We start from the raw sequence: 43,019 nt of genomic DNA, 5'->3' as shown, positions 1-43,019 counted from the left end.
CAAAAAATACGCCATCCTCGCACCACTCACACCCCTCTTGAACCGCATCAACACGCTAATTCAACAGGGAATTGATGCTTCGGCCGTGCGGCCCGGCGCATTCAACGGTGCCCGGCGCCTCCGCGCAAGTAATCCAGCTGCGCTGCGACAGACATTTCGGCCGCACGCCGCACAGATGGTCCGACGTCGGAATACACGGCGTCGGCGACGTCACTGACGGCGGCATTGCGGCCCAGCCGGTCCAGTGCCGCCCGGATCTGGTCGAGGCGTTCGTGCCGGTGGCCTCGGTAGTCGCGGACGATCGCCTCCAGGGACGGCAGCACGGGCCCGTGGGCAGGCAGGACCGTTGCGGCCCCCAGCGCTTCCAGCCTGTTTAGCGAGGCAAGGTAGTCCCCGAGCGTCCCGTCCGGGTAGTCCAGCATGGTGGTGCCGCGGCCCAGGATGGTGTCGCCCGTCAGCACGGAACCGCGGCCGCCGTCGTCGGGAAGGTGGAAGCAGACGGAATCAGAGGTGTGGCCGGGTGTGGCCACGACGCGGATTTCCAGGCCCGCCATCAGGATAGTCTCGCCGTCCAGGAGGGGCGACCCGCCGCCATGGCAGTGCGCGCGTTCGGCGGCTCGGACCGGCGCGCCCGTCAGCTGATGCAGCGCGGCTGAACCGGCCGTGTGGTCCGCGTGCCGGTGCGTGACCAGGATGAGTTCGACGGGTCCAGCAGCCGCCAGCGCCTGAAGATGCTGTTCGTGCAGCGGGCCGGGGTCCACTACAACAGCGGACGGGCTACCGCCACCCCGTAATACGTAGGAGTTGGTGCCCTCCAGGCTCATGGGTCCTGGATTGGGGGCAAGGACGAACTGCGTCAAGGCAGAGCTGCGCTGCAGGCCAGGGCTGGAAGCTGAAGTCACAAACCCATCTTTGCACCAGCCGCGGCCCCGGCACCGGTCCCGCCGCCGGAATAGAACAGCCAACAAACCGGGTTGACCACCATGAAGAGCACAAGATCTCCATCAGGAAAGCCGGAACCGGACACATGAGCGACACACCCCGCACCATTGCAGACCTCATCGCCGAAGCTGACTCAGCTGGCCATGACCACGCTGCCACCGAGAAAAACAGCGGTCTGCAGCACATCCATAACCACGCGACTGGAGCCATCGTGTGGTTTCCCACATGGCGGACGTTCCGCGAGACGTCCGACTGGAGCGAGGCGGTGGAAGGCGTCGCGGAGGATTTCCGGTCACGTCCAACACCCGTCGAAGAACAGGCGGCCACCTTCCTGGCTGATGACCTGGCTGCACTCCTCAGACGCGCTGCTGCCTCCAGCGATGCGAACGTTTTTGTCCAGGAAAACCTGGTCCACCATCTGACGCGGACCTGGGCCGTCGCGGATGCCGTCGCGAAGGCAACGGGCAGGGAACTGCCCACAGGCAACACCACGCCGTCCATTCTTGCGGGCTATCCCTATGATGTGTACGCGCAGGATGGCGGCACCTTCGCAACGACGCTGTGGAACGACATGGTAGACGCCCGCCGCAACCAGGCCCTCAAGGACGAAGCTGCCCGCAAGGCCCTGAAGCCGGTGTCCCGCAAGGCGCTCAAGAACGCTGCCCGGAAGGCCGCGCGGCGCTGATGCCCGGGGCCGGCTTTGCCTGCAGAAATGGAAGAACGACGGCGGTTGCCCGGCACTGCGCTTGACGTACCGCAGTGCCGGCCAGCCGCCGTCGTACCTTTCTCTTGCGCTGTATCCCGTCTAGGCCAGGCGGGTCAGCCAGCCGTGCGTGTCTGGCAGGGCGCCGGTCTGGATGCCCAAAAGCTGCTCGCGGATGGCCATGGTGGTCTCCCCCGCTTTGGCGTCTTCGGAGCCAATGAACTCCGTGGCGTCCTTCAGCACGCCAATGGGAGTGATAACAGCAGCGGTTCCGCAGGCGAACACCTCGGTGATCTCGCCGGAGGCCACGCCGTCACGCCACTCGTCCAGGGTGATCTTGCGTTCGGTGACGTCGCGTCCCATGTCCTTGGCCACCTGGATGACTGACATCCGGGTGACGCCCTCGAGGATGGTGCCGGTGAGGGCTGGAGTGACCAGGGAGCCGTCCTTCATCACGAAGAAGACGTTCATGCCGCCGAGCTCTTCAACGGCGTTGTCATTGAACTGGTCCAGGAACAGGACCTGCTTGCAGCCGTTGGCCTCTGCCTCCTGCTGGGCGATCAGCGAGGCCGCGTAGTTGCCACCGCACTTTGCCGCTCCCGTGCCGCCGCGGCCTGCGCGTGCATACTCACGGGAAATCCAGATGGAAACGGGCTTCAGTTCGCCGCCGAAGTAGTTGCCGGCCGGGGAAGCAATGACGCGGAACGACACTTCACGCGCCGCACGAACACCCAGGAAAGCCTCGGTGGCGATCATGAACGGACGCAGGTACAGGGCCTCGCCATCGCCGGCCGGAACCCATTCCTTGTCTGCGGCAACCAGCTCACGGATGGCGCCCAGGAAGTACTCCACGGGAAGCTCCGGCAGGGCCAACCGGCGGGCGGACTTGTTCAGGCGGGCGGCGTTGGCTTCAGGGCGGAACGTCCAGATGGATCCGTCGGCGTGGCGGTAGGCCTTGAGACCTTCGAAGATCTCCTGGCCATAGTGCAGAACCGCCGCGGACGGGTCCAGCGAAATCGGTCCGTAGGCCTCGACCCGGGGGTCGTACCAGCCGCCCTCGCCGTGCTCGTCGACGCTGTAGTCGACGATGGCGGTGTGGTCGGTGAAGTAGTTGCCGAACCCTGGGTTGGCCAGGATGGCTGCACGCTCTTCAGCGGACTTCGGGGTTGCCGAGGGCTGCTGGTTGAATTCGACGCCATGGGCGGTCTGAGTCATGGTTCCTCCACGATCGGCTGCCTGTGGATGTGGTTCATCCTTGAACCCCAGGGCAGCATTTGGTGATTCGAAACTAGCTTACGCCGGTTAACCGAGTCTCTAGGGCACGGCCTAGAGCGCTGCGGCGATGGCATCTCCGATGGCACTGGTAGTGCGGGAGCCGCCGTCGCGGTTTTCGACGTCGGTGATGACCGCCGCTTCGATCTTCCGGGCCGCCTCGGTGTAGCCGAGGTGGTCCAGCAGAAGTGCCGCTGACAGGATGGCGGCGGTGGGGTCCGCCTTCTGCTGCCCGGCGATGTCCGGTGCGGAACCGTGGACGGGTTCGAACATGGAGGGCGCGGTGCGGTCCATGTTGATGTTGCCCGAGGCGGCCAGCCCGATGCCGCCGGTGATGGCCGCGGCGAGGTCCGTCAGGATGTCACCGAAGAGGTTGTCTGTGACGATCACGTCAAAGCGCGACGGATCGGTGACCATGAAGATCGTGGCCGCGTCTACGTGCAGGTAGTCGTGGGTGACCTCGGGGAATTCCTTGGCCACAGCCTCAACGGTCCGCTTCCACAGGTGGCCGGCGAAGACCAGGACGTTGTGCTTGTGGACAAGGGTGACGTGCTTGCGTTCGCGTGCGCTGGCACGGCGGAAGGCATCCCGGACCACACGCTCCACGCCGTGAGCGGTGTTCAGTGAGACCTCGGTGGCTACTTCGTGCGGAGTGCCGCCGCGCAGCGTGCCGCCGTTGCCGACGTAGGGGCCCTCGGTTCCTTCACGGACGACAATGAAATCGATGGTTCCAGGGTTGGCCAGCGGGCTCCCCACCGTGCCAAAGAGCCGGGATGGCCGCAGGTTGACGTAGTGGTCCAGGCTGAAGCGGAGCTTGAGCAGCATCTCCCGCTCGATGATGCCGGACGGGATCCGGGTGTCGCCGGGTGCTGCACCAACCGCGCCGAAGAGAATCGCGTCGCGCGTCCGCAGGTCCTCCAGGACCTCATCCGGAAGGGTCTCCCCCGTGGCCAGCCAGTGTTCGGCCCCGAGCTTGTAGTGGTGCTGCTCGAGGTCAACACCTTCGGCGGCGACGGCCTTTTCGAGGACCTTCAGTGCCTCGGCAATGACCTCGGGGCCAATGCCGTCACCGGGAATGACAGCGAGATTGATGGTGGATGCGCTCATGATTTCAGGGTAGCCAAGTCATCCACATTCTGGTCAAACCGTCTCATTATTCGAAACCCCGAACGCTCTCCCGGTTCCTGCACGTTTCGGGGCGGCCCTCTCTCACTTCCTGCACCTTAACGGCAAACGCTCTCTCACCTCGGAAAAGGAAGTGAGAGAGCGTCCGTGATGCTAGGCCTCGGTGGGCTCCTCGTACTTGGGGAAAACCGGGGCCGGAGCGGGCAGCGGCGTTCCTGCCGCGATCGGTGTGGTGAGCGCCGAGAACTGCCGGGACGCGCCGTCGGGCTGGCCGAGCGTATCCAGCAGCGCAGCTGTGGCGGTGGGCATGACCGGCTGCGCGAGGATAGCCACAATCCGCAGCACTTCCAGCGTCACGTACAGCACTGTGTTCATGCGTTCGACGTCGGTCTTGCGCAGGACCCAGGGCGCCTGGTCCGCAAAGTAGGCGTTGGTGTCACCCAGGACGGCCCAAATGGCCTCAAGGGCGCGGCTGAACTCCTGCTTTTCGAAGGCGGCCCGCGCCGCCTCGAGCAACCCGTTGGCCTGCTCCAGGATCGCCGTATCCGCAGCGGTGAATGTACCGGGTACCGGTACCTGGCCTTCGCAGTTCTTGGCCACCATGGACAGTGACCGCTGAGCCAGGTTTCCGAAGTTGTTGGCGAGGTCGGAGTTCATGCGCCCCACGATGGCTTCGTGGTTGTAGCTGCCGTCGGCGCCGAACGGGACCTCGCGGAGGAAGAAAAACCGTACCTGGTCCAGACCGTACTGCGCCACGAAATCTGCGGGCGCCACGACGTTGCCGAGTGACTTGGACATCTTGACGCCGTTGTTGTGCAGAAAGCCGTGGATCATGACGCGCTTGGGCAGTTCCAGCCCGGCGCTCATCAGGAAGGCTGGCCAGTAGATGGCGTGGAAGCGCGAGATGTCCTTGCCGATGACGTGGACGTCGGCGGGCCAGAACTTCCTGAACGATTCCGAGTCGACATCGGGGTAGCCCACACCGGTGAGGTAGTTGGTGAGGGCGTCCACCCAGACGTACATCACATGCTTGTCGTTGCCGGGGACGGGAACGCCCCAGTCGAAGGTGGTTCGGCTGATGGACAGGTCTTCGAGGCCGCGCCTAACGAAGCTGATGACCTCGTTGAACCGGGACTGCGGCGCGCCAAACTCGGGCTGTGCCTCATACAGCGCCAGAAGGCGGTCCTGGTAGGCGGACAGCCGGAAGAAGTAACTCTCCTCCGCAGTCCAGGTCACCTCGGTGTCGGTCTCTTTCGAGTAGCGCACGCCGTCGTCCTTGACTACGGTGTCGTCCTCAACGTAGAAAGCTTCGTCGCGGACGGAGTACCAGCCCTCATATTTGGACAGGTAAATATCGCCGTTGGCTTCCATCTTCTTCCAGATGGCCTGCGAGGCGGCGTAGTGGTCCTCGTCCGTGGTGCGGATGAACCGGTCATAAGTGATACCCAGGGCGGAGTGCGCAGCCTTGTAGACCTCGGCATTGCGGTCCACCAGCTCCTTGGGAGTGATGCCTTCCTTTTCGGCCGTCTGGGCGATCTTCATGCCGTGCTCGTCCGTGCCGGTCAGGAACATCACGTCATAACCGTCCAACCGCTTGAACCGCGCCATGGCATCGGTGGCGATGTACTCATACGCGTGGCCGATGTGGGGCACCCCGTTGGGGTACGTGATGGCAGTGGTGATGTAGAACGGGGTTTTCTCTGGAGCAGTCACGTGCGGACGGTACCTTTGGTGCGAAGGGACGGGCTAGATAAGTTCAGTCAGCGTATCGCTCAGGCGGACCAGTTCGTGGTCGTGTGAAGCGACCAGCACTGCGATTCCGTCGTTAGTGGTGTCTTTGAGGATGCTGATGATGCGGTTGGCGGATGCCCTGTCCAGGCTTGCGGTCGGCTCGTCCACCACCAGGACACGGGTGCCCAGGATCAGCGCACGGGCAATGGCCACACGTTGGCGTTCGCCGCCCGAGAGCTGTGCGGGGCGGTGCCTCATCCGGCGGCCCAGCCCAACGAGGTCCAACAGGTCCTTGGCCATGTCGCGGCGCTGCTCCACCTCGCCGTCAGGCACGGCCGGCAGCAGCACGTTTTCCAGCGCGCTCATGCCGTCGATCAGTGCCCCGCCTTGGTCCACGTAGCCGATCAGGGCCCGACGGCGGTCGGCGATTTCGTCGTCGCCCATGCTTTCGAGCGAATCGCCTTCCCAGAAGACACGGCCCGACGTCGGCAGCGTCAGGCCCGCGCCCACGGTCAGGATGCTGGTCTTGCCGGATCCGCTTCGGCCGGCGACACAGTGCATCTCGCCGGCGTGAAGCGTAAGGTCAAAGCCTTCGACAACGCTGACAGCTTCCGCACCGCCCTTGCCCCCGCCATACCGAATGGTGATGTCGCTCAGTTCCAGCGGCGTCCCGTGGTCCGAGGCCTTGACGATGGTGTTGGCACGGGTCTGCAGGGGCGCCTCAACCGAGCCGGACCTCCGGCTCCGGTGAACATTCGTCTCGTTTGTCATTGGACCACTTTCGTTGCAATCGGTATCCAGCAAAGTACAGCCACGAGGCCGGCGACTCCGGCCCACAGGGCGGCATAGGGGGCAAGGAGGAGCCCAATGCCCAGCGCGCCCAGCACGCCCAGCGGCAGCGCCACCGTGCCCACCAGCGCGTTTTCGAACAGGCGGACCTGGCGGAGCATGTCCGGATTCCAGCCCATGGCTTCAAGGATGCCAAGGTACTGGCGTTTCGCGTTGAGCTCAAACCGTCCGGTCACCAAAGTGAGCACGAGTCCCACGATCACGCCCGAAAGGGCCAAAAGGATGCTGGGGAAAGCGACGCTGGCGGCGGCGAGTCCGCTCAGTGCGCTTGCGCCGGCGGCCCGTGGGATGTCGATGAGCAATGCGATCAAGCCGCCAACAGCGGCCCCGAAGACACCCACGGCCACGGCCAGCGAGAGCGTGTTGAACTTGTTGGTGCTGAGCTGCCTGTTGGCGAACGTCAAGGGAGAATCCACCGGGATCAGGCGCTCGTCGTGCTGCGGTTCCTGGTCCACAACGTCACGGTGCCGCAGCTGCTGCGCCGCGAAGAAGGCTGCTGCCGCATACAGCACGAGGACTGATGCGGACACGATGACCGTTGTCAGGCTCCAGCTCACAACGCTCAGGACGATTCCCGCCACGGCGAGGAGCGCGGCACCAACGCCGAATTCCTCAAGCACCCAGCTGCGGATCCGCCTCTGGGTCCAACCCATGGCGCGCAGGGTTCCGGCTTCACTCTTGCGTTTGCGGATGTAGCTGACGGTGGAGGCGCCTGTCAGCAGGGCAGCTCCGCAAAGCGTCAGGAACAACAGGGTGACGTTGGTTCCGGTCAGCGAACCGGAAACGGCGTCGGCGGCGTTCTGCCGTACCCAGGACTGCTGGACGGTACCCAGGGCCGATTCCTTGCCGGCGCCGTCCTTTGAGTAGCCGGGAACGAAGATGCTGGCATCCTCGCGGGCGGAGCCGGCAACAACAGTGGCTTCCAGGCCCATCTCGCGGATCTCACTGGCCAGCTTTTCGACGTCGGGCTGTGCCTGCTTCCAGCTTCCGGGGGCCTTGGCCCGGACCCGCACAGCGTCGATGACGGCGGCGTTGTCCTTATAACCGCGGGCAGCGGCGAGGCCGTAGTAGTCGGTGATTGCACCAGCCGACTGGCTCGCCAGGCCGGTGGCGCTGAGGGAGGGCTCGAGTTCGGTAGCCGTAACGTCCTTGCCGTCCGCGTCCTTGGTCAGGGTGAACGGCGTGGGGTCATAGCCGCCCAGCGGGAGCCGGTTGACGTCGCCGGCTGCCTTTGCCACAGCTGACGGGTCAAAGGTTCCGTAGACCATCGCGAGGGGCGCTGCCAGCTTCTCCCCCGTCTCCAGGTTTTCGCGGTACGAGCGCTCATCTACGGGCTCACGCTGGGTCTGATCCACCGGACCGCCGGACGGTGTCTTCTCAGGCAGCCTGTTAACGGTCACCCACTCGCCGGGAACGGCCGACTTTTCGACGGCGCCGTTGGCCGCGGTTTCGCCATCGGTGTACTTCGGCGCCGCGGCAAAGTCGGTGCTCCAGGTGGCCGGTGTGTAAAGGCCCTGGTTGAAGTTGCCCTGGTTGCCAAGGACGGACGAGTGATCGGTTGAACCGGGCCAGGACAGCGCGAAGGGATCCTTGGACACGAACGGAAGGTAGTCCTTGTCCAGGGAACGGGAGGCAGTCCCGACCTCCTTGACCACCTTGCCGGAGTCGTCGATCTCTTCGATCTTGACGTTGTACTTCAGGTCCAGGGATGTGCCCGAACGGACAATCAGGGGGATGGCCTGTGAGTCCGCCGTGAGCTGTCCGTTACGCTTTGCCTGCTGGTACTGGGTCATCAGGGGTGCCCAGTACTTGAGCTTAACGCCCAGGAAGTCAGGGCCCTCCGCCAGCTCTTCCGTGCTGATGCCGTTGGTGAAGAGGCTTTCGAAGTGACGGCCAATGGCCCCGGCGTTGCGGGCATCGGCGGGCGGCGCCTTCTCCAACGGAGCCAGGAAGTCACCAGCCGAACCCAGCAGCGCACGTTCGGCCACAGGATCGACGGCGACGACGGACTCCGTTACCTCGGGCGACAAGGGCAGCGACACGGAAAGATTAAAGAGGTTGTGCTCGGAGCCGCCGGCCGGGTCAGGGAACTTGATCCCGGTTTCGTCCTTGGGGGCGGCAATGCGGATGCTGCTTCCTCCGGCGGCCTGTTCCTCCACGAGCTTGGCCTTGCCGAGGCTGCCTTCCGCCGTGGATTTGAAGAGGGTCTGCTCGGAGACGCCGTCGGAGCTGACGGCGCTGGCCGTGAGTCGGTACTTCTTGGCGGTGTCGCTCAGGACAGATTCTGCGGCCGGCCACTTGTCCGGTGAGGTCGCACCCGCGGCCTGGTCCGCTGTGGCGGTACCGGCGAGCCCGGCGTTGTAGCCGAGGTAGTCCATGGCGTCCAACCGCGGTGCTTCAAGGTTCTGGGTCACTCGCGAGACCAGGCTGATCGGCGCTGCCACCGACGTGCCTGTCAGGTCGCGGATGGACTCCAGCTGTTCGAAGCTGATGCCGCCGCTGCCGCTGGCGATTTCCGGCTGCATCAGCGCGCCGGATCCCGCTTTGGCCTGGACCAGAACATCGTAAAGTCCGCGTGAGTTCTCATCCACGGTCCTGTTAAGTGCGGCCTGCGACTGGCCTTGGACGAGGACCGACAAGCACATGGCTGCGATCAAGATGGCCGCGGTCAGCAGCAGCACTTTGCTTCTGATGAACCTCTGGACGGCGTTCATTGGGCTCCCTGAAACCTGGATTGCGTGCGCACACCATCATCCGCGGTTGACGGACGTGAGGATTGGTTTCCTGCCTGGTGTGCGTAAAGTATTGGCCGGCCTGCCGGCCCGGTCCTGAATCAGGACCTAGCCATTGTAAGCAGACCGGCCAATCATACGTGGCCGACGTTAAGTCGAGGTCACGCGTAGTTCACATGCTGGGGATGCTAGTCCTCGAGGTCCACTTCGCGGACCATTTCGGCGCCGATGCCTGCCTTGATGGCGTCCAGCACCTGCTGCGGCACGGAGCTGTCGATCGTCAGAAGGGCCAGGACCTGGCCACCCTCCGCCTGGCGCGCAACCTGCATTCCGGCGATGTTGATGTTGTTCATGCCCAGGATATGACCGATGGTGCCGATCACGCCGGGACGGTCGGAGTAGGCCACCACCACGAGGTGCTCGCTGATGGGAATCTCTACGTCGTAGCCGTTGAGGCCCACGAGCTTCTCAACCTGCTTGGGCCCGGTGAGGGTACCCGCAACGGAGATCTGTGAGCCGTCGCTCAGCGCGCCCCTGATGGTCAGGACGTTGCGGTAGTCCTCTGCTTCCGGCGTGGTGATCAGGCGGGTGTTGATGCCGCGCTGTTCGGCAATGACCGGGGCGTTGACGTAGGAGACCTGCTCGGTCACGACGTCGGCGAAGATGCCCTTCAGGGCTGCGAGTTCGAGGACCTTGACGTCCAGCGCAGCAATTTCGCCGGCAACCTCGACGTCGATCTGGGTCAGCGAGGCGTGGGTCAGCGCGGTGAAGATCCGGCCCAGCTTCTCGATCAGCGGGATGCCCGGGCGGACGTCGGGGGCAATGACCCCGCCGGCGACGTTGACGGCGTCCGGAACCAATTCTCCGGCCAACGCCAGGCGCACGGACTTGGCGACCGAAACGCCAGCCTTCTCCTGGGCCTCATCGGTGGAGGCACCCAGGTGCGGAGTCACGATGACGTTATCCAGGGTGAAGAACGGCAGATCGGTGCTGGGTTCCTTGACGAAGACATCCACGGCTGCGCCGGCGATCTGCTTGTCCTGGAGCGCGGCGTAGAGGGCTTCCTCATCCACCAGGCCGCCACGGGCGACGTTCACGACGTAGGCGGTGGACTTCATCTTGGTGAAGGCGTCCGCGCCGAGCATGCCAACGGTTTCAGGGGTCTTGGGCATGTGGATGGTGACGAAGTCGGACTGGCTCAGGAGCTCGTCGAGGCTGACCAGCCTGACGCCGAGCTGCGCCGCGCGGGCCGAGGTGATGTAGGGGTCGTAGGCGAGGATTTCGGTGTCGAAGCCCTGCAGGCGGGCGGCGACCAGGGCGCCGATGCGGCCGAGGCCGATGATGCCGATCTTCTTCTCGAAGAGTTCGATGCCCGTGTACTTCGAGCGCTTCCATTCACCGCCTTTAAGGGCGGAGCTGGCCTGCGGGATGTGCCGTGCCAGGCTCAGGATGTGGCCTACCGTCAGTTCCGCGGCGGAGACGATGTTCGAGGTGGGGGCGTTGACCACCATCACACCTGCCTGCGTCGCAGCCTTGATATCCACGTTGTCCAGGCCGACGCCGGCACGTGCGATGACCTTGAGGTTCTTCGCTGCGGCGATGGCTTCGGCGTCCACCTGCGTGGCAGAGCGGACCAGGATGGCATCCACGTCGGCGATGGCGGAGAGCAGCTGGGACCGGTCGGCGCCGTCCGTCTGGCGGATCTCGAAGTCCGGGCCCAGGGCCTCGATCGTGGCGGGCGAAAGTTCTTCGGCGAGCAGTACTACGGGTTTTGACACGGTTGATCCTCTGCGTTGCAGTCCTGGGGATAAGTCAAGTCTAGGCTGACGGAAAGGCCGGGCTCACATTGTTAAGTGTGAACCCGGCCTCACTGGCGCGCCGTGAAGGGCGCGTGGGGGCGCAACCTTAGCGGGCTGCTGAGCCCTCTACGTAGTCCTCGTCCTGCTGCTGCCAGGAGAACAGACCGCGCAGTTCACGGCCGACAGCTTCGATCGGGTGCTGCTCTGCCTTGGCGCGCAGGGCCTTGAACTCCACACCGCCGTTGTCCTGGTCCTCGATGAACCGCTTGGCGAAGGCGCCGTTCTGGATGTCCGCGAGGACAGCCTTCATGTTTTCCTTCACCTCGGGGGTGATGACGCGCGGGCCGGAAACGTAGTCGCCGTACTCTGCGGTGTCGGAAACGCTCCAGCGCTGCTTGGCGATGCCGCCTTCCCACATGAGGTCAACGATGAGCTTGAGCTCGTGCAGCACCTCGAAGTAGGCGATCTGCGGCTGGTAGCCGGCTTCAGTGAGGGTTTCGAAGCCGTACTGGACCAGCTGGGAGACGCCGCCGCACAGGACGGACTGCTCACCGAAGAGGTCGGTTTCGGTTTCTTCGGTGAAGGTCGTCTTGATGACGCCGGCGCGGGTGCCGCCGATTGCCTTGGCGTAGGACTTGGCCAGGTCCCATGCAGCGCCTGATGCGTCCTGCTCAACGGCGATGATGTCGGGGATGCCGCGGCCGGCTTCGAACTCGCGGCGCACGGTGTGGCCGGGAGCCTTCGGGGCGATCAGGATGACGTCAACGCCCTCCGGGGCCTCGATGTAGCCGAAGCGGATGTTGAAGCCGTGTGCGAAGGCCAGTGCCTTGCCCGGGGTCAGCTTGTCCTTGATGGAGTCATTGAAGATCGAGCGCTGGTGCTGGTCCGGTGCCAGGATCATGATGACGTCTGCCCACTCGGCGGCGTCGGCCACGTTCTTGACCGTGAAGCCGGCGTCCTGAGCCTTGGCGATGGAGGAAGAGCCTTCCTTCAGGGCGATGGTAACTTCGACGCCGGAGTCGCGCAGGTTCAGCGCGTGGGCGTGGCCCTGGGAACCATAGCCGACAATCGCAACTTTGCGACCCTGGATGATCGACAGGTCGGCGTCGTCGTCGTAGAACATTTCAGTCACTTGGGTAACTCCTCTTGAGTGGTTTCTCTGGGTAGACAGTCTGTGGTGTTGCGGTACTGCACGGGCATTGCGCTGCATAGCGGGACGGACCCCGCCAGTTTCAAGCGCTGCGCAAGGCCCTGTCACTCATGGAGCGGGATCCCCGTCCAACGGCCAAGGTGCCGGACTGCACAATTTCGCGGATGCCGAAGGGCTCAAGCACTGACAGCAGTGCGGTGAGCTTTTCGGGGTGGCCGGTTGCTTCAATGACCACGGAGTCTGTGGAGACGTCAACCACTGAAGCACGGAACAGGTCTGCAGCCTGGGTCACCTGCAGGCGAGTCGCGGCATCCGCACGTACCTTGACCAGGATGTGGTCTCGCTGTACGGAAGATTCGGAGGTCAGCTCAACGATCTTGATCACGTTGACCAGTTTGTTGAGCTGCTTGGTGACCTGCTCAATGAGGTCACCGTCGGCATCGACGACGACGGTCATCCGGGACATGCCCGGGACTTCCGTCGGGCCGACGGCCAGGGAATTGATGTTAAAGGCCCTGCGTGCGAACAGGCTCGCGACGCGGGTCAGTACACCGGGCTTGTCTTCGACCAGAACGGACAGTGTGTGGCGGCTCATGATCAGTCCTCCTCTTCCCATTCCGGGGTCATGTTGCGGGCAACCTGGATCTGGTCGTTGCTTACTCCGGCGGGCACCATCGGCCACACCATGGAGTCGGGGCTCACCACGAAGTCGATGACCACGGGGCGGTCGTTGATCTCGAGGGCCTTCTGGATGGTTGCGTCGATGTCTTCGTCACGCTCGCAGCGGAACGAGGCACAGCCGTACGCCTCACCCAGCTTAACGAAGTCCGGAATCCGGACGGTCTCATGGCCCGTGTTCAGGTCGGTGTTGGAATAGCGGCCCTCGTAGAACAGGGTTTGCCACTGGCGCACCATACCCAGCGAGGAGTTGTTGATCACGGCAACCTTGATGGGGATCTTGTTGATCGCACAGGTGGCCAGTTCCTGGTTGGTCATCTGGAAGCAGCCGTCGCCGTCGATGGCCCAGACCACGCGGTCCGGGTCACCCACTTTGGCGCCCATGGCAGCCGGAACCGCGTAGCCCATCGTGCCGGCGCCGCCGGAGTTGAGCCAGGCGTGCGGACGTTCGTACTTGATGAACTGCGCAGCCCACATCTGGTGCTGGCCCACGCCTGCCACATAGATGCCTTCGGGGCCCGTGAGTGCGCCGATGCGCTCGATGACGCGCTGCGGGGCGGAAAGCCCGTCCTCCGGTTCCGTCCAGCCCAGCGGGTAGGTTTCCTTGAGGTTGTTCAAGAACGCCCACCACGTGGTGAGGTCCGGCGTGCCGGTGGCCTCAAACTGCGAGCGTACGGCCTCGGTGAGCTCTGGAATGATTTCCTTGACGGAGCCCACGATGGGGACGTCGGCCGTGCGGTTCTTGGAGATTTCGGCGGGATCGATGTCCGCGTGGATCACCTTGGCGTTCGGCGCGAACGTCTTGAGTACGCCTGTGACACGGTCGTCGAAGCGGGCGCCCAGGGTGATGAGGAGATCGGACTGCTGGAGGGCAGTGACGGCCGACACCGTGCCATGCATGCCAGGCATGCCCACATGCTGAGGGTGCGAATCCGGGAACACACCGCGCGCCATCAGTGTGGTGACCACGGGGGCGCCTGTCAGTTCGGCCAACTCGCGGAGTTCCGCGGAGGCATGGGCCTTCACGACGCCGCCGCCGACATACAGGACGGGCTTGGTAGCCGCCGCGATGAGCTTTGCTGCTTCGCGGACCTGCTTGTTGTGTCCGCGAGTCACGGGCCGGTAGCCGGGGAGGTCGATCCTTGGCGGCCAGGAGAAGGTCATCTGACCCTGCTGGGCGTCCTTTGCGACATCAACGAGCACGGGCCCCGGACGCCCGGTGGAGGCCAGGTGGAACGCCTCAGCCATGACGTGAGGGATGTCGTTGGGGTCGGTCACCAGGAAAGAGTGCTTGGTGATGGGCATGGTGATGCCCACAATGTCGGCTTCCTGGAACGCGTCGGTGCCGATCACACCGCTGGACACCTGGCCGGTGATGGCCACTAGGGGCACGGAGTCCATGTGGGCGTCCATGATGGCGGTAACGAGGTTGGTGGCACCAGGGCCCGAGGTGGCAATGCAAACGCCCACCCGGCCGGTAACCATGGCATAGCCTTGCGCGGCGTGGCCGGCTCCCTGTTCGTGACGGACCAGTACGTGATTCATGCTGGAGGCCATCAAGGGGTCATAGGTAGGCAGGATCGCGCCACCAGGCAAACCAAAAATATCGTCGACGCCGAGTTCTTCGAGCGAGCGGACGATAGCTTGCGAGCCGGTCATCACCGTTGGGGGTACAACGTTGTTCGGCCCAAGGACAGGAGAGACAGCGGCAAGATCAGCGACGACTGCGGCATGGTCAGCCGTTCGGTCGGCGCGTTCCGGGGCCTTGGGGGCTCCAGCGGACTTTGTAGCCATCAGCGAGGGGCTGATCGGCGATCCTTTGCTCATCGGACTCTTCCTTGTGGATCATCTGTATTTTTGGGAACTGCGGGAAATAAAAAAACCCCTCAGCCTTGTGGCTCTTCGAGGGGTTGCGCGTGACGGTTCGTTACCCGGGGCTAATGTGCCACGCGCTTGGTAAGGACGACGACTGCATCTGCAGCGATGCCGGCGGTAACGAATGCGATCATGCGATCAGTTTTCCCTCTGCGTGAGATGCATGTCAACGACGACGATACGCATCTCACCATGTGGACTCCATTGTCCACCAATCGGCCGCCCTCCCAACTAGGTAGCAGCAGGTGTCGTTTTGAGGGCCCATAACGACATCTGCTGCTACCCAGTTGGGTTCAGGCGACCGGCTGCGGTGTACTACCCGCAGTATGCGCCGGTGGAGGCGCTGTGGACCAGCTTGGCGTACTTGGCAAGGACGCCCTTGGTGAACTTGGCCGGCAGCGGCTCCCAGCCCTCCTTGCGTGCTTCGAGCTCTGAGTCGTCGACCAGCAGGTCGAAGCTGCGGGCTGCGATGTCGACCCGGATCCGGTCGCCGTCCTTGACAAAGGCGATGGGACCGCCGTCGACGGCTTCCGGCGCTACGTGGCCGATGCACAGGCCCGTAGTGCCGCCGGAGAAGCGGCCGTCAGTCAGCAGGAGCACGTCCTTGCCGAGGCCTGCACCCTTGATGGCACCGGTAATGGCGAGCATCTCGCGCATGCCCGGCCCACCCTTGGGTCCTTCATAGCGGATGACGACGACGTCACCGGCGTGGATTTGGCCGTGGTCCAGCGCATCAAGGGCGCCCTGTTCGCGCTCGAACACGCGGGCCGTACCTTCGAAGACGTCGGCGTCGAAACCGGCGCTCTTGACGACGGCGCCTTCGGGTGCCATCGAACCGTGCAGGATGGTGATGCCGCCGGTCTTGTGGATCGGGTTGTCCAGGGCGCGCAGGATCTTGCCATCGAGGTCCGGCGGGTTGATGGACTCGAGGTTCTCGGCGAGGGTCTTGCCGGTAACGGTGAGGCAGTCGCCGTGCAGCAGGCCGGCGTCGAGCAGTGCCTTCATGATGACCGGCACGCCGCCGATCTTGTCCACGTCAGTCATGACGTAGCGGCCGAAGGGCTTGAGGTCTCCCAAGTGCGGGATTTTGTCGCCGATGCGGTTGAAGTCGTCCAGGGAGAGCTCGACTTCGGCTTCACGGGCGATGGCCAGCAGGTGCAGCACAGCGTTGGTGGAGCCACCAAAAGCCATGGTCACGGCGATGGCGTTCTCAAAGGCCTTCTTGGTCATGATGTCCCGGGCGGTGATGCCCTTGCGCAGGAGGTTCACCACTGCTTCACCGGACTTGCGGGCAAAGTCATCACGACGGCGGTCTGCCGAGGGTGGGGCAGCGGAGCCCGGCAGGGACATACCGAGGGCTTCGCCGATGCAGGCCATGGTGTTGGCCGTGTACATGCCGCCGCAGGCGCCTTCGCCGGGACAGATGGCCTTTTCGATCCGCGTGAGGTCTTCCATGCTCATCTTGCCGGCGGCGCATGCCCCCACGGCCTCGAAAGCGTCAATGAGGGTGACTTCCTTTTCGGAGCCGTCCTCGAGCTTGACCCAGCCAGGCATGATGGAGCCGGCGTAGAGGAACACGCTGGCGAGGTCCAGGCGGGCAGCTGCCATCAGCATGCCCGGAAGGGATTTGTCGCACCCGGCCAGGAGGACCGAGCCGTCGATCCGCTCGGCCTGCATCACCGTTTCCACGGAGTCGGCGATGACTTCGCGGGAAACCAGGGAGAAGTGCATGCCTTCGTGGCCCATGGAGATGCCGTCCGAGACGGAGATGGTGCCGAACTGCATCGGGAACCCGCCGCCTGCATGGACGCCTTCCTTGGCGCCCTGGGCCAGACGGTTCAGGGAAAGGTTGCAGGGAGTAATTTCGTTCCAGGAGCTCGCAACGCCGATCTGCGGCTTGGCGAAGTCGTCGTCCCCCATGCCGACCGCTCGGAACATGCCGCGCGCGGGGGCGGCGTGGATTCCGTCGGTGACGACCCGGCTTCGGGGCTTGATGTCAGGCTTGTTTTCAGTTGCGATCTGGGTGTCCTCACTCATGCGTCAAAGTCTATGACTCAGATTGGGAGGCCAACGACACGGAAGGGTCCGTGAAGCCCAATTCCATGAATATTTCGATCAAATAGTGGACTCTCGTCTCATATATTGAGACCGGAGCTCGGGGACTCCCCCGCAACGTGTCAGAAATCACTCGGACCACGGCCTGCAGCAACCGACTCAGCTTCCTGCTGGAGCATGTCCAGGACCTTCCGGATGGTGGTCCGTGCCGCGACGTCGGGCCGGGCGAGGGCCACGATGCTGCGGCGGGCCGTCACACCCACCAGCGGCCGCAGCACAAACCCGCGGTCCTGGTTTGCCACCGCGGTGTACCGCGGCAGCAGTGCAAGGCCGTGTCCGGCGCTGACCAATGCTTCGAGCACCCGCAGGTCCGGAAAGAGCTGCGCCCGGACCGCAGTGGATCCGGCCTGCTTTTCGATCTGCCGCAGCACGGCGTCGAAGGGGAACCCCTCGGGGACCCCCATCCAGGGATAACCCACCACATCCCGGGCGGTCAGCCGGGGTTTCGACGCCAGGGCGTGCCCCGACTGCATGGCAACGTCCAAGGGCTCATTAAGTAGCGGGACCACGATCAGCCCGTGGGAGGAAAACACGTCCGGGCCATCCACGCTGTGCGCCAGCACGATGTCATAGTCGGCGGCGAGGCCTGCGAAACCGTCCACTCCCGGGTCCTCGAAATGGGCCTCAAACTGCAAGCCGGCGATGGCCTTGACCCGGTGCAGGAGTCCTGGCAGGAACATCTCCGCCGCGCTGGGGAAGAACGCGGCCCGCACATGGGCCTGCCAGCCGTGCCGGTACGTATCGATGGTGGCCTCCGCCCTGGCCATTGCTGTTGAGACATCCGCAGCGGCCGAGGCCATCGCCAGCCCGGCTTCGGTCAGCCGAACTCCCCGGCCGGCCTTCTCGATTAAGACCACACCTAGCTCGTCCTGCAGGGTTTTGAGCTGCTGGGATACAGCCGATGGCGTGACGTGCATGGCTTCGGCCGTGGCGCCCACAGTGCCCCGGTCGGCAAGTTCGCGCAGAATCCGCAGCCTCTTGAAGTCCATGTAGAGAGGCTACTGGACTGCCGCTGCGTTGTTCGGGCCGTCTTCACTGTCCGCCGGACGGGCTGCTCCCTGCCGAAGACCTAGACAGTCCCGTTTGCCCCGACGTACCGTCAGGTGAACGGCAACCCTGCCATCCGGACTGAAGGGCCCTGATATGGATTTTGTCTTCTGGATCATTCTGATCGTGCTGATCGTCGGTGTCGTCTGGTGGCTGCTGAACCGCGGCAGTTCCACCAAGTCCACCAGCGAGGACGACAGGTCAGCGGCAGCTCCGGCCGGTTTCCGCGCGGACGGCGCCCTGGCCGGAGGGAGTGCCGCGGCTTCCGCGGAAGCCGCTGGTACCACTGGGATCGCCACTGCCGCAGGCTTTGGACGGCCGTCCGACCCTGTGCCGCCGACGACGGCGGATGACGCCTCCGAGCTGCCCGAACCCTCTGATGCCAGCCGGGTTGGTGAACAGGATTCCCCTGCGCCGGAACGGACGGAAGCCGGACCGGGGACCACATCCGCGGAGACAATTGCAGCCCCTGCACCAACAGGCGCCCCGGGCGCCGGGGATATGCCGGAAGCCCCTGTTCCGCCTGCTGTTGACGACGCCACTGAGGTTCACGGCGCCCAAGCAGCCCAGGGCGGAGGGGCCGCGCAGTCCGCGGGCACAGCCCAGGCTTCGGGTCCATCTCAGGTCAGCAGCGACCAAGGCGAGTGGGAGACCCAATGGTCTGAGGCCGGCGGAACGCCCGCTTCCCATGCAGCGGCCCCGACTACAGCGGCCCCAACCGCCCCTGCGGCGGGTAGTGCAGCCGGGGGTCCCACGGACGCCGGCAAAGCAGGCCAGTCCGGGCCGGTCCATCGCCCCGAGTACACCGGGCCACATGCGCCCACGCTGCCGGGTGCTGAATCTGCAGCAGCCGAGGTTGTGGTGGACGAGCCGGCGGCCGCCGAACAGGCCGAATCCAACCGAGTCCAGGCCAGTCCAGGCGAAGTGAATGAGGTCGAAGCCATCAAGGCAGAGTCCCCCACGTCCGTCGGCTCGGAATCAGTCCCCGAACCCGCGGGTTACCTGGCGGCGGACCGCCCGTATGGTGAAGGGTCGGCGTCGCCGTCCCCCGACGGCAGCGGCCCGGCCGATTACACCGTCAAAGGTGACGCGGACTCTATGGTCTATTACGAAGAGGGGCACCCGGAGTATGAGCAGACCCGCGCAGGAGTCTGGTTCGAATCAGCGGCCCACGCCGAAGCTGCCGGCTTCCGGGCCCCGCGGCGGACCCGGTTCCAGTAAATTCGGCCGCGCCCCTGCGGCGTGGACCGTCTGCCTCGGGCTCCTCCTGACCGGTTGCACAGAAGATGCCAATGGGCCGCCCACCACAGTCAGCACGAGTGCGGGTACCGGCGGCACCGCGGGAGCGCCCGCTGTGGTGGAGCGGCTTGACCTCGGGCTCCAGATCCCGTGGGCAGCGGTGTTCCTGCCGGACGGAACGGCCGTCATCTCGGAGCGTGATTCCCGACTGCTCAAGGCGGTCCGTGACGGGCGGTCCTCCCCCATCGGAGAGGTTCCCGGAGTAGTTCCCGGCGGGGAGGGCGGCCTGCTCGGACTCGCGCTCTCCCCCTCTTTTTCCTCGGACAATTTGCTCTACTTCTACTTCACGGCCGAGCGGGACAACCGGATTGCCCGTGCGGTCCTCAGGGCAGACGGCGACGGGAAATTCGCCATCGGCTCTCCGGAGGTCATCTTCACCGGCATCCCGAAAGCATCAACGCACAACGGCGGCAGGATCCGCTTTGGACCAGACGGCCTGCTCTATGTGGGGACCGGCGACTCGCAGCGCCGGGAGCAGCCGCAGGACCCGAATGCGCTGGGTGGAAAGATCCTGAGGTTGACGCCCGAAGGCCGCCCGGCGCCGGGCAACCCTTTCGGCAATGCCGTCTACAGTCTCGGCCATCGGAACGTCCAGGGGCTGGCTTGGGACAGTGAAGGGCGCTTCTGGGCCAGCGAATTCGGCCCGGACGTCAACGACGAACTCAATCTGATCCTTCCGGGGGCCAATTATGGCTGGCCCCAGGTCACAGGGGCACCGCACCGGGACGGATTCCGCGACGCGAAAGTGGTGTGGCCATCCACGGCTGAATCCTCCCCGAGCGGGCTGGAAATTGTTGGCGCCACAGCGTACCTCGGGGCACTACGCGGCCAGCGGCTGTGGACGGTTCCGCTTGAAGGCGAGGAAGCCGGAAATCCTGTGGCCTATTTCACACGGGAATATGGCCGGATCCGCGATGTCATCAAGGCTCCGGACGGACGTTTTTGGCTGCTGACGAACAACGAAAACCCCGACTTTGTGCTGGTTTTGACCCCTTCGGCGTGATGCTGCCAACCGCCCGCCACCCCGATTTCACATGGGCCAAAAGTTCGTGTAGAGTTTCATGTCGTTGCGGAGATCAACCGGGAAATAAAAGCCCCGGGGAGATCAAAACAAGAGATGCACCTCTAGCTCAATTGGCAGAGCAATTGACTCTTAATCAATGGGTTCCGGGTTCAAGTCCCGGGGGGTGCACCAAGAAAACCCCGTCTTCATGGCCACAAGCCACGAAGGCGGGGTTTTGCTTTGCCCATCGATCAGGCCGAGGGATATTTCGGGCTGATAACTGGGCCGATCAGCCGACGGCGCCGCCAGCTATCGCAGCCGCGGCCACGTTGAAGACACCGCGTGGCGCAGACTCACGTGGACCCTATTTCTCGTCCCGGTCTTTCGGGAAGGTCATCGGGCTGCCTCCTGCCTCCGGAGCTTCGCGGAATGAGGGAAATAGTCCAGGGTCATCTGGATGCGGGAATCAGGGTGCGTGAGGAACCACTCGTAGGCGTGGTCATCAGCAGCCTGCCACCAGGGCTTCGGGAGACCTTTGAGCTTCCGGGCCTTCCTCCCCCGCCATTCTTCTTGGACGTTAAAGTATCCCTGGAGGACCCCAAGGCCGAAGATGAGCCCGAAGAAAACCATGACGAGTGTCATGAGCGGCATCTTGAACAGCGCAAGGAGGCCGAAGACCAGGCAGGCCAGCGAGGCAGGGAGAAAGATGAGAGCCGTTGCCAGGAGACTGAAGTAGAAGGAGCGGATCAGTTTGTGGTCGCCTCCGCCGGAGCCGGCCCCCATGCCCCACTCTTGCTTCGTGTACGCGTACACAGTTTTGCCCGTCCTGGCGTACCCGTAGTAGTACGGCCGGTTAAGCGCTCTTCTGAAAGGTTCGTCCTTGGTCCCCACGGGATTAACCTTATCTGTCGTCATGCTGCGGCCACCGTCCGGTGCCAGCCGAGGCAAGCCACGAAGACCCGCAGGCGCCCTTACTCACAGGTGCCCAGGATCCCCGCGATCGCAGCATGCTCGGCTGGGGTAACCCACAGCTGGTACTTTGCCTTCACGGCCGTCTGGCGGGCAACGTATTCGCAGCGGAACGCCTTGTTCGGCGGAAGCCACGTCGCTGCGTCTTTGTCTCCCTTGGCGCTGTTGGTGGGACCGTCGGCGGCCATGAGGTTCAGCGGGTCGTTGGCCAGTTGCCTGCGCTGGTCAGCACTGAGCCGCTGGGCACCTTTCTGCCACGCGTCCGACAGCGCGATGATGTGGTCGATCTGGACCGCTGAGCTGGTAGTGTCGCCGCGGACAAACCTGATGCTGGTGCCGGTGTAGCTGTCATCCAGCGTGCCGGACGCGACAACACAGTCCTGTGTTCCTGGCTTGAACGTCTCGCCCTCAAGATCCCTGGCAAGGATGTCGTTGCGGGTATCACAGCCGTTGCGGTCCACATCCGCCCAGGCGGGACCGAACTCCTCACGGCTGTAGCCGGTCTTGGGAGCACGCCCCTTCACCGGGATGGTTTCCAGCTGGGCGAGGGCAGCGGCGGCTTCGGTTCCGGAAACCCTTGGTTCGGCATGGGCTGGGGCATCGCAGCCGGCAAGGGAACCGGCAAGGACCAAACCGGAGATGGCAGTAAGCGCGATGGTGACGGCGGAGCGGTAGTACAAGAAGTTCCTTAATGTGCACGGCGCAGGTTTACCGCCGCGCGAGGAAGCGTAGCGGCTGGCGATCCTGGTTCAAAGATTAAAAGAAAAACGCGCAACCACTGTGAGGAACCAGTGATTGCGCCTGGAGGCCGTGATGCGGCTACCCCACTGGGGAACCGTCCGCCAGTGCCTTGGCTTCAGGGGAAGCAAATTGGCTGGCAAGTTCCCGCACCACAGCCTGTAGCTCCTGGCGCAGGACGTCGGGATCAATGGACGCGGCAGCAAGCACCGAACGTTCCATCTCCACTGCGGCGGTGACAGCCTCGCGTCCACGGTCCGTCAAAGAGACAACATGACTACGGCGGTCCGAGGTGCTGCGGACACGGGCGATGTGTCCGTGCGTCTCCAGCCTGCTGAGCGTCTTGCCCATTGTCTGCGCCTGGACGCGGACGTACTGGGCCAGCTGCGCCTGCGTCATGGGGCCCTGGGCCGCAAGCACTTCGATCGCGATAACACCGGCGTGTGTCAATCCAATGGCGCCGAGTTTTTCGTTCCAAGAGTGTTCTACGAGACGGGCCGCAGTGGACAGTAGGCGCCCAGTGGGCCAATGATCCATATCAGGCATACCAGCAGTATAGCCAAGTGACGATTCGCCCCGGTCCAGCACGCTTACTAAGCTGGTATGTCCCGCCTTCAACTAGGAGATTAATTGTGGCTGACAGACTCATGACCGGCACCGAAGCACCTGGCTTCACTTTGAAGGACTCGCAAGGTAAAGACGTCAGCCTGGCTTCCACCCGGGGGCGCAACACCATTGTGTACTTCTATCCCGCCGCGTCCACGCCTGGCTGCACAAAGCAGGCATGCGATTTCCGAGACAGCCTGGCTTCCCTGCAGGCGGCCGGTTATGAAGTCCTGGGCATCTCCCCGGACCCGGTGGAGAAGTTGGCAAAGTTTGCGGCCGCAGAAGGACTCAGCTTCCCGTTGCTCTCGGATGCAGACCACGCCGTGGCAGAGGCCTATGGTGCCTGGGGGGAAAAGAAGAACTACGGAAAGACCTACCAGGGGCTGATTCGTTCGACCATCGTGGTGGACACTGAGGGCAAGGTTGCCGTGGCGCAGTACAACGTCCGGGCGACCGGTCATGTTGCCAAACTGCGCCGTGACCTCAAAATTGATTCCTGACGGGTCCGGCGACTGACCGGACCCACGGCCGGCCGGCGCTACAATGGAACCTGGCATCCGCCGTCGCAAGTTTCTGCCGCGGCAGCCAAGCGCGAGTGGTGAAATTGGCAGACACGCAGGATTTAGGTTCCTGTGCCTTCGGGCGTGGGGGTTCAAGTCCCCCCTTGCGCACTGTTGAACGTCATGAACCATGGAATCCCGGGCCCAACGGCCCGGGATTCCCTCGTTAAGTCCCCCGACGCCGGCTTTCGCAAGTTTCAGTCCGTCGGCGCCCACCGCAAAAAAACTCCTTGAGATCCACCCATCCGCATCGAGGCACCACCCGAATACACAGTGAGACACCAGCCAAGGCAGGTGCCCACCACGTCGGAAGGCCATAAGCGGCAGGCAAGCTGTCCGCAAAGGCAACGATCGGCACTAACAAGGAGAACCGAAATGCAGTCAATCAAACGCACAACCTTCACCGTCGCAGGCGTTGCCGCTGCCGCATTGCTCAGCCTGACCGCTTGCGGCGGCTCCGCCACCACGGCAACGTCATCGTCGGCACCGGCCTCCACGCCTTCATCCTCCAGCATGGCTCCGTCACCGTCGGCAAGCTCCGCTGCCCCGATGGACCCGGCTGCGAACCTGGTCGGCGCCGGCTGTGCCGGCTACGCCGAGAAGGTTCCCACCGGCGCGGGCTCTGTTGCGGGCATGGCGCTCGATCCCGTGGCTGTTGCAGCCTCGAACAACCCCATCCTTACCACCCTGACGGCAGCGGTCTCGGGAAAGCTGAACCCTAAGGTTGACCTGGTGGACACGCTGAATGGCAGCGAATTCACGGTCTTTGCTCCGGTGGACGACGCCTTCGCCAAGATCGACGCCGCCACGATCGAGACGCTCAAGACGGACGACGCCCTGCTGAGCAAGATCCTGACCTACCACGTGGTCCCCGGCCAGATCACCCCCGACAAGATTGCCGGCACCCACGCCACGGTCCAAGGCGGCTCCGTAACGGTCACCGGCAGCAAGGACGCCCTCATGGTTGACGGCGCCAGCGTGATCTGCGGCGGCGTCCAGACGGCCAACGCCACGGTCTATCTGATCGATTCGGTGCTGATGCCCAAGTAACCACGGGCACCAGCGACACCGGGCAAACCGGAGCCGCGGGGCGTGACTCCCCCGGCGGCTCCGTGCATATAGTTGGGCCCGGCCTGTACAGGCCGGGCCCAACTGCGTCTCCAGGATCATCCTGGTCCGTCAACTAGACTGGGCTGGGGCCCGCAGACCGCGGAGCCGGCCAGCAGCCCAGAGGTGATCAACGAGTGCCCAGCAGTACATCGCGACGAACGGTGATCAAGACAAGCGCCGTTCTCCTGGCACTGGGAGTGACGTCCTGCACCGGAGTTCCGGGCCCTTCCCCGTCATCGCCCACAAGTTCAACGCCGTCCACTGGCCCTGAGCCCACAGCTACCTTCAGGTTCGGAACAGCATCCCAGCCGCTCGGGCTCGACCCCGCCCTGTCCAACGACGTGGAGTCGCACCGGATCACACGCCAGATCCTGGAAGGCCTGGTCGGAGTGGACCAGACTACGGGCAAGCCCACACCGCTGCTGGCAACCGAGTGGACCGAATCCGACGAAGGCCGCTCCTACACATTCAAACTGCGCAGCGGAGTCACGTTCCAGGACGGAACACCCTTTAATGCCGATGCCGTCTGCGCCAACTTCAACCGCTGGTTCGCGTTCCCGGTGGCTCTCCGGCAACAGGCACCGGGAAGCTCCTTCAAGGGTGTGTTCAAGGCCCATTCCGATGAGGCATCGCTGTCCATCTTCAAAAGCTGCACCGCCCTTTCCGCTGACACTGTCCGGATCGACCTCACACAGCGCTTCACCGCCTTCCTCCAGGCCCTGACCCTGCCGGCTTTCGCCATGGCATCGCCCACAGCGCTGGCGGCCGGGACTGCCGATGTCCTGGACAGGGACCGGGGCGGACAGCCTCTGTCAGCCTTTGCCACGAATCCGGTGGGAACCGGGCCCTTCCGGTTGGGCGCCTGGGACGAAACCAGCGTCACGCTGGTCAGCAACAAGGACTACTGGGGCAACCGCGGGCAGATCGCCACGATCAACTTCCTGACCTACGACCACCCCCAGACCCGCATGCAAGCGCTCCTGGACAGCAAGATCGACGGCTACGACGCCGTCACGGTGGGAAACTTTGACCAGCTGGTCAAACGGGGCATGCAGATTGTGCAGCGGGACCCGTTCTCCGTGATGTACGTCGGCATGAACCAGGAAGTCCCTGCCCTCCAGGATGTGAAGGTGCGGCAGGCGATTGAAATGGCGATCGACAAAGACACCCTCATCCGCAAGTTCTTTATCGACAACACCGCCCAGGCAACGCAATTTGTTCCGCCGAAAATCAGCGGCTTCAATAACGAGGCGCCTTCCTTGGGCCACGACCCCGCCAAGGCAAAGACGTACCTCGAAGAGTCCGAATATGACGGCGAAGAGCTGAAGTTCTACTATCCGTTGAACGCCACCCGGCCTTACCTCCCCACGCCAGAGAAGGTCTACGCGGAGATCAGCCGGCAACTGACCGCCGTCGGACTGAACATCAAGCCTGTTCCGGTGGACTGGGCAAACGGATACCTCCAGAAAGTCCAGTCCCCGGGCGACCACGCCCTCCACCTGCTCGGCTGGAATGGCGCCTACGCCGACGCCGACAACTTCGTTGGCCCCCTGTTCGGCGAGAAAAACGGCGAGTTCGGCTATCAGGATCCCCAGGTCTTCTCAAAGATCAATCGGGCCCGCAGCATGCCACAGGGACAGGAACGTGATGAGCAATATCACACCATCAATGTCCAGATCGCTGCCTCGGTCCCGGCTGTTCCCATCGCATTCCCCATCTCCGCATTGGCCCTCTCTGACCGCGTGGCCAGCTACCCGGCCTCACCTGTATTAAACGAAGTTTTCACCAAGGTCCAACTAAAGCCTTGACGCAGCCGTCCAATTTCAGTAAGAGGGTGGCGCGGGGATATTCTGTGACAGCCAGAGCCGCTGCTATCGGAGACTCACTGTGACTTTTATTTCCAAGACCAAAAATGCCGACGTCGTCCTGATCGGCGGCGGCATCATGAGCGCCACACTTGGGGCGTTCATCAAGCAGCTTGAACCCACCTGGACCATCTCCCTCTTCGAGCGCCTCGATGAGCCCGGACTGGAAAGCTCCGGTCCGTGGAACAACGCCGGCACCGGGCACGCCGCACTCTGCGAGCTCAACTATTCCCCCGCAGCCAAAGACGGCTCGGTGGACCCCACCAAGGCGCTGCTCATCAACGAGCAGTTCCAGCTCTCCCGCCAGTTCTGGGCCCACCTCGTGGAGCAGTCGCTGATCGGTTCGCCCAAGGGCTTCATCAACACCGTCCCGCACATGAGCTTCGTCATTGGCGAGGACAACACCAAATTCCTGCGGACCCGGTACGAGGCACTGAAGCCGCACCCGCTGTTCCGCAGCATGGAGTATTCCGAGGACCACGCCCAGATCGCCAAATGGGCTCCGTTGATCGTCAAGGGCCGCGACCCGAAGCAGCGCATCGCTGCCACCCGCGCGGCGGAGGGCACCGACGTCGACTTCGGTGCACTCACCCGCGAGCTGACCACATACCTCGGGAACAACGGCGTCGACATCAACTACGGCCACGACGTGACCGGGATTTCCCGGGCGTCCGACGGCGGCTGGGACCTTTCGCTCAAATACCCGGCTTCCGGGGAACACAGCAGGATCCACGCGAAGTTTGTGTTTGTGGGTGCCGGCGGCGGCGCCCTGCACCTGCTGCAGGCTTCAGGCATTCCCGAAAGCAAGGGCTTCGGCGGCTTCCCGGTCTCCGGCCAGTTCTTCCGCTGCACCGACGAAAAAATCGCGGCCCAGCACAGCGCGAAGGTCTACGGCCAGGCCTCCGTGGGTGCTCCGCCCATGTCCGTGCCGCACCTTGACACGCGCTACGTCCATGGGAAGCGCTCCCTGCTGTTCGGCCCGTACGCCGGTTTCTCCACGAATTTCCTGAAGAACGGCTCTTACCTGGACCTGCCGCTGTCCATCCGGCCCAGCAACATCATTCCCATGCTCGCCGTGGCCAAGGACAACATGGACCTGACGGCCTACCTCGTGAAAGAGGTGGCGAAGCGCCACGGCGACAAGGTGGAGGCGCTCCGCGAGTACTACCCCGAGGCCAAAGACGGCGACTGGGAACTGATCACCGCGGGCCAGCGTGTACAGATTATTAAGAAGGACCCGAAGAAGGGCGGAGTGCTGCAGTTCGGCACGGAAGTCATCGCCGGGCGTGACGGCTCCATCGGGGCGCTCCTGGGTGCCTCGCCCGGGGCTTCCACCGCGGTGCCCATCATGATTGAACTGCTGCAGAAGGCCTTCCCCAAGAACTTCAAGGGCTGGCAGGGCAAGCTCAGGGACATGATGCCCGGCTACGGAACCAAGCTGGACAGCAACCCGGAGCTCGCGGCGGAGCTTGAGAAGGCCACTGCCGCGGCCCTTCAGCTGGAGAGCGTTTCCGCGAGCCGTTGACCCTGTCGGGGTCGGCGGGCAGCAGTTCGATGTCCGTACCAGTCCGCCAACCCCTTCAGGAGACCATGCGATGTTCCGGCTGGCACAACTTTCACTGGCGAACCGGGCGCTGATCGCCCTGATCACCGTCTTCGCGTCGGTGTTCGGGGTGATCACCATGTCTTCGCTGAAGCAGGAACTGATCCCTTCCATCGAGTTCCCGCAGATCACGGTGCTGTCGGCGATGCCCGGGGCCTCGCCGGAGGTAGTGGACAAGCAGGTCAGCGAGCCGCTGGAGAAGGCGCTGAACGGCGTCGAAGGCCTGGAGTCAACGTCCTCAACGTCGCGCACGGGTGTCTCGCAGATCTCAATGACGTTCACGTACGGCTCCAACCTCGATCGTGCGCGCAACCAGATAGACCGGGCCATCTCCAACGCCAAACGCCAACTGCCGGAGGACGTCCAGCCGCAGGCCATCGCCGGCAGCATCAGCGATTTCCCCATCTTGTTCCTGGCAGTCTCCTCGGACAAATCACTGAGCGAGCTTAATGCCGACCTGCAGCGGCTCAGCGTCCCCCGGCTGCAGAAGATCGACGGCGTCCGCAGCGCCGATGTAACGGGCGGCGCCACTCAGCACATCCAGATCCTGCCACGCGCGGATGCCATGGTGTCCAGCGGAGCAACCATTCCGGCGATCCGCGATGCGTTGTCCAACAACGGGGCGCTGATTCCTGCCGGAACCATCGAGGAAGAGGGCAAGACCCTCTCCCTACAGATCGGCAGTCCGGTGGACTCCCTCGACGCGATCAAAGCGCTGCCCCTTGCCGGTACGAAGGCGCCTGCCACGATCGGCTCGGTGGCGGACGTGTCACTCAAAGACGATGAACGGACCTCCATCTCCCGCACGGACGGCAAGGAAACGTTGGCCGTTGCCATCACCAAAAAGCCGGAAGGCGACACCGTCGCCATCTCCCACGCCGTGGCCGGCATCATCGGCGACCTTGAGGCGGAGCTGGGCTCCAACGCCAAATTCACGCAGGTGTTCGACCAGGCACCCTTCATTGAGAAATCCATCAAGGACCTGACCACTGAGGGCCTGCTGGGCCTGGGCTTCGCCGTCGCCGTCATCCTGGTGTTCCTGATGTCCACGCGCTCTACGTTGGTCACAGCCGTGTCCATCCCGCTGTCGCTGCTCATCACCTTTATCGGGCTGTCCGCGACGGGCTACTCCCTGAACATCCTGACCTTGGGTGCCCTGACCATCGCCATCGGCCGCGTGGTGGACGACTCCATTGTGGTGATCGAGAACATCAAACGGCACCTCGCCTACGGTGAGGACAAGGTGACCGCCATCCTGACCGCCATCCGCGAAGTTGCCGGGGCGATTACCGCCTCAACGCTGACCACGGTGGCCGTCTTCCTTCCCATCGCGTTTGTTGGCGAACTCGCCGGCGAGCTTTTCCGCCCGTTCGCGCTCACCGTCACAATGGCGCTGCTGGCCTCCCTGCTGGTGTCGCTGACCATTGTCCCTGTGCTCGCCTATTGGTTCCTGAAGTCGCCGTCGGCCGCTGTCCCCGGGTCCCCCGCCGCACGCGAAGCCGCCGCGGCCGTCCGGGCCAAGGCGCTGGAAGCCGAGCAGAGAAGCAGGCTGCAGCGTGGCTACCTGCCCATCCTGACCAAGACCCAGAAGCATCCGGTTGTCACACTGATCGCCGCTGGGTTGGTGCTTGTAGCAACGGGCGCCATGACACCGCTGCTGGCCACTGACCTGCTGGGCCAGTCCGGACAAAACAGCCTGACTGTGCGCCAGGTCCTGCCGGGCGGCACCAGCCTCTCCGAGACCAGTGCCGCCGCTGTCCGGGTGGAAGGAGTGCTGCGCGGCATTGAAGGCATTAAGACTGTTCAGGTCACTTCCGGCAATGCCCAGGCGGGCTTCGCCGCGTTAGTATCCTCCGGCGCCTCCAATTCGACCTTCACCGTGGTCACGGATGAGAAAGCGGACCAGGCGGAGTTGCAGGAGAAAGTCCGCACGCGGCTCGCTGACGTCCCCGACGCCGGCAAGATCTCCGTAGGCACGCAGCAGGGTGGCTTCGGCACATCGTCCACAGTGGACGTCACCCTCCGCGCTGCCACGTCGGCCGACCTCCGCACCGCCAGCGACGCGATGGTGGAAGCGATGAGCGGAGTACCGGGCACCAGCGAGGTGGCCACCAACCTGGCAGCGAGCCAAAACGTTGTCCAGGTCAAGGTTGACCGTGCGAAGGCCGTGGCAGCCGGACTGAACGAGCAACAGGTTGCCGGCGTGCTTGCCTCCACCATCAGCCCGGTCCCGGCAGGAACGGTGCGGATTGATACTGACGACTTCCCCGTGCAAATCGGCGAGGGGACCCGCTTCACCAGTGTCGAGGCCGTCCGCAACATCCCGCTTCCGGGCGGACGGGCCACCCTGGGCAGCATAGCCTCCGTGGAACAGGTCGAGGTTCCGATCTCCATCACCGCCAGCAATGGGCAACGGACGGCGAAAGTCTCCCTGACGCCGTCGGGATCCAACCTTGGCGCCGTGAGCGCCGAAGTCCAGTCCCGCCTGGATGATGTTCAGCTGCCGGCCGGGGTCACGGCCACTTTAGGCGGGGCAACCACCCAGCAGGCAGAGTCCTTCCGGCAGCTCGGGCTGGCCCTGCTGGCCGCCATCGCCATCGTGTATGTGATCATGGTGGCCACCTTCAAGTCCCTCGTCCAGCCACTCATCCTGCTTGTATCCGTCCCGTTCGCGGCCACCGGGGCCGTCGCGCTGCTGCTGGTGACCGGGGTGCCGCTGGGTCTTCCCTCCCTGATCGGCATGCTGATGCTGGTGGGAATTGTGGTGACCAACGCCATCGTGCTGATCGACCTGATCAACCAGTACCGAAAGCCCAGTGACGGCCGGCCGGGGATGTCAGTGGCGGACGCCATCACCCACGGCGCCCGCCAGCGCCTGCGTCCCATCCTGATGACCGCATTGGCCACAGTGTTCGCTCTGACGCCCATGGCGCTGGGCCTGACAGGTGGCGGTGGCTTCATCTCCCAGCCGCTCGCCGTCGTGGTGATCGGCGGGCTGGTGTCATCCACCGCCCTCACGTTGGTCCTGGTCCCCGTTCTGTACCGGCTAGTGGAGGGGCGGCGCGAGAAGAAGGCACTGCTCCGGGCTCTGCATGAGCGTCCGGAGCTGGGCCCGGCAACCGACGTCGACGACGAGTTCCGCGACTGGACCACCGGAATGGTTCCCAAGGTCAGCGGCCGCCGCGCCGCACCTGGAGACCCTGCCTAAAGCCGCTACGGACATCCAGGGAATAATCCCGTCCGGGAAGTGTTGTACCCGTCGATATATGCATATGCATCTAAATCGGGTATAGTGGTGATAAGCCACCACGGACATCCAGAACGGAAGGCACATCATGCAGATCGGCGTATTCAGCGTCAGCGACATCACTACTGACCCCACCACGGGACAGACCCCCACGGAGAACGAGCGCATTAAGGCGTCCGTGGCGATCGCCAAAAAGGTCGAGGAAATCGGCATGGACGTGTACGCCATCGGCGAGCACCACAACCGGCCGTTCTTCTCCTCGTCCCCCACCACGACACTCGCCTACATCGCAGCACAGACCGAGCGGATCACGCTGTCCACGGCCACGACACTGATCACCACGAATGATCCGGTCAAGATAGCCGAAGACTTCGCGATGCTCCAGCACCTGGCCGACGGGCGCGTGGACCTGGTACTGGGCCGTGGCAACACAGCCCCGGTGTACCCCTGGTTTGGCAAGAACATCCAGGACGGCGTGGAACTGGCCATCGAGAACTACAGCCTGCTGCGCCGGCTCTGGGACGAGGACACGGTGAACTGGTCCGGAAAGTTCCGGACCCCGCTGCAGAATTTCACCTCCACACCCCGCCCGCTCGACGGCGTCGCCCCCTTCGTCTGGCACGGCTCCATCCGCACACCCCAGATCGCCGAGGTCGCCGCGTACTACGGTGACGGGTTCTTCGCGAACAACATCTTCTGGCCGAAGGAGCACTACCAGCAGCTGATTGGCCTGTACCGCGAACGCTACGAGCACTACGGCCACGGCAAGGCGGACCAGGCGATCGTGGGGCTAGGCGGCCAGTTCTTTATGCGGAAGAACTCCCAGGATGCCGTCAAGGAGTTCCGGCCGTACTTCGACAACGCGCCGGTCTACGGTCACGGCCCGTCGCTGGAGGACTTCACCTCGCAGACTCCGCTCACCGTGGGCAGCCCCCAGGAAGTCATCGAGAAGACCCTGACGTTCCGTGAGTACTTCGGCGATTACCAGCGCCAGCTGTTCCTGATCGACCATGCCGGCCTGCCGCTGAAGACCGTGCTCGAACAGCTTGACCTGTTCGGTGAGGAGGTCCTGCCGGTCCTGCGCAAGGAGTACGCAGCCCTCAAGCCCGCGCACGTCCCGGACCCGCCCACGCATGCCGGCCGGGTTGCCACGCTGCTGGCTGCGCAGAGCACCGAGACAAGCCCTTCGGAGGCGTGATGGCAACCGACGGCGAATCACCGGTCCGGCTGGCCGCCGAGACCTGGGAGTCCCTGTTCCGGGCCCAGGTGGCGGTCATGCGCAAGCTCCAGGCCGGGCCCGCCTTCAGGAAGGTGGCGCTGAACGAGTACGACGTCCTGTTCACGCTTTCCCGCTGTCCGTCCGGTTGGCTGAGGCTTAACGAGCTCAACGACAACGTCCTGCTCAGCCAGTCCAGCCTCAGCAGGCTGGTGGAGCGGCTGGAAAAGCGCGGACTGGTGGCACGGATGCCGGCCCCGGACGACGGCCGGGGGGTGCTGCTGAAGCTGACCGAAGCCGGCGCAGAGCTGCAGAAGGACATTGGCCGGGAACACGTCCGGGATATCTCCGGGCTCCTGGGGCCGGCCCTGACCGCGGCGGAGCAGAAGGAACTGAAGCGGCTCACCGAGAAGCTGCGCCATTCGGTAGGCGCACGCCACTAGCAGTGCTTCCGAGGACCCGGCGCCACTTGACGCGGCGCCGGGTCCCGGTCCGCTAGCGCAGCACCACGAGCTTGGCTGGATCCTCAACCGGCAGGCTGCCGTTCACGACGGCGGTGACGTTCATCTGGTTCAGGGTGAGGCTGCCTCCGACCGTGGAGAGGAATGCGGTATCGGCGGAATCGCGGCCGGCCGTAATCCTGAGCATCGATTCCCGCGGGGCCAGCCCCGTGGGGTCGATGACGTGCCACGCACCGTTGATGTGGCCCTCGGCCACAGCGTGGAAATCCATCGGGCTCAGTCCCGGTGCATAGACAGCCGTCAACCGCGCGGGGATGTCCTTGGACCGCAGCAGGGCGATGGCAAGGTGGGCGAAGTCCCGGCAGACTCCCCGGCGGTGCAGGAGGGTTTCCACCGCACCGTCGGTCCCGCGCGAGGATCCGCTGATGTACCTTAGTTCGCCGTAAACCCAGTTCCGCACGGCCTGCAGGAGCTCCTCGCCGTGGAGTCCGCCGAATTCGGCATAGGCGGTAGGCAGGAGCCGGTCCGACTCGGCGTAACGGCTGGGGCGCACGTAGCGGATAAGGTCCTCCAGCGGCGCGTCCTCCGGGGTGGCCTGGCCGCCCACCGAGGCCGAATACTCAACAGTCACCTCGGCCGGGTCCGGGAATTCCATGTAGTGGATCCTGCCGCCGTGGTGGTCTGACAGTTCCGTCAGCGCCACCTGCGCCCCGTCCGCCGTAACTGACAGGGATTCCTCAAAGGAGGTGTAGCCGGGGTTCCTGGCCACTGTTATGGCCAGCGCAACCTTGGTGTCGGCTACGGTCCTGAAAACCAGGCGTGCGGAAACAGAGCGGTCCATGGATCTCCGGGGTGTGTGGAAGCGGCTGGCCAGTCTCCACTCGGCCCGGCAGGGTGGGCCGGCGGCAGGACTAGTTCTTGATCTCCAGAGACATTAGCATCCGTTGGACGTTAGCGAATTCGGTCCCCTCGTCCACGTACTTGGCCGCCTGGTCGAGGGTGTCAAAGGCCTTGGCCGGTGCAACCTTTTCATCAGGCGCGAACGCCTTGAGCACCGGCAGGTCCCCGAAGGAGTAATCGCCCTTGCCAGCCGGACCGCGGACCACGTTGCGCAGTTCGCACGCCTGGCCGTCGGCGCCGCCCACAATGTTCGTGATCCCGAAGGATCCGAAATACCGGTAGCCCTGGATCACCCTGAACACCACGTGCGGGGCGATGGTCCCTTCGCCTGTCAGCGCCGGAAGGTCCACGGGCAGGCTGCTGATCACGGTGTAGGGCCGGCGCGCAGCTTCCGCGCATTCAGGGGCCGACGGCGGCAGTCCCGTCCGCAGCGCCGCAATAACGGTACCGTCCGGCTTCTTTACCTCCACCTTCAGTGCACCGGCCAGCGTCCCTTCCTCAGGGGTCACAGACTGTGCGATCCATTCCTCCGGCAACTCAAAGCTCACTTTCTTGCCGGCATCCGAGAAGGTCTTCCATGCAGCTGACGTTGCCGCCGCCCCAGGCGAGGGGGAGCCGGACTCCTGGGTCGCCGTCGGATCACCCGACGGCGTGACCGTCCCGGTAGGGGAAGAAGTTGACGGGGACGCCTCCGGCTCCGCGGTCCAGGACGGCTGAGCCTGGCCTGGCGCGTTGCACCCGGCGGCCAGACCGCCGCCCACCAGCAGAGCCATGATCCGAAACCCAAACACTGTCCTCTTGCGCGTCATGCAGCCAGCGTAGCGCCGGGTGCCGCCGCCGCGACGGAAGCGCGCTCCGAGGCACTAGGCTGGTGGCTATGGCGGAAGAGCAGTATGGCGTGGCGGATGACAGCCCGGCGGACATCTCCGCCATCGACATTGCAGATTGGCGCCTGCGGACGTTCGCTTTGTATGAAATGGTCCGGAAGATTTCGGTAGAGAGCCCTGCGGAGGCCCATTCGTATTGGCGGCACGAACGCGACCGGATGTTCGCCACGCATCCCGCGTCTGCTTTGACAGCCCAGGACAAGGCACGCTTCTCAGGGCTCAGGACGGCAGACTACGATCCCATCTACCGCTTCCATGTGCCGCTGACGCTGGAGGGCGCCGGACGGGAAATGTCAGTGGAAACCGCCACGGATGGCGTCATCAATTTTGTCCGGCTGGGCACGTTCGACCTTCCGGAGATGGGGCAGCTCGCCGTGTGGAAGCTTGTGGGGTACGGCGGCGGCATCTTTGTACCGTTCCGTGACGCAACAGCAGGTCAGCCCGGAGGCAGTTACGGTGCAGGACGCTACCTGATCGACACCATCAAGGGCGCTTTCCACGGTGTTCACGGCAGCGGACCCGGTGCGGAATTCGTCCTTGACTTCAATTTCGCATACAACCCTTCCTGCGCCTACAACGAGGCGTGGGCGTGCCCTTTGGCCGGCCCCTCGAACCGCCTCGCCGTCGAGATCCCGGCCGGCGAACTGTACTGACCTGACTGTCCAGCAAGCAGGCGCCTGCCGCCGTCGCACATCTCTCAAGGAATGCCCATGACCCAGCTGCGACTTGCCCGAGTCCGTCCGGCCTCCCCCGCCACACCAGGCGAGCAGTTCTTTGTAGCCAACAGTGCTGCCGACTTCGCCAGCGATTCCGGCGCCACCTGGACGGTGGTGGACACTCCCTTCCCGGGTTCCCCGGCGAATGCGTCGAGCACTCCGCGCCCCGGATGGGAGCCCGGAGACCGGGTACACCAGGAGGGCTTCGAGTTCCTTGCGCCCAGCGTCCCGGCCAATGTGCTGGGCATGGCCCACAACACGGGCAGTGCGGGCCGTGAGCTGCCCCCGCAGGCATTCCACAAAGCCGCCACCAGCGTGATCGGCCCCGGCGACGCCATCGAGCTGGCAACGGATGCCGGCCACGTAGAGCCCGAAGCGGAGCTGGCCATCGTCATCGGCCGCAAGGTGCGGGGACTGACTCCGGACAATGCGCGCGCTGCAGTGCTGGGATTCACTATCGGCAACGACGTGACCTCCCGGGACCTGCAAAACTCGGACGAACTCTGGATCAGCGCCAAAAGCCAGGACACCTTCACGCCTGTGGGACCGTGGATCGTTACCGCATTGGACGACGCCGATGCAGCCATCAGCATCGTCCACAACGGCGAGGCACTGGGAGCCGCCAGCAGCGCGGACCTGGGCTGGAAGGTTGACGAGATACTCGTCTACCTCACATCCTTCATGACACTGCACCCGGGAGACCTGGTCCTTACCGGCTTCCCGGCAGAGTGCGCGCCCATCGCTCCCGGCGATACGGTCACCTGCCGGGTGGAGGGCATTGGCGAACTCACCAACCCTGTGAAGGCAGCGCCTTGGGAGGGTTCCGCGGCCTGATGTGTCAGGCTTGACCCATGGAATCCCCTGCTGCGCCCGCCGCCCCGCAGACGCAGCAGCCGGGCGTCCACGAAGGCCGTCGGGCTCCCACCACCAGGCATTACCGGGGGATTCTACGGTTCCCGGTGGTCCGCCAACTCATCCGCTTCACCGGAGTGGGCATCGTCTGCACGGCCGCTTCGCTGGGGCTCTATGCCCTGTTACGCCCCTGGCTGGGCCCACAGCTGGCCAATGCCGCAGCGCTGGTTGCCACGTCTTTGCTGAACACGGCCATGAACCGCAGGCTGACGTTCAAAATCACCGGGCAACGCCGGATGGCTCGGGACCACCTGAACGGTCTCATCGTTATTGCCGTAGCCCTGTTCATCACGGGCAGCAGCCTGGGCGTCCTGCATTGGCTGAAACCGGAGGCAAGCGTTGCCGACGAACTCTGGACCACCACGCTGTCCGGTTTCCTGGCGACGGCTGTCAGGTTCACCATGCTCCGGCACTGGATTTTCCGCCGCGCCCGGCACATCTGACGCTTTCCCTGAACCGCGTCGCGCCCTGGCGACTAAGTAGCAGCAAATGTCGTTTTTCAGCGGTCAAAACGACACCTGCTGCTACTTAGTTGGGGGCGGAGCCTAGGCCCGGCCCAGGGTCCGGACGCTCGCAACGGCGGCCAGCACGGCTTGGGCAGCGGCCTCCAGGTCCGCGGCACTGACGGATGAGGCAAAACTGAACCGCACCGCCGTCTGCGCCACCTCGGCAGGGATGCCCAGCGCGGTCAGGACCGTCGACGGCGCGTCCGAGCCGGCAGCGCACGCCGAACCGCTGGAACACACCACGCCCTGCCGTTCCAGTTCGAGAAGGACGGACTCCCCGCTGGTACCGGGGAAACAGAATGACGCCACGGAGGGCAGGCGTTTGGTGGGATGGCCAGTCAGGACGGCCCCAGGCACGCCGTCGAGCACAGCGCCGACGAAGCCGTCACGCAGCCCTGCCACGCGCTCCTCAAGGCCGACCTGGTCCCGTTGGGCCAGAGTGAGGGCTGTGGCCAGCCCCACGGCTCCGGCCACGTTCTCGGTGCCCGAGCGGCGTCCGCGTTCCTGTCCGCCGCCGTGGACCAGCGGCTCAATCCGGGTCCGGCCTCGGACGTAAAGCACGCCGCAGCCCTTCGGCGCCCCGAGCTTATGGCCTGAAATGCTCAGTGCGTCCACCCCCAGCCCTTTGACGTCCAGGGGAAGCCAGCCTGCGGCCTGGACAGCGTCAGTGTGGAAAGGGATGCCGCGTGCCTTTGCCAGGGCTGCCAAATCTGCAATCGGCTGGACGGTACCCACTTCATTATTGGCGTACATCACGCTGACCAAAGCGGTCTCAGGGCCGAGCACGGCGGCGAGCGCCTCGGGCGTGACCAGTCCCGTCGCATCAACGGGAACCACGTCGACGGCGAACCCGTGGAACCGCTCAAGGTAGCGTGCCGACTCCTCCACGGCTGGATGTTCGATGGCGCTGAGCACCACACGGTTGAGCTGGGGATCCGAGGCCTGCCGTGCCAGGGCTATCCCCTTCACGGCAAGGTTGTCCGCCTCGGTACCGCCCGAGGTAAAAGTCACCTCCCCGGCCCGGCAGCCCAGGACACTGGCGACGGCGGCATGAGCGTCCGCGAGCGCCGCGGCGGCAGCTTCGCCCAGTGAATGATGGCTGGAGGGGTTGCCGAATTCGCCGGTAAGGTACGGCCACATCGCATCGAGCACCTCGCGGCGGACCGGGGTGGTGGCGGCGGCGTCGAGGAAAATCACGATGCACTCATCCGACGCTTAGCTCAACATCCAGGCCCAGGTCCAGCGCCGCCACACTGTGGGTCAGCCCTCCAATGGATATGACATCCACGCCCGTGGCGGCAATTCCGGCCACCGTCTGCAGGTTGACGTTCCCACTTGCCTCGACACGTGCACGTCCGCCCACCAGTGCCACACCGGCACGCAGTTCTTCCACAGTGAAGTTGTCCAGCATGATCGTGTCCACCCCGGCTGCCAGGACCGGCTCGATCTGGTCGATGCTGTCCACTTCCACTTCGAAATGTGTCGTGTGGCCGAGCTGGGCTTTGGCTGCCGCCAGGAGCACGGTCAGTTTGGCAGGATCACCGCCGGTCATGACCGCCAGGTGGTTGTCTTTGGCCAGGACGGCGTCCGACAGGCTGTATCGGTGGTTCGCCCCTCCCCCGCACCGGACGGCAAAGCGTTCCAGGACACGCAGCCCGGGGGTGGTTTTCCTTGTGTCGGTGATCCGGGCAGTGGTGCCCTCCGTGAGTTTCACGAATTCTGCCGTTTTCGTGGCAATGGCGGACATGCGCTGCACCAGGTTGAGGGCGACTCGTTCTGCGAGCAGCACAGAGCGTGCCCGGCCGCTGACCCGGGCAAGGTGCGTTCCGGCGTCGAACGTGTCACCGTCGGCGAGCAGGAGCTCGACGTCGGTATCCGGGTCGATGAGCAGCATGGCGTCCCGGAACACGGTGGCGCCGCTGAAGACGCCGGGGACACGCGCGTTCAGGACGGCAGTTGCCTTGGCTTCGGCTGGGATCAGCAGTTGCGAGGTGATGTCACCGGCAGGGGCGTCCTCGGCGAACGCCCGCTCCAGGATTTCCCGCACCGGCGCTGTGGGGAGGGCCAGGTCAAACACCGTGGATTCAGTCATGGACGAGGCTCGCTTTCGGGCGGGTGTAGGTCTCTTCAAGTTCTTCGTGCAGGTCGGCGGCTTCGGCAGGGCTGTCGCTGCGGTAGTGGGCGCCCAGGGATTCGGTGCGCTCCCGCGCCGCAGCCACGAGCAGCCGGGCGGCAAGCAACAGGTTGGCGTCCTCGTGCGCCCGCGGGTCCCCGTCACGGGGAACCACCTCGGGACGCACGACGCCGGCCCAAGCCTCCAGCCCGCCCCCCGCCTCCTCAAGGAGCACGCCATTCCGAAGCACCCCGGCCTTGGCAGTCATCAACCGCCGCAGCGCGTCCCGCGAAAACGGCTCTGGCTCGGGCACGACAGTCCCCCACTCAGACGCGTCGGCCGGAAGCATTTCCCGACCAGCACCCAAACTGGACTGTTCAAGGTCGCCTGAGGGTGCTCCGGAAGCGTGCGTCAAGGGGAGGCCGCCAGCGGCCGAGACAGCACGCGGAGGAGTGCCGTCAGGCGACTCCCAAGGAGGCACGGCAGCGCTGCCCCCAAGAAACGCCTCAACAGCACGCCGGCCAAAGACAAGACCCTCCAGGAGTGAGTTGCTGGCGAGCCGGTTCGCACCCTGGACGCCCGTGCACGCAACTTCACCGGCGGCATAAAGCCCGGCAACTGAGGTTCTGGCGTGGAGGTCGGTGGCGACGCCGCCCATCCAGTAGTGCGCCGCCGGGGCCACGGGTACAAGCTCGCGGGTCCAGTCGACGCCGGCTTCGCTGGTGCGCTGGCTGAGGGTTGGGAACCGTCGTGCGAGGAATCCTGCACCCTTGGCAGCCTCGATGACGGTTGCGTCAAGGTAAACGTGGCCGTTGGGATCCCCGAGCTTGGCCAGGTGGAGGGCGATGCTGCGGGACACGACGTCCCGGGGCGCCAGTTCGGCGTCCGGATGGTATTCGGGCATAAAGCGCCTTCCCAGGGCGTCCAGCAGGATGGCGCCTTCCCCGCGGACGGCCTCCGAGATCAACAAGGGGTCCGCGTCCGCAGGGCTTTGGGTCCGGGACGGAACCAGGCAGGTGGGGTGGAACTGGAAAAATTCAAGGTCAGCCACGGCAGCGCCTGCGCGCCATGCGAGGGCCAGTCCGTCGGCGGTTGCAACAGCGGGGTTGGTGGTTTGGGCAAACAGTTGGCCGGCGCCGCCCGTCGCCAGCAGAACAGCGTCTCCCTGCACGCCCATGCTCCGGCCACCGTGGAGATACCTGACACCGCACACGGTGTGGCCGTCCATCATCAGTTCGGTTGCCAGGGCATGCCCGACAATCCTGATCTTTCCTGTTCCCTGCTGCGACAGCACGGAGTTGATGAGGGCGTGGACCACCCCCGCGCCGGTGGCATCGCCGCCGGCGTGGAGGATCCGTGGAGCGGAATGGGCGGCTTCGAGGCCAAGGGAGGGCCCGCCGTCGTGATCCTGGTCGAAACGCACACCGAACCGCACCAGGCCTGCGATGTCCCTGCGCGCCTCAGTGCAGAGCACGCGCACAGCTTCGTCGTTGCAATGCCCGGCACCCGCAGTGAGGGTGTCTGCGATGTGGGCAGCCACGGTGTCGCCCGGCGCAGGTTCGTCCAGCACCGCTGATATCCCGCCCTGCGCGTAGAACGTATTGCTGTCTGCGAGCGCACCCTTGGTCAGCACCACTACATCGACGCCCGCGTCCGCCGCCAGGAGGGCAGCGTACAGGCCGGCGATGCCGCTTCCGACGACGATCAGCTGCTGGGGGGCAGAGCTGCGGTCGGCAGCGGCCGGGGTCTGTCCGACGGCTGGGATGGCGGTCATTACGGCCTGGCGGCGAGCATACGCTCGAGCGCTGTCCTGGCGTTCGCCTGCACGGCGTCCGCGACGGTGATGCGGTTGACCACCCGGCCCGCCACAAGCTCCTCCAGAACCCAGGCGAGGTAGCCAGGGTGGATCCGGTACATCGTGGAGCAGGGGCAGATCACCGGATCCAGGCAGAAGATGGTGTGCTGGGGGTATTCGGCGGCGAGCCGGTTGACCATGTTGATTTCGGTGCCGATGGCGAACGTGGTGGGTTCGGTAGCCGCAGCGATGGCCTTTTTGATGAAGTCGGTGGACCCGGCGGAGTCGGCTGCGTCCACGACTTCCATGGGGCACTCGGGGTGGACAATGACGTTGACACCGGGGAAGTCGATCCTGGCCTTCTCGATCTGGGCCACGTTGAAGCGCTTGTGGACCGAGCAGAATCCGTGCCAGAGAATGACACGGGAATCCAGCAGGGCCTGTTCGTCGTTGCCGCCCAGTTCCTTGCGGGGGTTCCACATGGGCATCTGCTCAAGCGGTACGCCCATCGCCTTGGCAGTGTTGCGGCCCAGGTGCTGGTCCGGGAAGAACAGGACGCGCTGGCCGCGTTCGAAGGCCCATTCCAGGACGGTGCGGGCGTTGGAGGACGTGCAGACGATGCCGCCGTGCTCGCCGCAGAAAGCCTTCAGGGCTGCGGAGGAATTCATGTAGGTGACGGGGATGACGGGTACGCGGCCGTCGGCGTCGGGCTCGGTGCCGAAAATTTCCTCAAGCTGTTCCCAGCATTCTTCGACGGAGTCCGTGTCCGCCATGTCAGCCATGGAGCAGCCGGCTGCCAGGTTCGGCAGGATGACGGCCTGCTCGGGCCGGGACAACGTGTCCGCGGTTTCCGCCATGAAGTGCACACCGCAGAAGATGATTGCCTCGGCGTCGGGCCTGGTCAGCGCGGCGTTGGCCAGCTGGAAGGAGTCACCCACGAAGTCGGCGTACTGGATGACCTCGTCGCGCTGGTAGAAGTGCCCCAGGATCACGGCACGGTCCCCCAGCGTGGCTTTCGCCGCGCGGATCCGCTGGTCGAGTTCGGCGTCGGTGGCCAGCTTGTATTCTTCGGGCAGCTGACCCTGGCGGGGCGTAGCGGCGGGGGCAACGTCTGCGCTGGATGCTCCCGGGCCGTAGGCGGGCACACCGGCAAGGGCCTCGGCGAGATCGTAGTCCCAGGGCCCCTTGGCGAGTGCCGGGCTGCACGTTGATTTACCTGCGGATGCGGTGCGTGCGGCGCTTTCGGCCTGTTCGCGCGTGATCAGCTGGATTGCTGTGTTGACGCTGCTCATGGGGTGCTCCTGTTATCTGGGTCAAGGCCGGGGCGGCCGGTGAAGCGGTAGAGGCGGGGCGGGCGGTGTTTTCCGCCTTGGAGGTATTCGCCGGTTTCTTCAATCTCCGGCGTGGAGATGATCTGGCGGCGGAAGTTGGCCGGGTCCAGTTGACGGTCCAGGACCGCTTCGTAGACTTCCCTGACTTGGGCCAGCGTGAAGTACTCGCCCAGGAAGTGGTAGGCAATTGAGCCGTACGCCAGCTTGTTCCGCAACCGCCAGAGGGCGTAGTCGACGATGGCGTTGTGGTCGAAGGCCAGGTCGCCCAGCCGGTCGGCGCGGAACCACCTGACGTTTTCGGATTCGTCGGCGAGGGCGGCCTCGGTTGGCTGTACCAGGGCCCAGTAGACGATGGAGACAACACGCTGGGTTGGAGAGCGGTGCAGACCGCCAAACGCGTAGAGCTGCTCCAAGTAGCTCGGTGCCAGGCCGGTGGTTTCCTGCAGGTTGCGCGACGCCGCGTCCTGCAAGGATTCCGAATGGGTCAGCGGCCCCCCGGGCAGTGCCCACAGCCCTTTGAATGGTTCACGGATGCGGCGGACCAGCGGGATCCACAAAGTGGGGCGCCCGGACTTCTCACTGGGGCGGAGGGCGAAAATGACCGTGGAAATGGCGAGCGACGGCGGCGCGGTACGGCGTTCGGCCACATTGGCTGCGCTGGTGTACATGCTTTCCACCCACTCTCTCCACGGTAGTTAAAGTCATAATGACTAGAACTGATTCTAAGGCCAGCGGGGCGCTTATCAAAATGTTTCGCAACTTGGACCCACGCGGGGTCCGTAGCCCGCCTGGTCGTTTTATCGGGCCGGGGCGGTCGAAGCCGCCGCTTCCAGCAAGTTGAGCGTCCGCCCTTGGAAGTGCGTGTTGAGGACTATTACCGAGGAGGCGCGGAGGATCGTCTTCGTGGCAATCATGGCATCGAGCACTCGCTGAAGATCCGGGTTGGAGCGCGCGGCGATCCTTGCCATCAGGTCCGAGCTCCCCGAAACCGTGTGGATCTCAATGAGCTCGGGGATCGCAGCGAGCGCTTCCGCTACCGCGTCATGGCCGAGGTCCTGATTGATGGTCAGGGAGCAGAAGGCCACCACCGGGAAGCCAAAGCTGGCGGGATCGGGCTGCGGCACCCAGGAACTGATCACCCCTGCCTCCGTCATCCTGTCCAGC

General features: G+C 64.5%; 36 protein-coding genes and 2 tRNA genes (1 of these 38 running past the window's edge). 15 read left to right on the top strand and 23 right to left on the bottom strand.

The features are described 5' to 3' along the window. Positions 1–101: 101 nt before the first annotated feature. A complete protein-coding gene (locus V9L18_RS04340) occupies positions 102–902 on the bottom strand; it encodes an MBL fold metallo-hydrolase (RefSeq protein ID WP_337345925.1) in 801 nt (266 codons plus the stop codon). A 125-nt stretch (positions 903–1,027) separates the two neighbouring features. Between V9L18_RS04340 and V9L18_RS04335 the strand changes: the two genes are divergently transcribed. Continuing rightward, positions 1,028–1,627 carry a hypothetical protein gene (locus tag V9L18_RS04335; protein ID WP_337345924.1) on the top strand — a complete coding sequence of 200 codons (600 nt, stop codon included), beginning with the start codon at positions 1,028–1,030 and terminating at the stop codon, positions 1,625–1,627. A gap of 120 nt (positions 1,628–1,747) precedes the next feature. Here the strand turns inward: V9L18_RS04335 and V9L18_RS04330 are convergent, their stop codons facing one another. The 11 genes from V9L18_RS04330 to V9L18_RS04280 form a co-directional block, all read right to left on the bottom strand. Then, positions 1,748–2,860, bottom strand: a complete 1,113-nt coding sequence (locus V9L18_RS04330) for a branched-chain amino acid aminotransferase (RefSeq protein WP_337345923.1) — start codon at positions 2,858–2,860, stop codon at positions 1,748–1,750. Between the two features lie 111 nt (positions 2,861–2,971). Beyond that, positions 2,972–4,024, bottom strand: a complete 1,053-nt coding sequence (locus V9L18_RS04325) for a 3-isopropylmalate dehydrogenase (protein ID WP_310161981.1) — start codon at positions 4,022–4,024, stop codon at positions 2,972–2,974. A gap of 171 nt (positions 4,025–4,195) precedes the next feature. Then, a complete protein-coding gene (metG, locus tag V9L18_RS04320) occupies positions 4,196–5,755 on the bottom strand; it encodes a methionine--tRNA ligase (RefSeq protein ID WP_337345922.1) in 1,560 nt (519 codons plus the stop codon). Between the two features lie 33 nt (positions 5,756–5,788). Further along, positions 5,789–6,544: an ABC transporter ATP-binding protein gene (locus V9L18_RS04315; RefSeq protein ID WP_131131755.1), complete on the bottom strand. Its 756-nt coding sequence runs from the start codon at positions 6,542–6,544 to the stop codon at positions 5,789–5,791. Beyond that, complete coding sequence (locus tag V9L18_RS04310) at positions 6,541–9,336, bottom strand: ABC transporter permease (protein ID WP_337345921.1); 2,796 nt, start codon at positions 9,334–9,336, stop codon at positions 6,541–6,543. The genes V9L18_RS04315 and V9L18_RS04310 overlap by 4 nt, the downstream gene beginning before the upstream one ends. Before the next feature lie 206 nt (positions 9,337–9,542). After that, positions 9,543–11,132 (bottom strand): phosphoglycerate dehydrogenase, encoded by a 1,590-nt coding sequence (gene serA / locus V9L18_RS04305; RefSeq protein WP_337345920.1) that lies wholly within the window; start codon positions 11,130–11,132, stop codon positions 9,543–9,545. Between the two features lie 127 nt (positions 11,133–11,259). After that, positions 11,260–12,363, bottom strand: a complete 1,104-nt coding sequence (ilvC, locus tag V9L18_RS04300) for a ketol-acid reductoisomerase (RefSeq protein WP_337345919.1) — start codon at positions 12,361–12,363, stop codon at positions 11,260–11,262. A 22-nt stretch (positions 12,364–12,385) separates the two neighbouring features. Further along, a complete protein-coding gene (gene ilvN, locus V9L18_RS04295) occupies positions 12,386–12,898 on the bottom strand; it encodes an acetolactate synthase small subunit (RefSeq protein WP_055796055.1) in 513 nt (170 codons plus the stop codon). A 2-nt stretch (positions 12,899–12,900) separates the two neighbouring features. After that, on the bottom strand, positions 12,901–14,808 hold the full coding sequence (locus V9L18_RS04290) for an acetolactate synthase large subunit (RefSeq protein WP_337345918.1): 1,908 nt from the start codon (positions 14,806–14,808) through the stop codon (positions 12,901–12,903). Between the two features lie 363 nt (positions 14,809–15,171). Continuing rightward, the gene (gene ilvD / locus V9L18_RS04285) at positions 15,172–16,893 is read right to left on the bottom strand and encodes a dihydroxy-acid dehydratase (RefSeq protein WP_337345917.1); all 1,722 of its coding nucleotides are present in this window, start codon (positions 16,891–16,893) and stop codon (positions 15,172–15,174) included. Between the two features lie 140 nt (positions 16,894–17,033). Further along, on the bottom strand, positions 17,034–17,960 hold the full coding sequence (locus V9L18_RS04280) for a LysR family transcriptional regulator (RefSeq protein ID WP_337345916.1): 927 nt from the start codon (positions 17,958–17,960) through the stop codon (positions 17,034–17,036). 154 nt (positions 17,961–18,114) lie between these two features. Here V9L18_RS04280 and V9L18_RS04275 point away from each other — a divergent pair, with 154 nt between their 5' ends. From V9L18_RS04275 to V9L18_RS04265, 3 genes are all read left to right on the top strand, one after another. Beyond that, a complete protein-coding gene (locus V9L18_RS04275; RefSeq protein ID WP_337345915.1) occupies positions 18,115–19,239 on the top strand; it encodes a sunset domain-containing protein in 1,125 nt (374 codons plus the stop codon). After that, positions 19,148–20,320 (top strand): PQQ-dependent sugar dehydrogenase, encoded by a 1,173-nt coding sequence (locus V9L18_RS04270; RefSeq protein WP_337345914.1) that lies wholly within the window; start codon positions 19,148–19,150, stop codon positions 20,318–20,320. Before V9L18_RS04275 ends, V9L18_RS04270 begins: the two co-directional genes overlap by 92 nt. A gap of 116 nt (positions 20,321–20,436) precedes the next feature. Beyond that, positions 20,437–20,512: transfer RNA gene (locus V9L18_RS04265), tRNA-Lys, on the top strand. A 201-nt stretch (positions 20,513–20,713) separates the two neighbouring features. On the opposite strand, the gene V9L18_RS04260 is transcribed toward V9L18_RS04265, so the two are convergent. The 3 genes from V9L18_RS04260 to V9L18_RS04250 all read right to left on the bottom strand — a co-directional run bounded on the left by V9L18_RS04260 (position 20,714) and on the right by V9L18_RS04250 (position 22,564). Then, a complete protein-coding gene (locus V9L18_RS04260) occupies positions 20,714–21,235 on the bottom strand; it encodes a hypothetical protein (RefSeq protein ID WP_337345913.1) in 522 nt (173 codons plus the stop codon). A 56-nt stretch (positions 21,236–21,291) separates the two neighbouring features. After that, positions 21,292–21,969, bottom strand: coding sequence for an HNH endonuclease family protein (locus V9L18_RS04255; protein WP_337345912.1), 678 nt, complete (start codon positions 21,967–21,969; stop codon positions 21,292–21,294). Positions 21,970–22,108: 139 nt separating this feature from the next. After that, entirely contained in the window at positions 22,109–22,564 is a 456-nt protein-coding gene (locus tag V9L18_RS04250; protein ID WP_337345949.1) for a MarR family winged helix-turn-helix transcriptional regulator, read from the bottom strand. Positions 22,565–22,659: 95 nt separating this feature from the next. Between V9L18_RS04250 and bcp the strand changes: the two genes are divergently transcribed. The 8 genes from bcp (at position 22,660) to V9L18_RS04210 (ending at position 32,677) form a co-directional block, all read left to right on the top strand. Continuing rightward, complete coding sequence (bcp, locus tag V9L18_RS04245) at positions 22,660–23,133, top strand: thioredoxin-dependent thiol peroxidase (RefSeq protein WP_337345911.1); 474 nt, start codon at positions 22,660–22,662, stop codon at positions 23,131–23,133. 89 nt (positions 23,134–23,222) lie between these two features. After that, a tRNA-Leu gene (locus tag V9L18_RS04240) sits at positions 23,223–23,304 on the top strand. Between the two features lie 264 nt (positions 23,305–23,568). After that, complete coding sequence (locus tag V9L18_RS04235) at positions 23,569–24,243, top strand: fasciclin domain-containing protein (protein WP_337345910.1); 675 nt, start codon at positions 23,569–23,571, stop codon at positions 24,241–24,243. 194 nt (positions 24,244–24,437) lie between these two features. Continuing rightward, a complete protein-coding gene (locus V9L18_RS04230; protein ID WP_337345909.1) occupies positions 24,438–26,111 on the top strand; it encodes an ABC transporter substrate-binding protein in 1,674 nt (557 codons plus the stop codon). A 79-nt stretch (positions 26,112–26,190) separates the two neighbouring features. After that, positions 26,191–27,693, top strand: a complete 1,503-nt coding sequence (locus V9L18_RS04225; protein WP_337345908.1) for a malate:quinone oxidoreductase — start codon at positions 26,191–26,193, stop codon at positions 27,691–27,693. A 70-nt stretch (positions 27,694–27,763) separates the two neighbouring features. Next, the gene (locus V9L18_RS04220) at positions 27,764–30,979 is read left to right on the top strand and encodes an efflux RND transporter permease subunit (protein ID WP_337345907.1); all 3,216 of its coding nucleotides are present in this window, start codon (positions 27,764–27,766) and stop codon (positions 30,977–30,979) included. Positions 30,980–31,106: 127 nt separating this feature from the next. Beyond that, on the top strand, positions 31,107–32,216 hold the full coding sequence (locus tag V9L18_RS04215; protein ID WP_337345906.1) for an LLM class flavin-dependent oxidoreductase: 1,110 nt from the start codon (positions 31,107–31,109) through the stop codon (positions 32,214–32,216). Continuing rightward, on the top strand, positions 32,216–32,677 hold the full coding sequence (locus V9L18_RS04210) for a MarR family winged helix-turn-helix transcriptional regulator (protein ID WP_337345905.1): 462 nt from the start codon (positions 32,216–32,218) through the stop codon (positions 32,675–32,677). The genes V9L18_RS04215 and V9L18_RS04210 overlap by 1 nt, the downstream gene beginning before the upstream one ends. A gap of 52 nt (positions 32,678–32,729) precedes the next feature. Here the strand turns inward: V9L18_RS04210 and V9L18_RS04205 are convergent, their stop codons facing one another. Both V9L18_RS04205 and V9L18_RS04200 read right to left on the bottom strand, forming a co-directional pair. Next, entirely contained in the window at positions 32,730–33,536 is an 807-nt protein-coding gene (locus V9L18_RS04205; protein ID WP_337345904.1) for a transglutaminase-like domain-containing protein, read from the bottom strand. Between the two features lie 70 nt (positions 33,537–33,606). Next, positions 33,607–34,404 (bottom strand): hypothetical protein, encoded by a 798-nt coding sequence (locus V9L18_RS04200; protein WP_337345903.1) that lies wholly within the window; start codon positions 34,402–34,404, stop codon positions 33,607–33,609. Positions 34,405–34,472: 68 nt separating this feature from the next. On the opposite strand from V9L18_RS04200, the gene V9L18_RS04195 reads away from it, so the two are divergent. Genes V9L18_RS04195 through V9L18_RS04185 form a run of 3 tightly spaced genes read left to right on the top strand, consistent with a single transcriptional unit; the run spans position 34,473 to position 36,553 of the window. After that, entirely contained in the window at positions 34,473–35,135 is a 663-nt protein-coding gene (locus tag V9L18_RS04195) for a DUF1684 domain-containing protein (RefSeq protein WP_337345902.1), read from the top strand. 57 nt (positions 35,136–35,192) lie between these two features. Beyond that, positions 35,193–36,032, top strand: coding sequence for a fumarylacetoacetate hydrolase family protein (locus V9L18_RS04190; protein WP_337345901.1), 840 nt, complete (start codon positions 35,193–35,195; stop codon positions 36,030–36,032). Positions 36,033–36,049: 17 nt separating this feature from the next. Beyond that, entirely contained in the window at positions 36,050–36,553 is a 504-nt protein-coding gene (locus V9L18_RS04185; protein WP_337345900.1) for a GtrA family protein, read from the top strand. 102 nt (positions 36,554–36,655) lie between these two features. Here the strand turns inward: V9L18_RS04185 and V9L18_RS04180 are convergent, their stop codons facing one another. The 6 genes from V9L18_RS04180 to V9L18_RS04155 all read right to left on the bottom strand — a co-directional run. Further along, a complete protein-coding gene (locus V9L18_RS04180) occupies positions 36,656–37,813 on the bottom strand; it encodes a cysteine desulfurase family protein (RefSeq protein ID WP_337345899.1) in 1,158 nt (385 codons plus the stop codon). Positions 37,814–37,820: 7 nt separating this feature from the next. Beyond that, the gene (nadC, locus tag V9L18_RS04175; RefSeq protein ID WP_337345898.1) at positions 37,821–38,708 is read right to left on the bottom strand and encodes a carboxylating nicotinate-nucleotide diphosphorylase; all 888 of its coding nucleotides are present in this window, start codon (positions 38,706–38,708) and stop codon (positions 37,821–37,823) included. Beyond that, positions 38,701–40,503 (bottom strand): L-aspartate oxidase, encoded by a 1,803-nt coding sequence (gene nadB, locus V9L18_RS04170; RefSeq protein WP_337345897.1) that lies wholly within the window; start codon positions 40,501–40,503, stop codon positions 38,701–38,703. The genes nadC and nadB overlap by 8 nt, the downstream gene beginning before the upstream one ends. After that, on the bottom strand, positions 40,503–41,816 hold the full coding sequence (nadA, locus tag V9L18_RS04165) for a quinolinate synthase NadA (RefSeq protein ID WP_337345896.1): 1,314 nt from the start codon (positions 41,814–41,816) through the stop codon (positions 40,503–40,505). The genes nadB and nadA overlap by 1 nt, the downstream gene beginning before the upstream one ends. Continuing rightward, on the bottom strand, positions 41,813–42,523 hold the full coding sequence (locus V9L18_RS04160; protein WP_337345895.1) for an NUDIX hydrolase: 711 nt from the start codon (positions 42,521–42,523) through the stop codon (positions 41,813–41,815). Before V9L18_RS04160 ends, nadA begins: the two co-directional genes overlap by 4 nt. Before the next feature lie 129 nt (positions 42,524–42,652). Then, on the bottom strand, positions 42,653–43,019 hold the 3' portion of the coding sequence (locus V9L18_RS04155; protein WP_337345894.1) for an Lrp/AsnC family transcriptional regulator. It continues 116 nt past the right edge of the window; the window shows 367 of its 483 coding nt (coding positions 117–483); the start codon falls outside the window, past its right edge — the gene reads right to left on this strand; it ends in the stop codon at positions 42,653–42,655.

This window comes from Pseudarthrobacter sp. CCNWLW217 (assembly GCF_037203985.1).
In the GTDB taxonomy this organism is placed as follows: Bacteria; Actinomycetota; Actinomycetes; order Actinomycetales; family Micrococcaceae; genus Arthrobacter.
Note: the sequence above shows the minus strand (reverse complement) of the source record. Positions and strands in the feature narration are given on the sequence as shown.

What these genes read in the sequence shown, in the direction of transcription:
- V9L18_RS04250 (WP_337345949.1), bottom strand. Translation starts at nt 22,564, where the DNA reads ATGGATCATTGGCCCACTGGGCGCCTACTGTCCACTGCGGCCCGTCTC.
- V9L18_RS04330 (WP_337345923.1), bottom strand. Translation starts at nt 2,860, where the DNA reads ATGACTCAGACCGCCCATGGCGTCGAATTCAACCAGCAGCCCTCGGCA.
- nadB (WP_337345897.1), bottom strand. Translation starts at nt 40,503, where the DNA reads ATGACCGCCATCCCAGCCGTCGGACAGACCCCGGCCGCTGCCGACCGC.
- V9L18_RS04270 (WP_337345914.1), top strand. Translation starts at nt 19,148, where the DNA reads ATGAGCAGACCCGCGCAGGAGTCTGGTTCGAATCAGCGGCCCACGCCG.
- V9L18_RS04280 (WP_337345916.1), bottom strand. Translation starts at nt 17,960, where the DNA reads ATGGACTTCAAGAGGCTGCGGATTCTGCGCGAACTTGCCGACCGGGGC.
- V9L18_RS04185 (WP_337345900.1), top strand. Translation starts at nt 36,050, where the DNA reads ATGGAATCCCCTGCTGCGCCCGCCGCCCCGCAGACGCAGCAGCCGGGC.
- V9L18_RS04310 (WP_337345921.1), bottom strand. Translation starts at nt 9,336, where the DNA reads ATGAACGCCGTCCAGAGGTTCATCAGAAGCAAAGTGCTGCTGCTGACC.
- V9L18_RS04235 (WP_337345910.1), top strand. Translation starts at nt 23,569, where the DNA reads ATGCAGTCAATCAAACGCACAACCTTCACCGTCGCAGGCGTTGCCGCT.
- V9L18_RS04195 (WP_337345902.1), top strand. Translation starts at nt 34,473, where the DNA reads ATGGCGGAAGAGCAGTATGGCGTGGCGGATGACAGCCCGGCGGACATC.
- ilvD (WP_337345917.1), bottom strand. Translation starts at nt 16,893, where the DNA reads ATGAGTGAGGACACCCAGATCGCAACTGAAAACAAGCCTGACATCAAG.
- ilvC (WP_337345919.1), bottom strand. Translation starts at nt 12,363, where the DNA reads ATGCAGCGCAATGCCCGTGCAGTACCGCAACACCACAGACTGTCTACC.
- ilvN (WP_055796055.1), bottom strand. Translation starts at nt 12,898, where the DNA reads ATGAGCCGCCACACACTGTCCGTTCTGGTCGAAGACAAGCCCGGTGTA.
- V9L18_RS04205 (WP_337345904.1), bottom strand. Translation starts at nt 33,536, where the DNA reads ATGGACCGCTCTGTTTCCGCACGCCTGGTTTTCAGGACCGTAGCCGAC.
- V9L18_RS04325 (WP_310161981.1), bottom strand. Translation starts at nt 4,024, where the DNA reads ATGAGCGCATCCACCATCAATCTCGCTGTCATTCCCGGTGACGGCATT.
- V9L18_RS04160 (WP_337345895.1), bottom strand. Translation starts at nt 42,523, where the DNA reads ATGTACACCAGCGCAGCCAATGTGGCCGAACGCCGTACCGCGCCGCCG.
- nadC (WP_337345898.1), bottom strand. Translation starts at nt 38,708, where the DNA reads ATGACTGAATCCACGGTGTTTGACCTGGCCCTCCCCACAGCGCCGGTG.
- V9L18_RS04260 (WP_337345913.1), bottom strand. Translation starts at nt 21,235, where the DNA reads ATGACGACAGATAAGGTTAATCCCGTGGGGACCAAGGACGAACCTTTC.
- V9L18_RS04335 (WP_337345924.1), top strand. Translation starts at nt 1,028, where the DNA reads ATGAGCGACACACCCCGCACCATTGCAGACCTCATCGCCGAAGCTGAC.
- V9L18_RS04220 (WP_337345907.1), top strand. Translation starts at nt 27,764, where the DNA reads ATGTTCCGGCTGGCACAACTTTCACTGGCGAACCGGGCGCTGATCGCC.
- V9L18_RS04215 (WP_337345906.1), top strand. Translation starts at nt 31,107, where the DNA reads ATGCAGATCGGCGTATTCAGCGTCAGCGACATCACTACTGACCCCACC.
- V9L18_RS04190 (WP_337345901.1), top strand. Translation starts at nt 35,193, where the DNA reads ATGACCCAGCTGCGACTTGCCCGAGTCCGTCCGGCCTCCCCCGCCACA.
- nadA (WP_337345896.1), bottom strand. Translation starts at nt 41,816, where the DNA reads ATGAGCAGCGTCAACACAGCAATCCAGCTGATCACGCGCGAACAGGCC.
- V9L18_RS04315 (WP_131131755.1), bottom strand. Translation starts at nt 6,544, where the DNA reads ATGACAAACGAGACGAATGTTCACCGGAGCCGGAGGTCCGGCTCGGTT.
- V9L18_RS04200 (WP_337345903.1), bottom strand. Translation starts at nt 34,404, where the DNA reads ATGACGCGCAAGAGGACAGTGTTTGGGTTTCGGATCATGGCTCTGCTG.
- V9L18_RS04275 (WP_337345915.1), top strand. Translation starts at nt 18,115, where the DNA reads ATGGATTTTGTCTTCTGGATCATTCTGATCGTGCTGATCGTCGGTGTC.
- V9L18_RS04290 (WP_337345918.1), bottom strand. Translation starts at nt 14,808, where the DNA reads ATGAGCAAAGGATCGCCGATCAGCCCCTCGCTGATGGCTACAAAGTCC.
- V9L18_RS04210 (WP_337345905.1), top strand. Translation starts at nt 32,216, where the DNA reads ATGGCAACCGACGGCGAATCACCGGTCCGGCTGGCCGCCGAGACCTGG.